Origin of the sequence: Bifidobacterium pullorum DSM 20433, assembly GCF_000771405.1 — a bacterium.
GTDB lineage: Bacteria > Actinomycetota > Actinomycetes > Actinomycetales > Bifidobacteriaceae > Bifidobacterium > Bifidobacterium pullorum.
In genome coordinates, this window is record NZ_JDUI01000007.1 from 173015 (window position 1) to 219212 (window position 46198).

At 64.2% G+C, this 46198-nt stretch carries 43 protein-coding genes and 1 tRNA gene (1 of these 44 only partly in view); 15 read left to right on the forward strand and 29 right to left on the reverse strand.

Features of this window, described 5'->3' with window-relative positions:
- From sucD to OU11_RS04305, 4 genes are all read left to right on the forward strand, one after another.
- On the forward strand, window positions 1-702 hold the 3' portion of the coding sequence (sucD, locus tag OU11_RS04290) for a succinate--CoA ligase subunit alpha (RefSeq protein WP_033514659.1). Its footprint begins 225 nt before the window's first position; the window shows 702 of its 927 coding nt (coding positions 226-927); the start codon falls outside the window, past its left edge; its stop codon occupies window positions 700-702.
- Window positions 699-2033, forward strand: a complete 1335-nt coding sequence (locus OU11_RS08635; RefSeq protein ID WP_052122619.1) for a cell division protein PerM — start codon at window positions 699-701, stop codon at window positions 2031-2033. The genes sucD and OU11_RS08635 overlap by 4 nt, the downstream gene beginning before the upstream one ends.
- 2 nt (window positions 2034-2035) lie before the next feature.
- Window positions 2036-3664, forward strand: coding sequence for a bifunctional phosphoribosylaminoimidazolecarboxamide formyltransferase/IMP cyclohydrolase (purH, locus tag OU11_RS04300; RefSeq protein ID WP_033514660.1), 1629 nt, complete (start codon window positions 2036-2038; stop codon window positions 3662-3664).
- Between the two features lie 132 nt (window positions 3665-3796).
- Window positions 3797-4084, forward strand: coding sequence for a DUF3017 domain-containing protein (locus OU11_RS04305; protein ID WP_081963441.1), 288 nt, complete (start codon window positions 3797-3799; stop codon window positions 4082-4084).
- On the opposite strand, the gene OU11_RS04310 is transcribed toward OU11_RS04305, so the two are convergent.
- Window positions 3998-4999, reverse strand: a complete 1002-nt coding sequence (locus OU11_RS04310) for an aquaporin (RefSeq protein WP_052122627.1) — start codon at window positions 4997-4999, stop codon at window positions 3998-4000. The two genes, OU11_RS04305 and OU11_RS04310, sit on opposite strands and share 87 nt — an antisense overlap.
- 190 nt (window positions 5000-5189) lie before the next feature.
- Here OU11_RS04310 and OU11_RS04315 point away from each other — a divergent pair, with 190 nt between their 5' ends.
- The 9 genes from OU11_RS04315 (at window position 5190) to OU11_RS04355 (ending at window position 16714) form a co-directional block, all read left to right on the forward strand.
- Window positions 5190-5960, forward strand: a complete 771-nt coding sequence (locus tag OU11_RS04315; protein ID WP_033514663.1) for a pseudouridine synthase — start codon at window positions 5190-5192, stop codon at window positions 5958-5960.
- Window positions 5957-8086, forward strand: coding sequence for a bifunctional cytidylate kinase/GTPase Der (gene der, locus OU11_RS04320; protein ID WP_033514664.1), 2130 nt, complete (start codon window positions 5957-5959; stop codon window positions 8084-8086). The genes OU11_RS04315 and der overlap by 4 nt, the downstream gene beginning before the upstream one ends.
- A gap of 80 nt (window positions 8087-8166) precedes the next feature.
- Window positions 8167-8240, forward strand: a tRNA-Pro gene (locus OU11_RS04325).
- A 783-nt stretch (window positions 8241-9023) separates the two neighbouring features.
- Window positions 9024-10421 carry a UTP--glucose-1-phosphate uridylyltransferase gene (locus OU11_RS04330; RefSeq protein WP_081963442.1) on the forward strand — a complete coding sequence of 466 codons (1398 nt, stop codon included), beginning with the start codon at window positions 9024-9026 and terminating at the stop codon, window positions 10419-10421.
- A gap of 133 nt (window positions 10422-10554) precedes the next feature.
- Complete coding sequence (locus tag OU11_RS04335) at window positions 10555-12483, forward strand: helix-turn-helix transcriptional regulator (RefSeq protein ID WP_033514666.1); 1929 nt, start codon at window positions 10555-10557, stop codon at window positions 12481-12483.
- A gap of 10 nt (window positions 12484-12493) precedes the next feature.
- Window positions 12494-12814, forward strand: a complete 321-nt coding sequence (locus tag OU11_RS04340; protein ID WP_033514667.1) for a hypothetical protein — start codon at window positions 12494-12496, stop codon at window positions 12812-12814.
- 34 nt (window positions 12815-12848) lie between these two features.
- Window positions 12849-15434 (forward strand): DEAD/DEAH box helicase, encoded by a 2586-nt coding sequence (locus OU11_RS04345; protein ID WP_052122621.1) that lies wholly within the window; start codon window positions 12849-12851, stop codon window positions 15432-15434.
- A 76-nt stretch (window positions 15435-15510) separates the two neighbouring features.
- The gene (locus OU11_RS04350; RefSeq protein WP_033514668.1) at window positions 15511-15858 is read left to right on the forward strand and encodes an RNA polymerase-binding protein RbpA; all 348 of its coding nucleotides are present in this window, start codon (window positions 15511-15513) and stop codon (window positions 15856-15858) included.
- A gap of 124 nt (window positions 15859-15982) precedes the next feature.
- Window positions 15983-16714 (forward strand): HAD hydrolase-like protein, encoded by a 732-nt coding sequence (locus tag OU11_RS04355; protein WP_033514669.1) that lies wholly within the window; start codon window positions 15983-15985, stop codon window positions 16712-16714.
- 938 nt (window positions 16715-17652) lie between these two features.
- Here the strand turns inward: OU11_RS04355 and OU11_RS04360 are convergent.
- The 26 genes from OU11_RS04360 to OU11_RS04485 all read right to left on the reverse strand — a co-directional run bounded on the left by OU11_RS04360 (window position 17653) and on the right by OU11_RS04485 (window position 40282).
- Window positions 17653-18018 (reverse strand): hypothetical protein, encoded by a 366-nt coding sequence (locus OU11_RS04360; protein WP_033514670.1) that lies wholly within the window; start codon window positions 18016-18018, stop codon window positions 17653-17655.
- A gap of 32 nt (window positions 18019-18050) precedes the next feature.
- Entirely contained in the window at window positions 18051-18698 is a 648-nt protein-coding gene (locus OU11_RS04365; RefSeq protein WP_033514671.1) for a MerR family transcriptional regulator, read from the reverse strand.
- A gap of 79 nt (window positions 18699-18777) precedes the next feature.
- A complete protein-coding gene (locus tag OU11_RS04370) occupies window positions 18778-19215 on the reverse strand; it encodes an FHA domain-containing protein (protein WP_033514672.1) in 438 nt (145 codons plus the stop codon).
- A 5-nt stretch (window positions 19216-19220) separates the two neighbouring features.
- Window positions 19221-20048, reverse strand: coding sequence for a DUF881 domain-containing protein (locus OU11_RS04375; RefSeq protein ID WP_033514673.1), 828 nt, complete (start codon window positions 20046-20048; stop codon window positions 19221-19223).
- 2 nt (window positions 20049-20050) lie between these two features.
- Window positions 20051-20383: a small basic family protein gene (locus OU11_RS04380; protein WP_033514674.1), complete on the reverse strand. Its 333-nt coding sequence runs from the start codon at window positions 20381-20383 to the stop codon at window positions 20051-20053.
- Window positions 20383-21342, reverse strand: coding sequence for a DUF881 domain-containing protein (locus OU11_RS04385; RefSeq protein ID WP_033514675.1), 960 nt, complete (start codon window positions 21340-21342; stop codon window positions 20383-20385). The genes OU11_RS04380 and OU11_RS04385 overlap by 1 nt, the downstream gene beginning before the upstream one ends.
- Window positions 21343-21345: 3 nt before the next feature.
- Window positions 21346-21945, reverse strand: coding sequence for a CDP-alcohol phosphatidyltransferase family protein (locus OU11_RS04390; protein ID WP_033514676.1), 600 nt, complete (start codon window positions 21943-21945; stop codon window positions 21346-21348).
- Window positions 21946-21960: 15 nt separating this feature from the next.
- Window positions 21961-22812 (reverse strand): ATP phosphoribosyltransferase, encoded by an 852-nt coding sequence (hisG, locus tag OU11_RS04395; RefSeq protein ID WP_033514677.1) that lies wholly within the window; start codon window positions 22810-22812, stop codon window positions 21961-21963.
- A 38-nt stretch (window positions 22813-22850) separates the two neighbouring features.
- On the reverse strand, window positions 22851-23114 hold the full coding sequence (locus tag OU11_RS04400) for a phosphoribosyl-ATP diphosphatase (protein ID WP_033514678.1): 264 nt from the start codon (window positions 23112-23114) through the stop codon (window positions 22851-22853).
- A 17-nt stretch (window positions 23115-23131) separates the two neighbouring features.
- Window positions 23132-23797 (reverse strand): ribulose-phosphate 3-epimerase, encoded by a 666-nt coding sequence (rpe, locus tag OU11_RS04405; protein WP_033505711.1) that lies wholly within the window; start codon window positions 23795-23797, stop codon window positions 23132-23134.
- A 52-nt stretch (window positions 23798-23849) separates the two neighbouring features.
- Window positions 23850-24812, reverse strand: coding sequence for a prolipoprotein diacylglyceryl transferase (lgt, locus tag OU11_RS04410; protein WP_081963436.1), 963 nt, complete (start codon window positions 24810-24812; stop codon window positions 23850-23852).
- Between the two features lie 26 nt (window positions 24813-24838).
- Window positions 24839-25714: a tryptophan synthase subunit alpha gene (trpA, locus tag OU11_RS04415; protein ID WP_033514724.1), complete on the reverse strand. Its 876-nt coding sequence runs from the start codon at window positions 25712-25714 to the stop codon at window positions 24839-24841.
- A 16-nt stretch (window positions 25715-25730) separates the two neighbouring features.
- A complete protein-coding gene (locus OU11_RS04420; RefSeq protein WP_033514679.1) occupies window positions 25731-27821 on the reverse strand; it encodes a bifunctional indole-3-glycerol phosphate synthase/tryptophan synthase subunit beta in 2091 nt (696 codons plus the stop codon).
- Between the two features lie 205 nt (window positions 27822-28026).
- Window positions 28027-28458, reverse strand: coding sequence for a phosphoribosyl-AMP cyclohydrolase (hisI, locus tag OU11_RS04425; RefSeq protein WP_033514680.1), 432 nt, complete (start codon window positions 28456-28458; stop codon window positions 28027-28029).
- A gap of 35 nt (window positions 28459-28493) precedes the next feature.
- Window positions 28494-29264, reverse strand: coding sequence for an imidazole glycerol phosphate synthase subunit HisF (gene hisF, locus OU11_RS04430; RefSeq protein ID WP_033514681.1), 771 nt, complete (start codon window positions 29262-29264; stop codon window positions 28494-28496).
- 157 nt (window positions 29265-29421) lie between these two features.
- Window positions 29422-30615: a dual-specificity RNA methyltransferase RlmN gene (gene rlmN, locus OU11_RS04435; protein WP_033514682.1), complete on the reverse strand. Its 1194-nt coding sequence runs from the start codon at window positions 30613-30615 to the stop codon at window positions 29422-29424.
- 122 nt (window positions 30616-30737) lie between these two features.
- A complete protein-coding gene (locus OU11_RS04440) occupies window positions 30738-31724 on the reverse strand; it encodes a phosphatidate cytidylyltransferase (protein WP_033514683.1) in 987 nt (328 codons plus the stop codon).
- Between the two features lie 31 nt (window positions 31725-31755).
- On the reverse strand, window positions 31756-32310 hold the full coding sequence (gene frr, locus OU11_RS04445) for a ribosome recycling factor (protein WP_033514684.1): 555 nt from the start codon (window positions 32308-32310) through the stop codon (window positions 31756-31758).
- A gap of 55 nt (window positions 32311-32365) precedes the next feature.
- A complete protein-coding gene (gene pyrH / locus OU11_RS04450) occupies window positions 32366-33112 on the reverse strand; it encodes a UMP kinase (protein WP_033514685.1) in 747 nt (248 codons plus the stop codon).
- 84 nt (window positions 33113-33196) lie between these two features.
- Window positions 33197-33670, reverse strand: a complete 474-nt coding sequence (locus tag OU11_RS04455; protein ID WP_033514686.1) for a PH domain-containing protein — start codon at window positions 33668-33670, stop codon at window positions 33197-33199.
- Window positions 33671-33850: 180 nt separating this feature from the next.
- The gene (gene tsf / locus OU11_RS04460; protein ID WP_033514687.1) at window positions 33851-34702 is read right to left on the reverse strand and encodes a translation elongation factor Ts; all 852 of its coding nucleotides are present in this window, start codon (window positions 34700-34702) and stop codon (window positions 33851-33853) included.
- 74 nt (window positions 34703-34776) lie between these two features.
- On the reverse strand, window positions 34777-35598 hold the full coding sequence (rpsB, locus tag OU11_RS04465) for a 30S ribosomal protein S2 (protein WP_033514688.1): 822 nt from the start codon (window positions 35596-35598) through the stop codon (window positions 34777-34779).
- Between the two features lie 262 nt (window positions 35599-35860).
- On the reverse strand, window positions 35861-36343 hold the full coding sequence (locus OU11_RS04470; RefSeq protein ID WP_033514689.1) for a peptide deformylase: 483 nt from the start codon (window positions 36341-36343) through the stop codon (window positions 35861-35863).
- Window positions 36344-36370: 27 nt separating this feature from the next.
- Window positions 36371-38473 (reverse strand): AMP-dependent synthetase/ligase, encoded by a 2103-nt coding sequence (locus tag OU11_RS04475; protein WP_052122623.1) that lies wholly within the window; start codon window positions 38471-38473, stop codon window positions 36371-36373.
- A 63-nt stretch (window positions 38474-38536) separates the two neighbouring features.
- Window positions 38537-39019 carry an Rv3235 family protein gene (locus OU11_RS04480; protein ID WP_052122624.1) on the reverse strand — a complete coding sequence of 161 codons (483 nt, stop codon included), beginning with the start codon at window positions 39017-39019 and terminating at the stop codon, window positions 38537-38539.
- 138 nt (window positions 39020-39157) lie between these two features.
- Window positions 39158-40282 carry a GuaB3 family IMP dehydrogenase-related protein gene (locus OU11_RS04485; RefSeq protein WP_033514690.1) on the reverse strand — a complete coding sequence of 375 codons (1125 nt, stop codon included), beginning with the start codon at window positions 40280-40282 and terminating at the stop codon, window positions 39158-39160.
- A gap of 137 nt (window positions 40283-40419) precedes the next feature.
- On the opposite strand from OU11_RS04485, the gene OU11_RS04490 reads away from it, so the two are divergent.
- Complete coding sequence (locus OU11_RS04490; protein ID WP_033514691.1) at window positions 40420-41637, forward strand: NADP-dependent isocitrate dehydrogenase; 1218 nt, start codon at window positions 40420-40422, stop codon at window positions 41635-41637.
- A 145-nt stretch (window positions 41638-41782) separates the two neighbouring features.
- On the forward strand, window positions 41783-43351 hold the full coding sequence (locus OU11_RS04495) for a substrate-binding domain-containing protein (RefSeq protein WP_033514692.1): 1569 nt from the start codon (window positions 41783-41785) through the stop codon (window positions 43349-43351).
- Window positions 43352-43478: 127 nt separating this feature from the next.
- On the opposite strand, the gene OU11_RS04500 is transcribed toward OU11_RS04495, so the two are convergent.
- Window positions 43479-45293, reverse strand: coding sequence for an AMP-dependent synthetase/ligase (locus OU11_RS04500; RefSeq protein ID WP_033514693.1), 1815 nt, complete (start codon window positions 45291-45293; stop codon window positions 43479-43481).
- A 59-nt stretch (window positions 45294-45352) separates the two neighbouring features.
- Window positions 45353-45883 carry a M23 family metallopeptidase gene (locus OU11_RS04505; RefSeq protein ID WP_223224094.1) on the reverse strand — a complete coding sequence of 177 codons (531 nt, stop codon included), beginning with the start codon at window positions 45881-45883 and terminating at the stop codon, window positions 45353-45355.
- Window positions 45884-46198 lie beyond the last annotated feature (315 nt).

Sequence of the window (46198 nt, forward strand, 5' to 3'; positions counted from 1 at the left end):
GCCCAGGCCAGCGTGGTGTTCGTGCCGCCCCGTTTCGCCAAGGACGCCATCGTCGAGGCCATCGAGGCGGGCATCGGGCTGATCGTCGTCATCACCGAAGGCATCCCGGTCGCCGATTCCGCCTACTGCGTCGAACTGGCGCAGCAGCGCGGCATCCGCATCGTCGGCCCGAACTGCCCCGGCCTGATCACCCTGTCCGCCACCGCCGGGGGACACGGGGTCAATCTCGGCATCATCCCCGACGGCATCGTCTCCCACGGTCCCCTGGGCCTGGTGTCCAAGTCCGGCACGCTGACCTATCAGCTGATGGGGGAGCTGTCCGACATCGGTTTCACCGCGTGTCTGGGCGCCGGCGGCGACCCGATCGTCGGCACCACGCTGCAGGAGGCATTGGAGGTCTTCGAGAACGATGACGCCACCAAGGCCGTCGTCATGATCGGCGAGATCGGCGGCACCGCCGAACAGGAGGCCGCGCAGTGGGCCTCCGAGCACATGACCAAGCCGATCGTCGCCTACATCGCGGGCTTCACCGCCCCCGAAGGCAAGCAGATGGGTCACGCCGGCGCCATCGTTTCCGGCGGCAAGGGCACCGCGCAGGACAAGAAGGACGCCCTTGAGGCCGTGGGTATCCGCGTGGGTCGCACCCCCGGTCAGACGGCCGAAATCATGCGCGCGGTCCTGGCGGAACGCAACATCGCATGAACGCAGCGCTCAAGGATGCCGGCAAGGGAGTGGGCGCGGCCGCGATCTCGGTGGTGATCGCCACGGCGGGCATCGGCCTGTATCTGGTGCTGACGCTGCTGGTGATCGCCATGGAGGAAGGCGGCGAGAACCTGTCCGTCTACGCCATGCCCTGCACCGAGACCGCGCTCCTGCTGGCGCAGGGCGTCGGATTCGACCTGGGTTCGTTCCGGCTCACCATCACGCCGTTGCTGCTGACACTGCTGCTGATCGGCATGATCCGGGCGTTCTGCCTGCGATGGAAGGTCCGGCTGCCAGGCTACGCCGGAGGTCTGGTGTGCTGGGTCGCGGTGGCGCTGACCATGGCCGGCGGCGTGAACGTGACGATTTTCGACCCCGCCTGGCTGATCGCGATCAAAAGCGCCCTGGTGTTCTCCCTGGGCTGGTTCACGGCCTACATCGGCCTGTCCGACGTCATGAACCGCGTACGCACCTGGATACGCGGAACGCTGGGCGCTTCGATACGCAACGCCGTGTTCTGCGCTCTGGCGATGACGCTGTGCATCACGGCCTGGTATCTGGTCCTCGGCCTGGTCTGCGCCATCGTGTGGATCTCGCTCAACCACAGCACGATAGGGGAGCTGTTCGCGTTGTCCGACATGCAGATCGGCTCACGGATCCTCACCACGGCGGCCTGCGTCGTCTGGTTGCCCAACCTGTGCCTGTGGGCCGTCTCATGGCTGTTCGGCCCCGGATTCTCCATCGGCGACATCGCCTCGTTCTCCCTGTGGCTCGGACAGTCGGACGGCCTGCCGGCGGTCCCGATCTTCGGCGCGTTCCCGGACGCCGTCGACAGCGATCCGGTACGCATCGCGCTCATGATGATTCCCGTCGTCACCGGATGCGTCGCCGGGATGCTGATTATGATCCTGCCCCAGGGGCTCCATATCCGTGCGCCGAAGACCGGCGACCGTCACGATCCGGTGCGCATGGTGCGCCTGTTCGCCAAGCCGGTGATCATCTCGCTGGCCACAATCGCGCTGGTCTCGACGATATTCGCGCTGCTGTTCGTCTGCTCGAACGGCGCATTGGGCCATGCCCGGCTATCGCACGTCGGCGTGGACGTCATGCAGTCCACGCGGACCATCGGTCAGGGCACGGCGTTGGGGCTTCTGGTGGCCTGGCTGCTGGTGCTGATTGGCGTCTATGCGATTTTCGGGATACGCTGGGCTCGTCGGGCGCTGCGCCGGTCTTCGGGAACGGCCGTTGACGCCGGCGATGCAGTCTCGGAAGTCCAACCGACCGCGGATTCCCGCACGGTGTTTTCCATGCCCACAACAAAGGAGGAATAAGGGTGGCAACAACAACTCGACCGATCCGCCGAGCCTTGGTTTCGGTGTTCCATAAGGAAGGCATCGAAGTGCTGGCACAGGCGTTCATCGCCGCCGGCACCGAGGTGGTCTCCACCGGTTCGACCGCCAAGCGTCTGGCCGAACTTGGCGTGTCCGTCACGGAGGTGTCCACCGTCACCGGCTTCCCCGAAAGCCTTGACGGCCGTGTCAAGACCCTCGATCCGCACATCCACGCGGGCATTCTGGCCGACATGACCAACCCGGATCATGTGGCGCAGCTGGAGCAGCTCGGCATCAAGCCCTTCGATCTGGTCGTCGTCAACCTCTACCCGTTCGCCGACACGGTGCGTTCCGGCGCCGACGAGGCCGCCACCATCGAGAAGATCGACATCGGCGGCCCGTCCATGGTGCGTGGCGCCGCCAAGAACAACGCGACCGTGGCCATCGTGACCGACCCGGCCGATTATGCGCTGGTCGCCCAGCGCGTGGCCGATGGCACCGGTTTCACGCTGGAGGAGCGCCGTTGGCTGGCCGCCAAGGCCTTCGCGCACACCGCCGCCTATGACGCCACGATCAGCGAGTGGACCGCCAAGCATTGGCCCAAGCCCTCCACCGTGGAGTCCTCCGGGGATACCGATGAGACCCCGGTCGACGAGGCGAAGTTCCCCGCCGCCTTCACCCGCACCTGGGACCGTTCCCACACGCTGCGGTACGGCGAGAACCCGCATCAGCAGGCCGCCCTGTATCTCGACCCGCTGAACCGGAACGGTTTCGCCCACGCCGAGCAGCTCGGCGGCAAGCCGATGAGCTACAACAACTATGTGGACGCCGACGCCGCCTGGCGTGCCGTCTGGGATTTCGCCCCGCAGATCGCCGTCGCCGTGGTCAAGCACAACAATCCATGCGGCCTGGCCGTCGGTGAGACCGTGGCCGAGGCCCACCGCAAGGCCCACGCCTGCGATCCGATGAGCGCCTACGGCGGCGTCATCGCGGCGAACTCCACCGTGACCCTGGAGATGGCCGAGGGAGTCCGCCCGATCTTCACCGAGGTCATCGTGGCCCCGGATTACGAGCCGGCCGCGCTGGAACTGCTGCAGACCAAGAAGAAGAACCTGCGCATCCTGAAGGTGACGGAGCCGCCGAAGGCCAAGACACAGTTCCGCGCCATCGACGGCGGCCTGCTCGTGCAGTCGACCGATCTGATCGACGCGACCGGCGATGATCCGAATGCGTGGAAGCTGGTGTCTGGAGAGCCGGCCGACGAAGCCACGCTGAAGGATCTCGAATTCGCGTGGCGCGCCGTGCGCTGCGTGAAGTCCAACGCCATCCTGCTGGCTCACGACCATGCCACGGTCGGCATCGGCATGGGACAGGTCAACCGCGTCGATTCGTGCAACCTGGCCGTCGAACGCGCCAACACGCTGGCGGACGGCGCCGACCGCGCCACCGGTTCCGTGGCGGCCTCCGACGCGTTCTTCCCGTTCGCCGACGGCGCCGAGATCCTCATCAAGGCCGGCGTGAAGGCCATCGTGCAGCCCGGCGGTTCGATCCGCGACGAGGAGGTGTTCGAAGCGGCGCGCAAGGCCGGTGTGACGATGTATGTCACCGGCACCCGCCACTTCTTCCACTGATCCTCGCGTTCCACGCATACGACAGGGCCGGTCGTGCGGGCTTCCGCACGGCCGGCCCTGTGACGTCCGGGCTGGATTCATCCGTGTATATTGGAGTTCAGCACGATTCACGCCATGCAGCGGGAGGTTGAGATGGCCGAGCATCCCTGGGTGTCCGAGGAGCATGAGGGCAAGCCCGTCTTCGAATGGGCCGTGGCGCTTGTAGTGGTCGTCTCCGCCATCGTGGCGGTGATCGGATACACGATGGCCGCCACGGTGATCATCGCCGTGGCGGCCATCGCAACCGGAATCCTCCGGCTGGTGCTACGGGAGCGCAGCCCCTGGAAAGTGCGGTCAGTCGCGTTCGACGCCGTCATTGGCATCGGTCTGGGCGTCGGCCTGCTGCTCACCTACTTCAGCATCGGCCTGCTCATCCACTGATGTATCCGCATCGGATTCCGGCACGTCGCCGTTGCCCGCAGTCTCGTCATCCGACACGTCGGACAACTCGGACTCGAACGAAGCGTCATCCTCATCGTCATCCGCAACGACCGCGGCACGTTCGGCGCGGGCGCTGACCATCATCTGCGCCACGATCATCGGCAGGGCCACCAGCGCGGCCGCCAGAATCGGGCAGATCCAGAACACCCACAGCTGATCGAGCGGATTCTGCGTCAGCCCCTCGCCCGCGGAGAACACGGCGAGACCGGTGGCGCGGACCGGGTTCAGGGCGGCGCCGGTCACCGGGGCGGCCACGGCGGCCGCGGCACCGTAGGCCACGCCCATACCCAGCGCATAGCCCGGTCGGGCCTGACCACGCTCGTCGGTCAGACGCATCGCGGTACCCACTATGACCAGCCCGGCCATCACCTCCACGACGATCGCCGCGGTGATGCCGAACGAGACCCCGACCTGATTCAACTGCCCGTACGAGAACGAGCCGTTGTCGAAGCCGTTGTTCGCGTACGACATCCACTGCGAGGCGGTCACGGCGTCGGAGGTCGGCAGCAGGGCCTTGACGGTCAACGCGCCGGCGGCGAGCGCACCCAGCACCTGGGCCACGATGGCCAGCACGCCATCCAGCAGACGGGTCTTGGAAACCAGCATCGCGGCCACGGTGACGGCGGGGTTGAACTGGCAGCAGCACACACGTCCGAGCATGAAGGTCACCGCGCCGTAGATCAGGCCGGTGGCGATCGCCACGAAGGACAGGTACGGGCCATACAGCGTCAGGCCGATGGTGCTGAACAGATAGATGCCCAGGCAGATCAGGAAGCTGCCCACCAGTTCGCCGCCCACACGCAGGAGGAGCGACGCCGTAGCGGTGGACGCCGGTTCGGGCCGTGTCGATTCCACAGCAGTCATAACAATCAGAGTTCCTTTTATGTTGTGTGATGTTGTCGTCGGTGCGGGCACCGGGCCCGCCGAACGAGTGTCATAGTACCAGCCCCACCATGGAATGCCGGGAAACGTTCCGGCATCGAGGCGGTCGATACCCGCGGCTATGATATTGCCGTCCATTTATTCCGGCCACGTTGGGAGAACGATGCCAAACGCATATTCCCGCGCCGCCAAGGCGCATGACAACACCGATGGAATCCGTCTGCAGAAGCTGCTGGCCCAGGCTGGATTCGGTTCACGACGCAAATGCGAGGAGATCATCCTCGACGGTCGTGTGGAGGTCGACGGCGAACTGGTGACCGAGCTGGGCACCCGCGTCGATCCCAAGAAGCAGCAGGTCCGCGTCGATGGATCGCGCGTCAGGATCAATCCGAACCACGTCACGCTCGCCCTGAACAAGCCCCGCAAGGTGCTCAGCACCATGGACGACCCAAAGGGCCGCTACACGTTGCGCGACATCGTCGGGGACAAGTACGAGCGCATCTTCCACATGGGCCGTCTCGACTATGATTCCGAGGGCCTGATCCTCATGACGAACGACGGCGAACTCAGCCAGCACGTCATGCACCCCAAGTACGAGGTCGCCAAGACCTACATCGCCACGCTCGAAGGCAAGATCGGCGGCAACGTGTGCCGCCGTCTGGTCTCCCAGGGCGTGCAGCTCGACGACGGTTGGATCAAGCTCGACCACTGCGCCATCCTGGATTCCAACCGCGACACCACGCTGGTCAAGGTGGTGCTGCACTCGGGCAAGAACCGTGTGGTCCGCCGCATCTTCGGCGCCGTCGGGTTCCCCGTCAAGCGTCTGGTGCGCACGCAGATCGGCCCGATCAAGCTGGGCGATCTGAAACCCGGATCCTACCGCGTGCTCTCGCAGACCGAGGTGCGCTCGCTCTCGAAGGAGGTCGGACTGTGATCCGTGTAGCCATCGACGGTCCCGCAGGCGTCGGCAAGTCGTCCACGTCCAAGGCGCTGGCCCGCCATTTCGGGTTCGCCTATCTGGATACCGGCGCGATGTACCGCGCCTGCGCCTGGTGGTGCATGCAGCGGGGCATCGATCTGGATGCCGAGCAGGTGGACGAGCAGCTGGTCACCGAAACGGTGGCTGAGTTCTTCACCGAAGGCCATTTCGATATCGGCGTCGACCCGTCCGATCCCAAGGTGTTGGCCGACGGCGAGGACATCAGCGCCGCCATCCGCGCCTCCGAAGTCTCCTCGCATGTGTCGAAGGTCTCGAACATCATCCCGGTCCGTCACGTGCTGATCGCCGCGCAGCGCGCCTACATCGCGCGTGAGAACGCCGAGGATTCGTTCTCCGGCGGCGCGGGCATCGTGGCCGAGGGCCGCGACATCACCACGGTGGTGGCCCCGGACGCTGAGGTGCGCGTGCTGCTGACCGCCCGCGAGGAGGTGCGGCAGGCCCGCCGTACCGGGCAGGCCGCCAAGGGCGTCGGCGGCGAGGACGTGGCCGCGCGCGACCGCGCCGATTCGAAGGTCACGAGCTTCCTGGAGGCCGCCGACGGCGTGATGACCGTCGACAACTCCGATATGGACTTCGACGAGACCCTGGCCGTGCTCGTGCATATCGTCGAGGACGCGATCGAGGAACAGGAGTACGAACGGTATGCCGCGAACCTGAGCGGCTACGAGCTCGACGAGGGCGACGAGGCGCTGATCGACGGCTCCGCGTTCGACGACCGGTCCGTGGCGTACACGCCGAAGGCCGTGGGCGTGCTGGCGATTGTGGGCCGGCCGAACGTGGGCAAGTCCACGCTGGTCAACCGTGTGCTGGGCCGCCGCGCCGCCGTGGTGGAGGATACGCCGGGCGTGACGCGCGACCGCGTCAGCTATGACGCCGAATGGGCGGGCACCGACTTCAAACTCGTCGACACCGGCGGTTGGGAGGCCGACGTCGAGGGCATCGACTCCGCCATCGCCTCGCAGGCGCAGATCGCCGTGCAGCTGTCCGACGCCGTGGTGCTCGTGGTCGACGGACAGGTGGGGCTGACGGCCACCGACGAGCGCATCGTGAAGATGCTGCGCGCCTCCGGCAAGCCGGTGACGCTGGCCGTGAACAAGGTCGACGACCGCGAAAGCGAATACATGGCAGCCGAATTCTGGAAGCTCGGCCTGGGCGAGCCGTATCCGGTCTCGGCCATGCACGGCAGGGGAGTGGGCGATCTGCTCGACGCCGCACTCGACAATCTGAAGAAGGCGGAGAAGACCTCCGGGTTCCTGACGCCATCGCATCTGCGCCGCGTGGCGCTGGTCGGCCGACCGAACGTCGGCAAGTCGTCGCTGCTCAACCAGCTGGCGCACGAGCAGCGCGCGGTGGTCAACGATCTGGCGGGCACCACGCGTGATCCGGTCGACGAAGTGGTGAACGTGGACGGCGAGGACTGGCTGTTCATCGATACGGCCGGCATCAAGCGCCGTCTGCACAAGGTGTCGGGCGCCGACTACTATTCGTCGCTGCGCACGCAGGCCGCCATCGAACGCGCCGAGCTGGCGCTGGTCCTGTTCGATGCCTCGCAGCCGATCTCCGACCAGGATCTGAAGGTGATGAGCCAGGCCGTGGACGCCGGCCGCGCGATCGTGCTGGTGTTCAACAAGTGGGACGCGATGGACGAGTTCGACAAGCAGCGTCTGGAACGCCTGTGGATCACCGAATTCGACCGCGTGACCTGGGCGCAGCGCGTGAACCTGTCGGCCAAGACTGGCTGGCATACGAACCGTCTGGCCTCGGCCATGCGCAAGGCGTTGGAGTCCTGGGACCAGCGTGTGCCCACCGGCAAGCTCAACGCGTTCCTGGGCCGCGTGCAAGCCGCGCATCCGCATCCGCTGCGTGGCGGCAAGCAGCCGCGCATCCTGTTCGCCACGCAGGCCTCGAACCGCCCGCCGCGCTTCGTGATCTTCGCCACCGGGTTCCTGGAGCACGGCTACCGCCGCTATCTGGAACGCTCGCTGCGTGAGGAGTTCGGCTTCGAGGGCACCCCGATCCAGATCTCGGTGAACATCCGAGAGAAGAAGCGCCGCAAGTAGGCTCAGGAGCTGCGCGACGCGCCACGATTTGGCTTATACGGGTTTCGTGGTAAGCTGTCCTCTTGTGCGAAAGCACAGTTCGGGCCGTAGCGCAGCTTGGTAGCGCACTTGACTGGGGGTCAAGGGGTCGCGGGTTCAAGTCCCGCCGGCCCGACAATTAGGGTGGAAACCATCAGGTTTCCACCCTTTTGCTTTTCGGACGCGTGGTCGGATGCGTTCCAGCTACACGGCCTCTACAGGAACCCCGGCCACATGGCCTACAGGAACCAAACCGTTGCGCTACGCGCAAAGCCCACCACCACTTAAACTTCAACACGCCCGACCTCTGCGGACTCTGACACATCGTGACCGTGATCTAATCATCAAAACGGCGTTATTCCGCCGATCCTGAAAAGTGTCACGGTCACAAAAGTGTCAGAGTCCAGAGAATCCGCGCATGTCGCGCCCATGGACACCGCTCTGCGGCATCAGTTTCAGACAACTTGTCCACTGACGGTAGAGATTGTCCACTGGCGGTAGCGATAGTCCACTGGCGGTAGATTCCGGTTTCGTATCCCCATTGCACGTCGACATGCAGAACCCATCCACATAAAGGTCAACGACGATAGGACCCGAACACAGGACAAAGGCATCACCAATACGGCGGGTTTTCGGGCCGACACAATATGCGTTGGCGCTGTCCACTTGCCGATGGGCAAGTATTTGGTGACGAAACAACACGTGACTTCGAACACGGCCGTACCGCGAAACACGTTCCGTCCGCCCCGCCATCGCAACACATCCGCAGGCTCTTCACCTATTGTTCACCCGGCACGGGGGCGAGAACGCCGCCATGCCCACGTCGTGCGGCTAGACTGTTGAGATATTGGTTACGCACAACAGCTCCGAGGAAAGGGTAGGGGACGTGAGCGACGTATTCGAGCATTCGGCCGAGAAGATGAAGGCCAACGGCATGAGCGACACGGCGGTCGCCCAGTTCAAGCGGCTGTACGACGTCTGGCGCCATGAGGAGGCCAGCAGCTGGATTCGCGAGGATGACGTGGAGCCGCTGACCGGCGTGCCCAGCTTCCACGATGTCTACAAGACCATCGACCACGACAAGGCGGTCGACGCCTTTGCCAAGACGGCGTTCCTCAAGCTCAACGGCGGTCTGGGCACCTCGATGGGCCTGGAATGCGCCAAGTCGCTGCTGCCGGTGCGCCGCCACAAGGCCAAGCAGATGCGCTTCATCGACATCATCATCGGCCAGGTGGTCACGGCCCGCACCCGGTTAGACGTCAAGCTGCCGCTGACGTTGATGAACTCGTTCCGCACCTCAGAGGACACGATGAAGGTGCTCAAGGCCAACCGTCGCTTCGTGCAGAACGATGTGCCGATGGAGATCATCCAGCATGTCGAGCCGAAGATCGTGGCCGAGACCGGCGACCCCGTATCGTTCCCCGAGAATCCCGATCTCGAATGGTGCCCGCCGGGCCACGGCGACCTGTACTCCACGATCTGGGAGTCCGGTCTGCTGGACATTCTGGAGGAGCAGGGCTTCCAGTACCTGTTCATCTCCAATTCCGACAATCTGGGCGCACGCCCCTCGCGTACGCTCGCCCAGCATTTCGAGAACACGGGCGCGCCGTTCATGGTGGAGGTGGCCACCCGCACCTACGCCGACCGCAAGGGCGGACACATCGTGCGCGACAAGGCGACCGGCCGGCTGCTGCTGCGTGAGATGAGCCAGGTGCACGACGACGACAAGGCGGCCGCGCAGGACATCGCGAAGCACCCGTATTTCAACACCAACAGCATCTGGGTGCGCATCGACGCGTTGAAGGCCAAGCTCGCCGAATACGACGGCGTGCTGCCGCTACCGGTGATTCGCAACTTCAAGACCGTGGACCCCACCGATCCCGACACCGAAAAGGTCGTGCAGCTGGAGACGGCGATGGGCGCGGCCATCAGCCTGTTCGACGGCGCCATCTGCGTGCAGGTGGACCGCATGCGCTTCCTGCCGGTCAAGACCACCAACGACCTGTTCATCATGCGGTCGGACCGTTTCCACCTGACCGACACCTATGAGATGGAGGACGGCAACTACATCTTCCCGAACGTGGACCTTGACCCGCGCTACTACAAGAACATCAACGACTTCAACGAGCGGTTCCCGTACTCGGTGCCGTCGCTGGCCGCCGCCAACTCGGTGACGGTCCGCGGCGACTGGACCTTCGGACAGAACGTCATCATGTTCGCCGACGCCACACTCGAGGATACGGGACGACCCAGCTACGTGCCCAACGGCGAATACGTGGGACCGCAAGGCATCGAGCCGGACGATTGGGCGTTCTGACCCCACCGCGGACAAGAAAACGCCACTATTTTCAGAAAATACGCCCGAACGGAGTAAAAACACTCTAATATGGAACAAGGTGTGCGGTAACGCGCATACCTACATACAGGACTCTAACGAACCGTGAGGACGAATGGCAGAGGGTAGCAACGGAAGACGTCGTTTCTCCGACAAATGGGGCAAGCACGAGCTTGACGTGCTGGCTGTGCTGTCGTCAGCCTTCCCGCAATGGCTGACCTCCCGTCAGATCGCGCAGCGAGTCAAGGCGTACGCCGACTCCTACGGGGAGTTGGCCGATCAGGCGGCCAAGGCCGCGTTCGCCAAGCAGTTCCAGCGCGACCGCGCCAAGCTCGCCGCCATGGGCATCGCCATCGAATCGCGCCAGCCGGAGTATTCGTCGAAGTCGGAAGGTCAGGATTTCGCGTCCTACCGTCTGCAGTTGGGCGACGACCCCCGCATCCGCCTGCGTTTCGCGCAGGAGGATCTGCCGATTCTGGCTGCCGCCAACTATCTGGCCCGCTCGATGTCGATCTCCTCGGCCCCCTCGCAGCAGCAGATGCAGCAGCATGCCTCCCGCACCGCGCCGCGCGTGCCGCAGACCCCCATCCCCGGACTGGGACTGGACTCGATCGCGCCGGGACTCGGGACGCAGGCGATTCCCGAAGCGCTGGTGAAGGTCATTGATTCGCGACGTTTCGCGGCGACCATCGACGTCGACGGGGAACTGCTCAACGTCGCCTACACCGATTCCGATGATCTGGCCATGTTCGTGCTGCAACACCCCGGTGCCACCATCGTCAGCCCGCAGGAGGCTGTGGACGCCTTCCACCGTCGCCTCAACGCGGCGGCGCAGTTCCAGCTTGCCGACGAATCGGTCAGCCCCGCCACGGCCACCGTGGTCTCCCCGTCCATCAGCCGCCAGTCGGACCAGGACGAGGACGATCCCGAGCAGATGGCCGCGAACCAGAAGAAGAGCGCCTCGTTCCAGACCGGCAGCGAGGTCGACCGCCGTCTGCGGCTGATGCTGTTCCTGTCGGCGCACCTGGGGGAGGAGTTCTCCCTGGCCGAGCTGGCCGAACGCTTCATCGGCACCCCGAAGAACGAGGATGAGCGGCGCAAGCATATCGCCACCATCCACAAGGACATCAACACCCTGACCACGGTTTCCGACGACGGCGAGATGGCCGGCAGCCAGTTCTTCGACATCGACTGGTCGCTGCTGGATTCCGAAGGCATCGTGTCCGCCACGAACTCCCTGGGCCTGGAACGGCTGGCTGGCATCTCCCCGCAGTATCTGAGCATGCTGACGGCCTCGGTCAACTATCTGGCGCATTCGCCGCTGCTGCCGGACGACCAGCGCGCCAAGGCGGATTCGCTGTTCCACAGGCTGCGCCGGTATGTGGAGCCGGGGGAGATCCCATGGCTGAGCCTGACCGGATACGAGGTGGAACCGCACAGCTTCTCGGTCGTCAAGCGCGCGATCTCCACCGATTCCCTGCTCGATATGGAGTATACGGACGGTTCGGGCCGCACCCGCCGCAAGCTGGTGGCCCCGGCCAAGATCTTCGTGGACGAGGGAGCGTACTACACGGCCGTGTGGACCGATGTGGCCGACGCCGCCCCCAAGGACAAACTCAAGTATGTCAAGAAGGACATGACGATCAACAAGGCCACCGGCCAGCCCCGAATCTGGCAGACGCTGCGTCTGGCCCGCATCGAGCGCGCCGAACTGGTCAAGCCCACGCAGAAGGTCGATATTCCCGATGTGCCGGTCAGCGAGCTGCGCAAGTGGAATTTCGACAACGGCACCCCCGCGGTGTTCATCACCGACCAGCCGCATCTGCCGTTCATCAAGACCCTGCCCGGCGCCACGGTGGAAAGCTGCGGCTCGGGCGAGAAGGTGCATCTGACGGTGTCCTCCGACTCCTGGTTCGTGGCCTTCTGCATCTCCCATGCCCGGCATATCCTGGCCGTCGCGCCGGAGACGCTGCGCACGATGATCATCGCCCGCGCGCAGCGTGAGCTCAGCGTCGGTCATCACGACGAGCCCTCGCAGCAGTAGGGGAATTGTCATGCCGTGGTGGATCTGGCTGCTGTTGGTGCTGTTCATGCTGGTGATGCTTCTCGCCGGTCTGGGGTACGCCGCATGGCACCTGTGGAAGGGGTTCCGCAAGGTCGCCGACACCGGAGCGGTCATCGGCGAGCATATGGCGGCCTTCGATGACGTTGCCGCGTCTTCGGAACCGGATATGGCGCCCGCGTTCACCCAACCGTTGCGTGCCACCATGGACCGATACAGCGACGCGCACGCCGACGTCATCCGCCGACGGGCGGGCAAACGCGAGCGTCATGTCGAGGCGTGGTCGCGCTGGCGTCGATTCAACAACGACTGAGAACGATTGAGACAGAACGGAGCACGGTTTCACCATGCCACGTCGCCATCACCGCCGCATCGCCGGCGATGCCACACCGACGCCCGGTTCCGGGCCCTCGCCTTCGCAGCGTTATGCGGCGTTCCGCAAAACCCAGCAACGCCGTTCCTCGGTGGCGGAACGGTTCGCGCAGACGCTGCCGTTCGAGATGGACGATTTCCAGCGCGAGGCCAATGACGCGCTGGAGGCCGACCACAACGTGCTGGTGGCGGCCCCGACCGGCGCGGGCAAGACCATCGTCGCCGATTTCGCCATCTATCTGGCGCAGCATCGCAACGTCAAGGCGTTCTACACCACGCCGATCAAGGCGTTGAGCAACCAGAAGTACCACGATCTGGTGGCCGTATACGGGACGGAACGCGTCGGTCTGCTCACCGGCGACACCTCAATCAACTCCGAGGCGGACATCGTGGTGATGACCACCGAGGTGCTGCGCAACATGCTGTACGAGCATTCGTCGACGCTGACCGCGCTGCGATACGTCATCCTCGACGAGGTGCACTATCTGGCGGACCGGTTCAGGGGACCGGTGTGGGAGGAGGTCATCATCCACCTGCCCGAGAGCGTGCGTATCGTCGCGCTGTCCGCCACGGTCTCCAACGTCGAGGATTTCTCGGGATGGCTGTCCTCGGTGCGCGGCGAGACCACGCTGATCGTCTCCGAACGCCGTCCCGTGCCGTTGGAACAGCATGTGATGGTTCAGGCCGACGACCGCACCGAACCCGAGCTCATCGACCTGTATCGGCATGATTCCGCGGGCCGGACCACCACCGCGCTGAACGCGCAACTCGTCCACCGTCTCGACCAACTGGACCGTCAGGCGGCCCGCCGAGCGGGGGAGGGACGTGCGGACAAACGCCGGCGCCGCGGCGATCAGGACCGTCCGCGCCGCAGACCGGAACGCCACGTTCCCCGACGCTGGGCGGTGGTGGACGAGCTCAACTTCCTGGGCCTGCTGCCCGGCATCTACTTCATCTTCTCGCGCAACGGCTGCGACCAGGCCGTCGAACAATGCCTGAACGCCGGACTGGAGCTGACCGATGACGATGAGGTCCGACGCATCCGCCGCATCGTGGACGAGATGGTCGAGGGGCAGCTGAGCGCGGAAGATCTCAAGGCGTTGCAGTTCTCGAAGTTCCGTTTCGCGCTCGAGGAGGGGTTCGCCTCCCATCACGCGGGTATGATCGCCCTGTTCCGGCAGATCGTCGAACGTCTGTTCGAAGAGGGGCTGATCAAGATGGTGTTCGCCACCGAGACCCTGGCGCTCGGCATCAACATGCCGGCACGCTGCGTGGTGGTCGAGAAACTGGAGAAATTCGACGGCACCGGGCATGTGGCGTTGACGCCGGGGGAGTTCACCCAGTTGACCGGCCGTGCCGGACGCCGCGGCATCGATACGATCGGCCACGCGGTGGTGGTGGACCATCACGGTTTCCTGCCGGCCACCGCGGCCGCGCTGTCCAGCAAGCGCGTCTATCCGATTCATTCGAGTTTCCGGCCGACCTTCAATATGGCGGTCAACCTGCTGCATTCCAGCGATGTGCGCACGGCACGCGTCACCCTCGACCATTCGTTCGCCCAATGGGAGGCGAACGAGTCCGCAGGACAGCTCGAAACGCAGATGACCACGCTGGAGCACGCCATCGAAGGCTATGAGCTGGCGTTCGCCTGCGAACATGGCGATTTCAGGGAATTCATGACGATCCGCATGCAGCTGACCGAACTGGAACGCAACACACGCCGACGCATCAAGCGTGAACCGTTCCGTTCCGAGCAGGAACGCAGCCGGGCGCTGCGCGAGGTCGACCGACGCATCGCACAGCTGCGCGGCGCGGAACAGGGCCATCCCTGCCGGCAATGCCCCGACCTGCAGCGACACCTGACCTGGGGTCACCGCTGGGCCAGGGAGATGCGCGAACTCGAACGGGTGCGGCATCGGTATGATTCACGCACCGGTTCGGTGGCACGGCAGTTCGACCGGATTTGCACGATCCTCACCGCATTGGGGTATCTGGACGAAACCGTGGATGCCGGGCGTTCCGACTTCCATCTGACCCAGGCCGGGCAGTTGCTCCGTCACCTGTACAGCGAACAGGATCTGACGCTGGCCCAGGCCCTGCGCGAAGGCGTGTTCGACGGATTGACGCCCCCGCAGATGGCGGCGGTGGCCTCGTCTCTGATCTACGAGGCCCGGCGGGGCGGCGGGGGAGAACCGCGCCACTATCCGGGCGGACATCGCGGCGCGGTGGCCATGGCCGCGGAACAGCTGCGCCATATCGCGACCCGCGTCGAGGACCTGTGCGAGGATGCGGGGTTGGAAAGGCCGCGTCAGCTGGATTTCGGCATGGCGGATATCATCCACGAATGGGCGCAGGGGGAGAGCCTTTCCCGTGTGCTGTACGGCACGGAGATGACCGGCGGCGACTTCGTGCGCAATGCGAAACGGCTTGCGGACGTCCTTCAGCAGATTGCGGTGGCCGAACCCTATCTGGGTGACCATGCGGAGGAGTTGGCGGACACCGCGCGACTGGCCGCCGACCAGGTCAACCGCGGCATCGTGGCGTATTCAGGGGTCGACTGATGGCGGAACCGGGAATACCCGGCACGTCCGAACTGTTTTGTAGCGTGGAAGCAACACATAAGGAGGCATAGGCACCATGGCAGAACGCAGCCTGCGAGGCATGAGCATTGGAGCGAAATCGCTGGAATCCGACGAGAACGTGGATTTCGCTGCCAGAAACGACGTGGCATACGTCTGTCCGAAGGGACATCGGACGATTCTGCCGTTCGCGGAAGAGGCCGAGGTGCCCAACGAGTGGGAATGCCGTTGCGGCGCCACGGCGCATCGCGAAGGCGACGAGGATGCGGAGGCCAACGAGATTACCAAGCCGACGCGCACCCACTGGGATATGCTGCTCGAACGCCGCAGCATCGAGGAATTGCAGACCCTGCTGGAAAAGCGGTTGCAGATGCACCGCGACGGCTGGATTCCCGATTACGAGTGACGGGATTTTCCCCGACAGTCGTTTGGAATTCGGTGCCCGGTCATCTTGGCCGGGCACACTGGTGAATCGGCATCTTGGCCCTTGGCCGCTTTGCCCGCATCAATCGCCTGAGAGGAGCATGACCATGGCGAACCATCCGAAGAACGTCGTCCTGCTGGATCTGGACGGCACGCTCACGCAATCCGACCCGGGCATCATCGCCTGCGTCATCAAGGCGTTCGAGGGGCTGGGGCTGCCCGTGCCGGATGACGAGGAGCTGCATCGCTTCATCGGCCCGGCCATCATCGAATCGCTCCGTCGCAACCATGTGCCCGAGGACATGCTGGACCGCGGCGTGGAGATCTATCGTGACTTCTACGCCAACCAGGCCATCTTCGACGATCCGAACAACCCGGGCCAGAAGGTTCCGGGCCGTCTGGTCAACACCGTGTACAAGGGGATTCCCGAGCAGCTCGCGCAGCTGCGCGCCAAGGGATACTATCTGGCCATCGCCACCTGCAAGCCCGAATACCAGGCCTTGCCGATCTGCGAGCATTTCCATGTCAATGAGATGGTGGACGGCATCTACGGAGCCAGCCGCGACAATTCCCGCATCGACAAGGACCAGGTGATCCGCTATTGCTTCGACCTGATCGGTTTTGACGCCGAAGCCGGCGACCGTGCCGTCATGGTGGGCGACCGCTGGACCGACATCGACGGCGCGCGAGCCTGCGGCATCGACACGATTGGCTGCCGTTGGGGCTATGCGGAGCCGGGGGAGATGGAGGAGCACGGCGCGGCCGTCATCATCGACAGCGTGGACCAGCTCACCGACGCTGTGGACCAGTATTTCGCATCCAGCACGGCGCTCAATTAGGAAATACCGTTTTCGGGATTTGTGTACCGCACCACGGTGGTACGGTACACAAATCCCAAACAGCCATTTTTGGCGGTTCCGTACCATGCCATCGTGGTACGCAATTCCCAAAGAGCACTTTCGATGGTTCCGTACCGTACCACGATGGTACGCAATCCTAAAAAGCCATTTCCTGTGGTTCCGTACCGTACCACTGTGGTACAAAATCCCGAAAAGCCCATTTCGATGATTCCGTACCGTACCACAAGCCTGTGCCGTATTGAAGAATGGCGGAATTCCGTCGTTTGTAATTCAAGCGGTGGTTCGTGGTACGGTACGGAACGAGTTGTACAGGGATTTTGACGTTCTGTACCACAACGGGACACACTAGAACTCCAGAGAACCACAAATCTCCAGAAGAATACAGGACCCAGAGAAACACAGAACTCCAGAGAACTCCAGAGAGACACTGATCTCCAGAAGAATACAGAGCCCAAAGAAACCATAGAATTCCAGAGAAACAGAGAACCCCAAAAGAATACAGAATCCCAAAACCCACAGAACTCCAAAAGAATACAGAGCCCAAAGAAACCACAAAACTGCAAAGGAGAATACAGAACTTCAGAAAATCACAGAACCACAGGAGAACTCAGGAGAATACAGAACCACAGCGATGACACGGTCCCACAAGCGACACATTGAATCGGAGCGCCATACGTTCGTTATTATCCGATAATGTACGTTATGTCAGATTTACAAGACAGATATGTCAGATTTACAAGACCAACAGGTAAACATACCATCACCTACCTCATTCTGTGACGCTACCTCACCCTGTGACTCTGGCACTTCCTGTGACTCTGACACAATGGGAAAACCCGGAAAATCAACGTTTTAGGGAATAGATCACGGTCACGATGTGTCAGAGTCCGGTTTGGCGCTCGGGTGTACGGCGGAATTCACCGGGCGTTCGGGTGGATGGCGGCGCCCAGCTCGGTATACATGGAGCGTCTGGCCTGCAGGAACATCAGCACCAGCTCCGCGGCGATCAGCAGAATCAGCACCATGCCGGCAGGCCATGCCGCCTTGAGATAGAATCCCCGAGCCGCTGAGCCGAAGGATCCGATACACACCTTGCCGATGACAAATGGCACGGCTGCAAGTACAACCGACGCGAACTGGGCGCCGATCACGCCCCAGCTCACCTGATCGACCGGCGGATGACCGGGTTGCAGCAGTTTGCCGCGAATCACACAGAGCACGCAGATGACAATCATCCAGACCACGGCGATGATCCACACCAGCGCCGGCAGCACATCAAGCATGCGTCCACTCCCCCTCGATCGATTGGCGTCGCTTAGGCCGCCTGCCTAGCGGCGCGCTGCGCCTCCAGTTTCTTGCGCATGCGCATAACGGTAAGGTCGTCGATCGGCCGGCCGCTGGACAGCGTCGCCGGACGGGCCTGCAGATCAACGTAATCCTCCTGCTGCAGGGCCTCATCGATCTGGTGCCACAGCGATCCCACGGAAACGCCGAACACCGCCTTGCCGCTTTGCAGCAGTTCCAGCATCTGCTCGCTGGTCACGCATTCGTACACATGCTGACCGTCGCACATGATGGTCACGTCCGCAAGCTGACGCGTGGTACGGCGGGACAGGAAACCGATGGCCGCGGTGACGTTCTGCAGGTTGACGCCGGCATCCAGCAATCGCTTGGACACCGCGAGAATCACGACATCCTTGAACGAATACAGGCGACGTGAACCCGAACCATGCGACGGAGTAATCGAGGGTTCGACGATCTGCTTACGCGCCCAGTAATCCAACTGGCGATAGGTGATGCCGGCGACCTTGGAGGCCACGGTGCCGCGATATCCTCGCTTGACATCCTCGGCGTCGTCGCTGGCGAACAACTCCCCCTGCACCGCGCCTTCGGCGGACAGATCGGTACGCTCCTTCAGCGGCACATGCAGATGCAGGCCAAGGTCGTCACGCTGTGCAGCCATATCCTCTCCTTCAACGCGCCTCGGCGCCATCCTTCGATGGCGTCACGCCACCAGTCTAGCCCGTCCGCCGAACGTAATGTCAGGAGATAACGGCGGATTTGGTGAAGAAGACCAGACGGAATTTGCCGATCATAATCTCGTCGCCGTTGCGCAGCACGGCGCGGTCGACCCGCTGACGGTTGACATACGTGCCGTTCAGGCTGCCGGAATCGATGACGGTGAATTCCCCGTTCGCACGGACGAACACCGCATGGGCGCGGGACACGGTGGAGTCGTCGAGCAGGATATCGGCGTGGGCGTCACGTCCGACCGTCACCTTGTCCTCGTCGAGCAGGTATCGGGAGCCGGACACCGCTCCCCTGGTCGAGATCAGCAGCGCCGTGCCGTCGGAAAGCCTGGCGATGGTGTCGAGATCCTCCTGGGTCAGCGGACGGTCTCCGGTGGATGTCACAGGGATGGTAATGGCGGGCAGGCCAATGATGGTCGTCTCGCCTGCGCTTGGAATCGGTTCAGTCATACAGGCTATTCTACAGTCTTCGCGTACTGATATTGCGGAACCTCGGCAACCTCATCGATTCGCACACGGTCCGAGGCGTTCACGGTCACCTCGGCGCCGAATTTCACCTTGAGGCGGGACCCGACGCCACCCGCGATGTTGACCGCGTTCTGCAGGTTCTGCGGATCGCCGATCGCCTTGATGACATAGGGGCTGCTCAGTTCGACGTCATCGCAGATCAGACCGTTCTCGCCGTCGGCGATATAGGTCTGCGTGATGACGCGCACGTTGTTGATGGCGATGACCTCGGCGCCGGCGTTGCGCAGCTCCTCGATCAGGCTGAACATCGTGGACGCTTCCACCGCCTCGATCGATCCGTGGGAGATGGAGATGGTCACGCCCTCACCCTCGGCGGGCAGACGGCCGGAGAGGATGCCGCTGGTCTCCTCGTTCTGCTGCGCGATGCGCTGGGCCTCCTGCTGCTTGTCCGCAGCGTCCTGCAGCGAGTTGAGCTGGGCCTGCAGTTCGTTACGACGCTGTTCCTGCAGCTGGACCTGATTGCTGGTCTCGGAGATGAGGCGCGTGAGCTCCTCCTCGCTCATCGTCTCATAGGTGGACCGCGTGTTGTTCAGCTGGATCACATAGCCGTATCCGAGCAACGCGCACAGCACGACGATGAAGATGTTGGTGATCACACGGGCCCTGCTGCGGTTGGCGTCCAGGGAGACACGCTTCGGCTTGCGCCCCACGACCGGGAACGACCCGGTCTCGACCCGGTCGTTCTCCTTGTCCTTGGCGTGCTGTTTGTGCAGACGACTGAGCGTGTCGTCGACTTCGGGCTTGTGGACGGCCATGGTCAGCTCCTGAAGATGAAGCGGCGGATGGCCGATACGTTCGAGAAGATGCGGATGCCCAACACCACGATGACCGCGGTCTGCAGCTGCGAGCCGACGCCCAGCTGGTTGCCGAGCACCACAAGCAGCGTGGCGGTGATCACATTGGTGAAGAACGAGATCACGAACACCTTATCCGAGAAGCTTCTCTGGAAGTAGGCCCTGGCGGCGCCCAGCAGCGCGTCGAGAGCAGCGACCACCATGATCGGCAGATACGGCTGGAGGAAAACCGGGATGTCCGGTCTGACGAAGATGCCGACCACCACGCCGATGATCAATCCCAACACCGCTGCCATCATTCACTCCTTCTTGCATGGGCCACATCACCGGATACGGCCGCTTCCAGTCTAATCGAATCGGATTTCGCCACCTGCGGATAGATGCCGGATTCCGCATAGGATTCATACAGCATCGGCTGTCGTTCGGCGCTCACCGCATCGGCCAACGTGTTCCTGTTGCCGATCGCCTTGATGACGTAGGGGCTTTCGATGGAGTTGATGCCGATCAGAATCGTCTGCCCGGCGGTGCGGATCGAGGTCTGCATGCCCAGCCGGTAGTCGTTGACGGCAATCGCCTCGGCCCCTGACTGCCACAGCAGGTTCACGAGCTGCTGCAGGTCCGCGTCGGTCACCACACGAATCTGGTTGCCTGACGTCTCCCGCGGCAACGCGCCATCGGCGGCGATCGGATCGGCCAGTGTCAGGGTGATCCCCTCCCCCTCGACAGGTATCATGCCGCTGGTCATCTCGTCCTGGATCTGCGTCTCGCTCTGCTGGAAATCGGCCATCTCACGGGAGACCTCGTCAATCCGGCTGCGCAGGTCGTTGATCTCGTCGGCCAGCGATTCCGCCTGCTCGGTCTGGTTCTCCAGCTCGGCAGCCCAGCTCTGCCGGACGGCGCGACGGGGATCGGTGTGCAGCCGCTGCACGAACAGCGATCCCGCGAATCCTACGGCCACGCAGGTCAGGAACACGACCACACGCGTCACCCAGGTCACCACGGGAGATGATGGCCGTCTGGTCAGGCGGGAGTCCATGAACAGCGGATCCATCGGACGATTGGTCAGGTCGTCGATCAGACGGAGCGCGTCATCGTTGAGATGACGCCGATGCCCCCTGGCGGCGACCTCTTCGGCGGCATCGGTGGCATGCTGCGATGTCAGCCCCGCGAACGAGGACGAGAACACCGCACGGCGGCGTACCGGCTGGTTCTCCTGCGACACCGGGAACGACCGGGGCTGATCAAAAACCGGCATCGATCACCGGTCCCGCCTGAGCAGTTCGAATCCCTGGCGGTAGTAGATGATGCCCGCCAGCCAATACAGCGCCACGCCCCAGATGCCGGCGGACAACGCGGCCAGGTGGAGCAACTCCATGGCCGGGGTCTGCCAGATATCCGCCACGATCAGCGCCACAATCGACATCATCAGCATCGCGGTGCCGGCCTTGCCGACGAAATGGACCGGCAACGGACCGTAATCGTGCTGGGCCAGCACCAGGATCAGCACCGCCATCAGCACATCGCGCAGACCGACGATGATGAGCATCCACCAGGGGATGATGCCGGCCACGCCCAGGGCGAGGATGCTGCAGAAGATCAGCAGCCGGTCGGCTATCGGATCGAGGATCTGGCCGATCTTGCTCACCTGGTTGAACGATCTGGCGATGATGCCGTCAAGGCTGTCCGATACCGATGAGATGGCCAGCACGATCAGTGCGGTGATCATCTCATGCCTCGAGACCAACATCGCGATGAAGGGAATCGAGATGATCCTCAGCACGCTGATCATGTTGGGGATGGTGAAGATCACATCCCTGGCCTCAGGACTGTACTGCGCGTCGGTGTTGTGATTGCTCATGGACTCCCGTACCGTTTACATCCTCGAAGCCTGCAACGCCGTCACGATGATCGCCCGCGCTCCCACGGCATACAGTTTATCCATCAGGCGGTTGACCTGAGCCTTGGGGACCATGACGCGCACGGCCGCCCACTGCTTGTCGTGCAGCGGGGAGATCGTCGGGCTTTCGAATCCGGGGGTGATGGACACGGCGGCGGACACCTTTTCCACCGGAATGTCGAAATCCATCAGCACGTACCTGCGCGCGGTCAGCACACCCTGCAGGCGCCGGCCCAGCACGGTCAGACGTTCGTCATCGGCCTCGAGCCTCGGGGAACGGATCAGGATGGCCTCCGAGTGCAGGATCGGATCGCCGAACACCCGCAGCCCCGCGTTGCGCAACGTGGTGCCGGTGGACACCACGTCGGCGATCAGGTCGGCCACGCCCAGCTGCACCGACGATTCGACGGCGCCGTCCAGATGGATGATGTCGGCGTGGACGCCGTGCTCCGTCAGATAGTCGGAGACCAGCTTGTCGTAGGAGCTGGCCACGCGCTTGCCGTCGATATCGGCCAGTGCCTCGATCGGCGACTCGTTGGGGGCCGCGAAACGGAACGTCGATTCGCCGAAGCCCAACGGCATGTGCTCGATGGCCTGGGTGCCCGAGTTGAGCAGCAGATCGCGGCCGGTGATGCCGACATCGATCGTGCCGCTGCCCACGTACACCGCGATATCCAGCGGGCGCAGGTAGAACAGTTCGATCTCGTTCTCCGGGTCCTCGACCACCAGCTGACGGGGATTGCTTCTGAGCCGGTATCCGGCCTCGGAAAGCATCGTCCACGCCGGTTCGGACAACATGCCCTTGTTGGGCACGGCAATTCTCAGCATGACTTCTCCTTGAAAAGACAAACGGGACTGGGCGGCGGTCACAGATGCCGGTAGACGTCCTCGAGCGTGATGCCGCGGTCGATCATCATGACCTGCAGATGGTACAGCAGCTGGCTCATCTCCTCGGCGGTGCGATCGGCACCCTCGTATTCCGCGGCGATCCAGGTCTCGCCGGCCTCCTCGACGATCTTCTTGCCGATGAAATGCGTGCCCTTGTCCAGCTCCTCGACGGTCAGGGACCCCTCCGGCCGCGTGGCGGCCTTCTCGCTCAGCTCGGCGAACAGCGATTCAAACGTCTTCATATGGAATACAGCACCTTTCAGGCCTTGAACGCGGCGGCGGCCTCGTCACGGATGGCATCGATGGCCGCGGCGGGATCCTCGGCGCCATACACCGCCGAGCCGGCCACCAGCACATCGGCGCCGGCTTCGGCCACAATATGCGCGGTCTTGGGGCTCACGCCGCCATCGACCTGGATCTTCACGTCCAGACCGCGGCGGGTGATCTCGTCGCGCAGACGACGCACCTTGCCCATCTGGTTGTCCAGGAACTTCTGGCCGCCGAATCCGGGCTCGACGGTCATGATCAGAATCATGTCGAATTCGTCGAGGATGTCGAAGATCGGCTCCACCGGTTCGGCCGGGCGCACGGCGAAGCAGGCCTTGCAGCCCATCTCGCGCAGCTGGCGGGCCAGACGCACCGGGGCATGGGTGGCCCCCATATGGAAACTGACCGAAGCGGCGCCGAGCTTGGCGTATTCAGGTGCCCAACGGTCCGGGTCCTCGATCATCAGATGCACGTCGACCGGCAGGTCGGTGACCTCGCAGATGCGCTTGACGATCGGTTCGCCGAGCGTCAGGTTGGGCACGAAATGATGATCCATCACATCGACGTGAACGAGATCGGCGTTCGCGATCGCCTTGAGGTCACGCTCGAGATTGCAGAAATCGGCGGACAGGATGCTGGGTGCGATTTGAATGCTCATGATACCTACTCTATCTTTCTTTTGCGACGTTATGACCGAGTTTAGCCGAGTGTCACGCAACATTGTCCGGGTGTTCCGTTTCCGCCGTCGGTTCGGCGGATTCGGGCGACCCGACCGTTTCGACCGGTTCGGCGGACTCGGCCGAATCGATCGGCTCGACAGGTTCCGGATGCGGGGCCTGCCCGGCCTGTTCGGATGCGGTGACCGCGGCCAGGCGTTCCCGCAGCGGTTCCGGGGCGGAACCGACGCGCTGCACGGCGACGAATGCGATGACACCGCAGATGAATACCGCGATGGACACCCACACGTTGATCCGCACGCCCAGGAACGTATGGGCGTAATCGATGCGCAGGGCCTCGATCCATGTGCGGCCGGCCGTGTACCACATCACGTAGATCGTCAGCAATGAGCCGGCCTTGAGCACGCCGGCCGCCTTGCGTCCAATCCAGATGATGAGGGCCGCGCCGATCAGGTTCCAGATCAGCTCATAGAGGAACGTGGGATGGTACAACACGTCGGATCCGTCGATTTGGAGCCCCCACGGCAGCGTGGTCTCGCCGCCGTACAGCTCCTGGTTGAACCAGTTGCCCAAGCGTCCGATGGCCTGCGCCACCAGCAGCGCCGGGGCCACGGCATCGGCCAGCAACGCCATCGGGTAATGCTTGTGCCGGCACCAGCCCCAAGCGGCCAGCGCGCCGAACAGGATGCCTCCCCAGATGCCCAGGCCGCCGTTCCAGATGCGTATCATCTCCATCGGGTCGCCATCCGGGCCGAAGAACCGTTCCGGCGTGGTGATGATGTGGTACAGGCGTGCGCCGACGATGCCCGCCAGTACCGAGACGATGGCGATGTCAAGAATCTGGTCGGAGTCGCCGCCGACCCGTTTCCAGCGCACCGTGGTCATGGCCACGGCGGCGATGATGCCCGCCAGGATGCACAACGCATAGATGTGGATGGTTAGCGGGCCGATCTCGAAGGTGGAGATCGACGGCGAAGGAATCGAAGCTAGTGTCATAGTCCCTGATGGTAGTACGGAATCGCTCACTTTCGGGCGTTATGCACGCCTTCGGCCAACGATTCTGTTTTGGCGGCCAGCGCGTCCAGCCCTTCCCGTACATCGCGTGCGGCGCGACGGGTGTCGTCCAACAGGGTGTGCACCAACGCCGAGCCGATGATCACGCCATCGGCGTAGCGTCCCACGGTGCGCGCCTGTTCGGGCGTGGAAACCCCGATGCCGACGCACACGTTCCTGGCTCCGGCGCGGCGCGTACGCTCCACCAGCACCTCGGGGGACGAGGAGAGCGTATCCCGCTCCCCCGTGACACCCATACGCGAGGCCGCATAGATGAAGCCGCGCGCGTTGAGTGCGGCGTTCGCCAGACGCTCGTCGCTGGAATCCGGGGATACCAGGAAGATGCGGTCCAGTCCATGCCGTTCCGAGGCCTCGATCCATTCGCCGGCCTCGTCGGGAATCAGATCCGGCGTGATGATGCCGGCGCCGCCGGCGTTCTCCAGATCGCGGGCGAAGCGCTCCACGCCGTAATGGAAGACCACGTTCCAGTAGCTCATGATCAGCGGCACGCCGCCGGCGTTCGCCACGGTCTCGACCGCACGGAACACGCCGGCCATGCGCTCGCCGTTGTCCAACGCCACCTGCGAGGCGGCCTGGATGACCGGGCCGTCCATCACCGGATCGGTGTAGGGCAGGCCGATCTCCACCGCGTCGACGCCGTGCGTGACCATCGTGCGCAGCGCGTCATGGGTGGTTTCGGGATCCGGGAACCCGTACGGCATGTAGCCGATGAAGGCGGGGCGGTTCTGCGCGCGGAACGCGTCGAACATGGCCTCGCTGGGGCTGGGACGGCGGCTGAGGCCCAACGGCTGCGGAGCGGTGGCCTGCGCTGTTGTCTGAGTCATCTTGTTCACCTCTGTCTCATTCGCTGACGGCATTGCCGTGCGCGCCGTTGGCGTCCAACGCCTTGCTCTGTTCATCGGTCAGATAGCCGAACCAGCGTCCGGCCGTGGCCACGTCCTTGTCTCCGCGTCCGGAGAGGTTCACGATCATCACCGGCTCGTCGATTCCCCGGGCCTTGAGGTCGGCAGCGGCCTTGTAGGCGCCGGCCACGGCGTGGGAGCTTTCGATGGCGGGGATGATGCCTTCGGTTTCGCACAGGTCCTTGAAGGCGTTCATGGCCTCGTCGTCGGTGGCGTAGTCGTAGGTCACGCGGCCGATCTCCTTGAGCCATGCGTGTTCGGGGCCCACCGAGGCGTAGTCCAGACCGGCGGAGATGGAGTAGGTGTCCAGGGTCTGGCCTTCCTCGTTCTCCAACAGATAGGATTTGGCCCCCTGGAACAGGCCGATCTGGCCCGTGCCCGGAGCGAAGCGGATGGCGTGTTCGCCGGATTCGGGGCCGTGGCCGCCGGCCTCGTACCCGTACAGACGCACGCGTTCGTCGTCGAGGAACGCGTTCATGATGCCGATGGCGTTGGAGCCGCCGCCCACGCAGGCGCAGATGGCGTCGGGGTGGTCGATGCCGTACTCGCCGCGCAGCTGTTCCTTGGCCTCCTCGCCGATGATCTTCTGGAAATCGCGGACGATGGTCGGGAACGGGTGCGGTCCGGCCACGGTGCCCAGCAGGTAGTGGGTGGTCTCCACGTTGGTGACCCAGTCGCGCAGCGCCTCGTTGATGGCGTCCTTGAGGATGCGGGAGCCGAGCTTGACCTCCACCACCTCGGCGCCAAGCAGCCTCATGCGGGCCACGTTCAGCGCCTGGCGGCGGGCGTCCACCTCGCCCATGTAGACGCGGCACTTGAGCCCCAGCAGCGCGCAGACCGTGGCGGTGGCCACGCCGTGCTGGCCGGCGCCGGTCTCCGCGATCACGCGGGTCTTGCCCATGCGCTTGACCAGCAGGGCCTGTCCGAGCGCGTTGTTGATCTTGTGGGCGCCGGTGTGGTTGAGGTCCTCGCGCTTGAGGAACACGCGCGCGTTGATGCCGACGCGTTCATTGAGCCGCTGCGCGAACCGGGGCACCTCGGTCAGCGGCGAGGGCCGTCCGACATACAGCCGGTTGAGCCGGTCGAATTCCTCACGGAACGCGGGATCGGCCTTGGCCTCGTCGTAGACCTGTTCAAGCTCGGTCAGTGCGTGGATCAGGGCCTCGGGCACGAAACGGCCGCCGAACCGGCCGAAGTACGGCCCATCGTGGTCCGCCAACGGACGGCGTTCCGACACCTTCACACGCTTGCCGGCATCCACCAGCCGCTTGACGGCCAGATCATGACGCTCCGCGGTGGCCACGCCCTCGCCCACCAGCACGGCGTCGGCCCCGGCACGAGCGTAATCCTCGAGCTCCACCGGGCCGAACACGCCGGATTCCGCCACCTTGATGACATCCTGCGGCAGCGCCGCGGCCAGTTCCCGATAATTGCCCACGTTGACGGACAGGTCCTTGAGATTGCGGGCGTTGATGCCGATGACTCCTGCACCGGCGGTGACCGCGCGCTCGATTTCCTCGGCGGTATGGGTTTCCACCAGCGCCGTCATGCCGAGTTCGTGGGTCAGTTCCAGCAGCGCGCGCAGCGTGGCGTCATCCAGGGCCGCTACGATCAGCAGCACCATATCCGCACCGTGCGCCCGCGCCTCCCAGATCTGATACGGGGTGGTGATGAAATCCTTGCGCAGCACGGGGATATGCACGGCGGCGCGCACGCGGTCGAGGTCGTCCAACGAGCCGAGGAACCGTCGTCCTTCGGTCAGCACCGAGATGGCCGCGGCGCCGCCGCGCTCGTATTCGGCGGCCAACGCCGCCGGATCGGGGATATCGGCCAGATGGCCCTTGGACGGCGAGGCGCGTTTGATCTCGGCGATGACGGGAACCTCATCGGCATGACGAAGCCATCGGCGGGCGTCCAGCGGAGCCGGGGCCGCGGCCGCGGCCTGCTTCACGACGTCCAATGGCATGGCCTGTTCGCGGGTACGCTGATCCTCCAGTGCGCCCGCCACCAATTCGTCAAGTACCGACATGGGTTCTCCTTGGTTGAGTGGTTGGGTACCGCACACTGTAGCGAACTCATGCGGGAAAACTCCTCGACCGTCTTGCTATGCGGCTAAAGGAGCCCCGGAACAGATTGACTATCTCATAAGGTGAGACTGATCGGACCGGTAAGACCAGCGAAAACAGCAAAACCGGCAGGACTTGCGAAAACGAAGCGAACAGCGGGATGAGCTGTCAGCGCTCGTCGTCCGCCGGCTCGTCCGCGCAATCCAGTTCCTCCGGGCGCACGCCCACCACCACAGGGAGCCTGCCGCCTTCGTCGAAGCAGGAACGCTTGCCGGTATGGCAGGCCGCGCCCACCTGGTCCACCTGCACCAGCAGCGCGTCGCCGTCGCAGTCCAACGCCACCGACTTCACATACTGGACGTGCCCGGAGGTATCGCCCTTGCGCCAGTATTCCCGGCGCGAACGCGACCAGAAGGTCACACGCCCCGACGTCAGCGTGCGGCGCAGCGCCTCGTCGTCCATATAGCCGACCATCAGCACCTCATGGGTGTCGTACTGCTGGATGACGGCCGCGACCAGCCCCTTATCGTCATGTTTGAGCCGCTGCGCGATGCGCGAATCCAATGTGACGTCGTTATCGTACCGTTCGGTCGGATGCATCTGAAATCTCCTCGGTTCCCTGTCGTACGTATCGTTCAGCGGACGGTGTATCCGGCGGCCCGCAGCGCCTCTTTCACGTCACCGATCTTCATCTTCCCGTAATGGAACACGGAAGCGGCCAGCACGGCGTCGGCCCCGGCCTCGATGGCCGGCGGAAAATCCTCCACCTTGCCCGCACCGCCGGAGGCGATGATCGGGATCGAGACCTCATGCCGGACGGCGCGGATCATCTCCAGGTCGAATCCGTGCTCGGTGCCGTCGGCATCCATCGAATTGAGCAGAATCTCCCCGGCGCCCAACTCCTCGGCGCGTTTGACCCACCAAATCGCATCGATGCCGGTGGACTTGCGGCCTCCCATCGTGGTGACCTCGAACCCGGATTGCGTATGCCGCTCCCCCTGTTCGCGGCGCGCGTCCACAGACAGCACCAGCACCTGGCTGCCGAAACGGTCGGCGATGCGGCTGATCAGACTCGGATCGTTGATGGCGGCGGTGTTGATGCCCACCTTGTCGGCGCCGCAGCGCAACAGCCGGTCCACGTCCTCGACGGACCGCACGCCGCCGCCCACCGTCAGCGGGATGAACAGCTGCTCGGCCGTACGGGTGACGATGTCATAGGTGGTCTGGCGGTTGGAGCTGGATGCGGTGACGTCCAGGAACGTCAGCTCGTCAGCGCCCTGGCGATAGTATTCGGCGGCCAGTTCGACCGGATCGCCCGCATCGCGCAGGTTCTCGAAATGCACGCCTTTGACCACGCGCCCGGCATCGACGTCCAGGCAGGGAATGACTCGTACGGCCAATGACATCTGCTCTCCTCGCTCTCTGTGTGGGCCACGCCTGCAACCATGCGGCGGCTGTCCCGCCGGCACACCCAAGGGTAGCCGTTCGCCGGCGCGGCGCCGTCGTATGTTCCGTCAGGCGGAATGCGTTCCGGGCGTCTCGCGGGCCTCGCCGCCGATCGTTTCAGCCCTGGGATCCGCCCTCGCCGCCCGGCTGTCCTTTGGCAGCCAGCTGTCCACATGCGCCGTCGATGTCCTGACCGCGCGTGTCACGCAAGGTGGCGGTGATGCCGGCGGCGTGCAGGATGTCCAGGAACCGCTGCTCGTCCTCGGGCTTGGACGCGGTCCAGCGCGACCCTTCGATCGGGTTGAGCGGAATCGGATTGACATGGGCCCAGTCGTCGCCGTAATGGTTCAGGCGCTTGGCCAGCAGACGGGCGTGCTCCGCCTGGTCGTTGATGCCGCGCATCAGCGCGTATTCGATGCTGACGCGACGCTTGGACGCCAGGAAGTAATCGTGTGCGGCGTCGAGCACCTGCGTGGTGTTGAACCGCTTGTTCATCGGCACCAGTTCGTCGCGCAGCTCGTCGCTCGGGGCGTGCAGGGAGACGGCCAGACGCACGGGGATGCACTCCTCGGCGAGTTTGCGGATACCCGGCACCACGCCCACCGTGGATACCGTGATGTTGCGCGCGGAGATGCCGAATCCCTCGGGCGGCATGGCGCTGATCTGCCGGACCGCACTCAGTACGGAACGGTAGTTGCCCATGGGCTCGCCCATGCCCATGAACACGATGTTGCTGAGCCTGCCGGGGCCTCCAGCCACCTCGCCGTCGCGCATGGCCTTGGCCGCCACGCGTACCTGTTCGACGATCTCACCGGCCGACATGTTGCGGGTCAGGCCGAGTTTGCCGGTGGCGCAGAACGGGCAGCCCATGCCGCAGCCCACCTGGCTGGAGATGCACAACGTGGTGCGGGAGGGGTACCGCATGAGCACGGATTCGATCAGCGAGCCGTCGAACAGCCGCCACAGGGTTTTGACGGTCATGCCTTCGTCCGCCACCTGACGTGTGACCTCGGTGATCAGCTGCGGGAAGAACGCCTCGGCGGCCTCGGCCCGCTTGGCTGCCGGGAAATCGGTGAATTCGGCGGCATTGACATCGAAATGACCATAGTAGTGGTTGGCCAGCTGCTTGACGCGGAACTTCGGCAGCCCCAGCTCCCCCGCCTTGGCGATCCGTTCCTCGGGCGTCATGTCGGCGAAATGGACCGGTGGCTTGCCGCGGCGCGCGTGGTCCTTGGCCAGCACGTCGCGGAACGGACCGGTGGTGCCGCCGGGGGTGATGCCGGTTTCGGGCATGTCATTCGAGTTCGTCATTTCCGTCACATCTCCGCACTCTCGCTCGAGCATTCCTACCCTATCAATAGCAAAAGCCCCGGAATGATCCGGGGCGGTCGCCATGGAAACGGCATATGCCGTCCGTGTGGGCCTGTTGCGGATTACAGTCCGGCGACCCACAGCATGATGGCGATGAATGGCGCGCTGATCAGGATCGAGTCGACGCGGTCCATCACGCCGCCATGGCCTTTGAGCAGATGGCCCATGTCCTTGATGCCGATATCGCGCTTGAGCATGGAGGCGCAGAGGTCGCCGAAGGTGCCGACCACGCCGACCATGACGCCCATGACGATCGGCACCCACCAGCGCGAGGCCCATACGGCGCCGTCATAGGTGCAGGCGAAGATCGCGAAGGCGCCGATCATGGCGAACAGCATCGAGCCGACCAGCCCCTCGACCGATTTCTTCGGGGAGATGCGCGGCGAAAGCTTGTGTTTGCCCAGCCAGGCGCCGGCGAACAGTCCGCCGGTATCGCTCAGAGCCGGCAGGAACACCAGCATGATGGCGTGGGCCACGGGGTGGCCGCCGAAGGTCAGCGGGATGATCAGGCACCCGGCCAGCAGCGGGATGTACAGCACAGTGAACAGCGACACCGCCACATGGCTGAGCCTGCTGTGGTTGCGCTCCCCCCGCTCATGGTTGAAGGAGGATTCCAGACGGGCGCTGGCGTCGGTGTGCGAGAGCTTGTCCGCCACGGCCAGCGACAGGCGGTTGCCGAGGCTGAGCTTCATCGTGGCGGACAACGCCACCAGCAGCAGCGTGCCCATGATGCACAACGCAAGCGTCATGATGTGATGCGTCGCATAGTAGGTGGCGAACAGCGTGGCCGCGGAACACACCCACAACGTCACCACCGGGATATGCAGGCCGGCCGTCGCGAAATCGACGCGCAGCTCCCACAACGCCAGCATCATGAACACCACGATCAGCACGACGAACAGGTCGATCCGGATCAGCAGACACGCCAGTATGACCGCCACCAGCGCCGCTGCGGTGGCGATGGCCTGGGGCATATTGCGTCCGGTCCGTTTGTTGATCGAAGCGATGGCCTCCTCGGCCTCCTTCTCGCGCTGATCGAGTTGTTCCATACCGTTCCTTCTCACGAGGCCTTCGGGAGGATCAGACCTCCATGATCTCCTTCTGCTTGCCTTCCAGCAGCGCGTCGATCTCGTCGGAGACCTGCTTGGTGACCTTGTCGAGCTCCTTGAGCAGGCGATCGCCCTCATCCTCGCCCATCTCGCCGTCCTTGACGGCCTTGTCGATGCCTTCCTTGGTCTTGCGGCGGATGTTGCGCACGGCCACCTTGCCGTCCTCGGCCTTGGTCTTGGCGAGCTTGACGTATTCCTTACGGCGGTCCTCGGTCAGCTCCGGCAGCGTGACGCGGATCACGTTGCCGTCACGGTTCGGGCTGACGCCCAGATCCGAATCGCGGATGGCCTTCTCCACGGCGGCGGCCTGCGACTTGTCGAACGGGGTGACGGCCAGCGTGCGCGGCTCCGGCACACCGATCGAGGCGACGGCCTTCAGCGGGGTCGGGCTGCCGTAGTAGTCGACGGTGATGCCATTGAGCAGCGCCGGGTTCGCGCGACCGGTGCGGATGCCGGCGAAGTTCTCCTTGGTGGCCTCGACGGACTTGGCCATCTGGTCCTTGGCCTGATCGATAACGGTTGCCATAGTGTTCTCCTTGTATCGGTATTGGGTTCTTGGTACGGCTGTGCGGATGGCGTCGTCAGTCGACGACCGTGGATTCCGCGGTGGACACCAGGGTGCCGATCTCCTCGCCCAGCAGGGCGCTGGTGACGTTGCCCTCGCCTTCGAGACCGAAGACACGGATGCGCTTCTTGTTGTCACGCGCCATCGACAGCGCGGAGGCGTCCATGACGGCGAGGTTGTCGACCAGGGCACGGTTGTAGCTCAACGTGGCGAAACGCTTGGCGTTCGGGTCCTTGCGCGGGTCGGCGGTGTAGACGCCGTCGACGCCGTTCTTGCCCATCAGCACCTCGTCGCAGTGGATCTCCAGCGAACGCTGGATCGACACGGTGTCGGTGGAGAAGTACGGCATGCCGGCACCGGCGCCGAAGATCACCACACGACCCTTCTCCAGATGGCGGATGGCCTTGAGCGGGATGTACGGCTCGGCGACCTGGCCCATCGTGATGGCGGTTTGCACGCGGGTGGCCTGCCCCTCCTGCTCGAGGAAATCCTGCAGGGCCAGGCAGTTCATCACCGTGCCGAGCATGCCCATGTAGTCGCCGCGGGAACGGTCGATGCCGGCCTGCTGGAGTTCGGCGCCGCGGAAGAAGTTGCCGCCGCCGACCACGATCGCCACCTGCACGCCCTGCTGCACGGCGGGAACGATCTCCTCGGCGATGCGGCGCACCACAGATGTGTCAATGCCGACCGCTCCACCGCCGAAAGCCTCGCCTGAAAGTTTGAGAAGCACCCTACGCGGGTTATCGCTGACGTCTCCTGTCATCGGGTATCCTTTCTTGGATTCCGTCGGAAGTTACCGTCTTCCCAGACTATCCGCAAAACGCGACACGTGGCGTACCGACACCCGTCAGGCCACATCGCCTTCGAAATCGCCGTCCGCGCCGCCAAAATCGCCGTCCATGCCGCCGAAACCGCCGTCGAAGCCGGGTCCGGGCATACCGCCGGGGGCGTCGCCGCCGATGAACTCGCGTGTGGTCATGCCGTTCATCCGGCGCGAATCATCCACGGCGCCCTGCATGAGCTCACGCACGCCGAACCCGTCAATGATGTTGATCAGCTTGACCACGCCGTCTCCGGAGGAGCTGTCGTGCGTGTTCAACACCAGCGTGGACATGCCGAAGATGCGCTGCAGGAAGGTGCGTTCCACGGAGATGTCGACGATGCGGAACAGTTTGATGAGATTGAATTTCTCGTTCAGGATGCCCGTCTTGATCGACAGCTCCTGATCGGTCAGCGTATAGACCGTGAACGTGAACGGGGTGCGGCACCAGTTGCGCTTGCGCTGGGTCCACAGTACGTTGCCGCTCGCCACCTTGACCATAATCGATTCCTTTCGTCAAGTCATACAGCGATGACTCCAGCTTAGGGCATACGCGGGCGTTCCCCCGTCATCGCACCGCCGCAGGTCCCGACGCCGCGAACGGGATGCGCCCGAAAACGCGAAGGGTCCATACCCCGAAGGGTATGGACCCCGAACGGATCAGGTCATCCGGCTATAGGCTCACGCCTCTTCGCCCTTGCCGACCTCGACGCGGGCGAACGCCAGCGCCTGGCCGCCGACTTCCTTGAACAGGTCGCCGACGGACTTGGACGGATCCTTGACGAACGCCTGCTCGAGCAGGACGTTCTCCTTGTAGAAGGCGTTGAGACGGCCCTCGACGATCTTCGGCACGATCTTCTCCGGCTTGCCCTCGGCCAGGGACTTCTCGGTGGCCACGCGACGCTCGGACTCCACGACCTCGGCCGGGACATCCTCACGGGTCAGCCACTGGGCGCCCATGGCGGAAATCTGCAGGGCGGCCTCGTGGGCCACGGCGGCACCGGCCTCGTCGGTGGCGATCATGGCCACGATGCTCGGCGGCATCTCGACGGACTTCTTGTGGGCGTAGATCTCCACATGCGGGCCGGCGATCTTGGCGAACTGGCCGACCTTGACATGCTCGCCGAACAGGGCGGCGGCCTCCTCGACGGCCTCCTTGACGGTGCCGTTCTCGGCGGCGCCGGCCAGCAGGGCCTCGGCGGAATCGGCGTCGGCCTTGACGGCGTAGCCGAGCACGGTGTCGGCGAACTCCACGAACTTCGGGGTCTTAGCCACGAAGTCGGTCTCGGAGTTCAGCTCGACCGCGTAACCGGTCTGGCCGTTCGCGGACTCGACGACGGTGGAGGCGATGGTGCCTTCCTGGGCCTTGCGGCCCTCGCGCTTGCCGGCGGCCTGGATGCCCTTGGCGCGGATGATCTCCTTGGCGCGAGCGACGTCGCCCTCGGCCTCGGTCAGGGCCTTCTTGACGTCCATCATGCCGGCGCCGGTCTCTTCACGCACCTGCTTGATCAGAGCTGCAGTGATTGCTGCCATTGGTTTTGTCTCCTCTGAAAACTGTTTGATTCGCCCCACGATGGGAGGCGTGCACCTCCCATCGTAAAGGAAACTCACTCGGCCTTGGTCTCTTCGCCCTGAGCGTCAGCGGCGGGGGCCTCGGCGGTGTTCTCCTGGGTCAGGAGCTCCTTCTCCCACTCGGCCATCGGCTGCTCGGACTCGCCCTCGGCCTTGGTGGCCTTGCCAGAACGCTCGAGCAGGCCATCGGCCACGGCGTCGGCCATCAGGCTGGTCAGCAGCTCGATGCCGCGGATCGCGTCATCGTTGGCCGGGATCGGGTACTCGACCTTCTCCGGATCGGTGTTGGTGTCGACGATCGCGATGACCGGGATGCCCAGCTTGTGGGCCTCCTCGACGGCCAGCGCTTCCTTGTTGATGTCGACGACGAACATCGCGGAAGGAGTGCGGTTCATGTTGCGGATACCGCCCAGCTGCTTGGCGAGCTTGTCCTTCTCGCGCTCGAGCAGGAGCAGCTCCTTCTTGGTCAGGCCGGAGCCGCGCACATCGCTGAAGTCCATCTCCTCAAGCTCCTTGAGGCGGGCGACGCGCTTGGACACGGTCTGGAAGTTGGTCAGCATACCGCCGAGCCAGCGCTCGGAGACATACGGCATGTTCACGCGGGTCGCCTGCTTGGCCACGGCCTCCTGAGCCTGCTTCTTGGTGCCGACGAACAGCACGGTGCCGTTGTGAGCGACGGTCTGCTTGATGAAATCGTACGCAGTGTCGATCATGTCGAGCGACTTGAACAGGTTGATGATGTGGATGCCGTTGCGCTGGGTGAGGATGTACTGCTTCATCTTCGGGTTCCAGCGGCGGGTCTGATGGCCGAAGTGCAGGCCGGCCTTGAGCATTTCGCTCATCGTGATCTGAGCCATGATATGACTACCTTTCATTGTCGGTTCTTGCCTGGCCATGCGCACCTGCGTGCAATCCCGAAGGACCGACCGACACAGGCCGTCGCGGACATGGCGCGAATTGGTGTGTGCCGGTAGACGATATTGGGTGGTTCGCCCCGCCTGCGACCGCGGGACTCACCGGGTGGCACACGAGGTCAGATGATAGCACAACGCCCCGCCATCCGATGGATGACGGGGCGACGCCCGAAGGCAGCCCACGAAGAGCACGCCGGCTCTTCGTTTAACGGCTGCCGCGCATCATGCGCATGGCCTTGCGGCGTTCGTCCTTTTCCAGACGATCGATGTAGACATGGCCGTCCAGATGATCGCATTCATGCTGCAGCATGCGCCCCATGATGCCGGTGCCCTCCAGCACGATGGTCTTGCCGTCCAGGTCGATGCCCCGCACTCGGGCGTAGTCGGCGCGCTTGGTGCCGTACCACAGCCCCGGCAGCGACAGGCAGCCCTCGTCGCCGTATTGCTCCCCGCGGGTCTCCTCGAGAACGGGGTTGAGCACATAGCCGATCTTGCCGTCGATGTTGTAGGAGAAGGCGCGCAGGCTCACACCGATCTGGTTGGCCGACAGGCCCGCCCTGCCCGGATCGTCGACCGTGTCCAGCAGATCCTGCACCAGTCGGCGCACGGCCGGCGTGATGTCCGTAATCGGATCGCACGGCGTACGCAACACGGGATCGGGCACTACACGAATCTCACGAATCGCCACAACGTTCTCCTTCGTTCTCGTCGAACTTCACTCGTCTCGGTCGGTTTCCACGTCGGCGGGCTCGCCGCCGTCGGGTTCATCCTCGACGGATGCGACGTCGGACTCCGCCTGCTGCCGACGAATCTTCTCGGACACGCTAGCAAGCGAATCCGACATGTTGGTCCTGGCCTGATCGATGGCCTGGCGCATCTTCGGCGTCATCGTCTCCGAGGCCTGCTTGACGCTCTCCGAGGCCTGCTTGACCGTTTCGGACGCCTGACGTACCGTCTCCGTGGTCCGGTCCAGGATGCGCACGGTGGCGGGAATCGGACGGGCCGGGTTCTTCGGCGCATACAGCACGTCCTCGATCAGATCGGAGTACCGCTGCAGCACCTTGGGACGCACCACCTTCATGCTCGGCGTCAGCGTGCCCTCCTCCTGGTTGAAGTCATGATCCAGGATCTCGAACTTGCGCACCGATTCGGCACGGGAGACATTGGCGTTGGCCTGGTCCACGTACTGCTGGACGCAGGCGCGCACCGCGTCGTTCCGCGCGGCCTGCGCGCCATCCATCGTGGCGTCGAGTCCCTGTCCCTCCAGCCACGAGCGCAGCATCTCGTCGTCCAGCGCGATCAGGGCGGAGACGAACGGCTTGTTGTCGCCGACGATGACGCTGTGGGAGACGATCGGGCAGGTGTTGATGATGTCCTCCATCGGCGCGGGGCTGATGTTCTTGCCGCCCGCGGTGATGATGATGTCCTTCTTGCGCCCGGTGATGTACAGGAACCCGTCGTCGTCGATGCTGCCCAGATCGCCGCTGTGCAGCCAGCCGTCCTCCTCCAGCACCTCCGCGGTGAGGTCGGGCTGTCCATAGTAGCCGAGGAACACGTTCGGCCCCTTGATCATCACCTCATCGTCGTCGGCGAGCTTCAGCGCGATGCCCGGGCCGGGGCGTCCGGCGGAGCCGACACGATTCGCATCCTCGAAGTTGACCACGCAAGGCGCCGCGGTTTCGGTCATGCCGTATCCCTGGATGAAGGTGATGCCGTCCATGCCGTTGAAGAAATGCGCTAGATCGGCGTTCATCGGCGCACCGCCGCAGGCCAGGTACTTCAGATAGGGGCCCAGCGCGGAACGGACCGACGAGCCGACGGCCTTCATGAAGAAGGCATGGCGGAGCCGTTCGGTCACCGGGTGCGGGACGTGCGCCATCTCGTCCTTGGACCACTGGGTGAAATGCGCGACCGCCTTGGCGAAGATACGGCCTCGGATGCCCGCGCCCGCCTTCTGCGAAGCGGCGTTGTAGACCTTCTCGAACACGCGGGGGACGCCCAGCAGATACGTGGGCTTGAACCCCCGCAGGTCGGCCAGCAGATGATCGGCGTTCGGGATGTAGCCGACGACGCCGTTGGCCCCGATCGCCACGTACTGGATGTAGCGGGCGAAGCAGTGCGCCAGCGGCAGGAACAGCAGCAGGCGGCTGGGCTGGTAGAGCATCTCGTCCAGCACGTCGTATCCGGCGTACACGATATGGACGAAGTTGCGGTGCGACAGCATCGCCCCCTTGGGACGCCCGGTGGAACCGGAGGTGTAGACGATCGTGGTCAGGTCGTCGGCCTTGACACGGGCGATGGCGCGATCGAGCTCCCCGTCGTCGATCGATGTGCCGAAGTCGGCGACCGCATCCAATCCGTTCGCCTCGAAATTGAACACGTATTTGAACCCGTCATGCTCGTCGCGCAGCCGTTCGAGCGTCTGGGTGCGACGGTCGCCGCCGGCGAACGCGATGACCGGCTCGACATCGTTGACGATGTTCTCCGCCTGCGCGGCGGAATCGGTCTCATAGATCGGCACGCTGACGGCGCCGATGGCCGCGCAGGCGAAATCGACCACCCCCCAGTCGTAGCAGGTGGGCGCGTATACGACGATCATGCAGCCGGGACGCACTCCCAGCGCCATCATGCCCTTGGCCACGGCACGCACCCGTTCCAGCATCTGCGCCGCCGTGACGTCATGCCACTGGCGCGACTCGTCCTGCCACTGGGCCACAACGCCCTCGGCATCCCGTTCCGCGCGCCTGGCCAGCAGCGCGTAGATGGTGTCCTCTTCGGTGGTTTCGTGGATGAGCTCCACTGCAAATTCACGCAACATGCCATATATCTTAGTGCCGCTCGCCACCTTCGCGGGTATCGGAGCGTCCCGGCGCGGGAGCAGTCACCCGATGTCGGCGACGGTGCACATCCAGCGGCCGCCGATGCGCCTGAGCACCAGATTCGCCCATCGCTGCGTGCGGCCGATCGTCAGGTACGCGCTCAGTTCCAACGTGGTGGCGCTGACGAACATGCCGATGAGCTTGTGCGGCACGACAGGCAGGAAACGCAGCCGGTCCTCCGGACCACGATGGCTGCGGACATGGTCCTGCATCAGTTGCGCCAATGTCTCCAGCCGCTGCAGGCACTCGCCCGTGACCCGCCGCTGCAGCATGGCCGTCGTCTGGCGCCCGCGGATGACATCCGTGCACATGCACACCAGCCAGCACGACGATATCGCCAGGGAGCGGCTCTGCTCCGAGGTGATGCCGTCCGCAAGGCATCGGACGATATGGTACGACACCGGCTCCTTCGACAACTCGATGTGGATGATGCCGTCGTCGCTGACCACCCCTCGTGTGATCTCATGCCCGCCGTCACTGTTCATGATGCCCCCTTGCCGTCCGCGGATACGGCCGCATCGCCGCCCCGCCCCAATGCTTACAGCTTCACCACAGCACAAAAACAATCACCCCGCAAGGATGCGGGGTGAAAATGTGGATAAGTGGAGAACCGGGGTGCCCGATCAGTCCTTCCGATGGGCGTTCACGGCCACGCCGCAGCGTTGGAAGCTCTTGAGGTCGACGTATCCGGTGGAGGCCATGGCACGGCGCAACGCGCCGATGAAGTTCGTGGTGCCGTCGGCCTGATGGCTGGGTCCGAACAGGATCTCCTCCAACGTGCCCACGGTGCCGACATCGGTGCGGAACCCACGGGGCAGGGTCTGGTGCCGGGCTTCGGCGCCCCAGTGCATGCCCCGCCCCGGCGCCTCCGTGGCGCGGGCCAGCGGCGCGCCGAGCATCACGGCATCCGCGCCGAGCGCAAACGCCTTGATGAAGTTGCCGGAGGTGCCCATGCCGCCATCCGCGATCACCTGCACGTACCGGCCGCCCGACTCGTCCATGTAGTCGCGACGGGCCTCGGCCACATCGGCGATGGCCGTGGCCATCGGGGCTTCGACGCCGATCGTGGTGCGCGTCGCGGAGACGGCGCCGCCGCCGAAACCCACCAGCACACCGGCCGCGCCGGTGCGCATCAGATGAAGGGCGGCGGTGTAGTTCGCGGCTCCCCCGACGATGACCGGCACGTCCAGGTCGTAGATGAAACGCTTGAGGTTCAGCGGCTCATGCGTGTTCGACACATGCTCCGCGGAGACCACGGTGCCGCGGATGACGAACAGGTCCACGCCTGCGTCGACGACGGTGGAGTAGAACTGCTGGGTGCGCTGGGGCGAGAGGGCACCGGCGACCGTGACGCCCGCGTCACGGATCTCATGCAGGCGCCGGGTGATCAGTTCGGGCTTGATCGGCTCGGCGTACACCCGCTGGATCGCGCGGGTGGCCTCGTCCGCGGGCAGCGACGCGATCTCGTCGAAGATCGGTTCGGGATCCTCGTAACGGGTCCACAATCCCTCCAGGTCCAACACGCCCAAGGCGCCCAGACGCCCCATGGCGATCGCCGTGGCGGGGCTGGTCACCGAATCCATCGGCGCCGCCATGACCGGCACGTCGAACTCGTAGGCATCGACCTGCCAGGACGTCGACACGTCGCCGGAGTCACGGGTGCGGCGGGACGGGACGATCGAGATGTCGTCGAGCGCGTAGGCAAGACGCCCCTTCTTGCCCAGACCGATTTCAATTTCCTGAGACATGCTTCCAAGGCTAATGCTCAGGCGGGACTCGATCGCGTAGGCGGGACACGGTGTCAACATCGTGGACAAACCCGACGCGCATCATGAGCTTGCGATATGACTGGAACCGTTGTCAAGCATCGCAAGAGGAGGAGCCCATGTCCAAGATCAAGGTCGAAGGCACGATCGTCGAACTCGACGGCGACGAGATGACCCGTGTGATTTGGAAGCAGATCAAGGATCGTCTGATTCTGCCGTATCTCGACGTCAACCTGGACTACTACGACCTGGGCATCGAGAACCGCGACGCCACCGACGACCAGGTGACCATCGACGCGGCCGAGGCCATCAAGCGGGAGCATGTCGGCGTCAAATGCGCGACCATCACGCCGGACGAGGCACGAGTCGAGGAATTCGGCCTCAAGCGCATGTGGAAGTCCCCCAACGGCACGATCCGCAACATCCTGGGCGGCACGATCTTCCGCGAGCCGATCGTCATCTCCAACATCCCCCGCCTGGTTCCGGGATGGACCAAACCGATCGTCGTGGCCCGCCACGCCTTCGCGGACCAGTACAAGGCCACCGATTTCAAGGTCCCGGGTCCCGGCCGGCTCACCGTCACGTTCACGCCACAGGACGGTTCCGAACCCATCGAGCATGTGGTGTTCGACTACCCCGGTTCCGGCGTGGCGCAGGTGCAGTACAACCTCGACGATTCGATCCGCGGCTTCGCGCGCGCCTGCTTCAACTATGGCCTGATGCGCGGCTATCCGGTGTACCTGTCGACCAAGAACACGATCCTCAAGGCCTATGACGGCCGGTTCAAGGACATCTTCGCAGAGGTGTTCGAAACCGAATACCGGCAGCGGTTCGAGCAGGAGGGGCTCACCTACGAGCACCGCCTCATCGACGACATGGTCGCGAGCTCGCTGAAGTGGCACGGCGGCTACGTGTGGGCGTGCAAGAACTACGACGGCGACGTGCAGTCCGACACCGTCGCGCAGGGATTCGGCTCGCTGGGGCTGATGACCTCCGTGCTGATGACCCCGGACGGCCAGACGGTGGAGGCCGAGGCCGCGCACGGCACCGTGACCCGCCACTACCGCCGTTGGCAGCAGGGCGAGAAGACGTCCACCAACCCGATCGCCTCGATCTATGCGTGGACCGGCGGCCTCAAGCACCGCGCCAAGCTCGACGGCACGCCCGAGGTCGAGCACTTCGCCAAGACGCTGGAACAGGTCATCATCGCCACGGTGGAATCCGGCCGTATGACCAAGGATCTGGCGATGCTGATCGGGCCCGACCAGCCGTGGTTGGACACCGACGGGTTCATGGATGCGTTGGACGAGGAGCTGGCGAAGGCGCTGCACGGCTGACCGCCTGCCCGTCCGGAACGAACATGGCGGAACAGACCGCCGCTGACGTTGACGCCCGGAACACGGATTTCGACCGTGTCCGGGCGTCGCTATGAAACGCCCACTACAATCGGGGTACAGAAGGTGTACCACGGCAAATGAGGTGATGATGCTACGCAGACAGGTCCTCGTCCGTCTGACGGCGACGGCGGCGATCCTCTCGCTGATGCTCCCGCTGTCGGGTTGTTTCGCACGCCAGGAGGCGCAGCCCCCGCAGCAGGAGGAACCCGAGACGGGGGTCGTCGCCATATTCACCCCCGCCGATGGACTGACCATCTCGCAGCACACCCCGCTGAACAAATGGCAGGAGCTGACGCCGGAGATCTCCGAGGCGCTGCAGGATCGGGGATTTGGTCAGGAGGACATCCATATCCACACCTCCGACGACCTGAACCGCCAAAGCCGCGATCTGCAGGACTATGTGGTCGATGCGCTGACGCCGGGCGAGGACGATCCGAAGGCGGCGGACATCACCCTGGTGGTGGCGCCCGCCGCGGAGACGGGCGATGCCACGCGCCAGTATGGCGACTATGTCTCCGGACGCATCGTGTGGCATGACGATGCAGGAGACGAGGATGCCGACCCCTCGGACGGGGAACGTTCCGAGGACGAGACCAGGTACGTCCAGGCCGCCCAGCGCATGGTCACCACGCTCGACCTGGCCCGCGAGGCCGGCATGACCATCGTCCTGCTGTCGAATGCCATCGAAGGATTCGCGCCGGACGCGTTCGTCCAGATGTCCGACGCGGAACGCATCGGCACCATCCAGGCGCAGAACATGGTCGACAAGCTCAACCTCGACGCCACAAGCGTGGACAACCCCAAATCCATCGAGGTGCTGCTGCCCTTCGACGCGACCACGGATGGACAATCCGACGATGGCGATTCCTCCGACGAAGCCACGCAGACCGATCAGCCCTCCGACGAGTTCGCGGCGGCCGCGTTCCGCGGCGTATGGACCGTGCTGGCCCCGTACTTCAAGGACGGCAGGGCGGTATGCCCCTCGGGGAAGCTGACCGCCGAAACCACCGCCGACGACTGGCGAAGCGTGGCGTTCGACGCCTCCGACGAGAACGGGATCAGAGCGGAGCTGACCGCCCGGCTGAACATGGATGATGACAAAGACGGCCACACCCGCATCGACGGCGTCATCGCCATGAACGACTATGTGGCCTCGGTGGTCACCGACCAGTTGTCCGAACTGGGGTACGTGGGCACCTCCGCGGACATCAACCCCTCGATCACCATCTCGGGGATCGTGGGCAACATCACCGGCAGGAAGGACATCACCAAACAGCTGGTGCCCGACCCCATCAAGGCCCCCGAAGAGACCGAATCCCCCGACGACGAGAAGGACATCGAACAGATCAACTCCCGCTGGCCGATCGTGACCGGGTACGGGGCGTATCGCGACATCATCCCCGGAATCGTCGACGGTCAGCAGTGGATGACCGCGTTGGAGGACCGACTGGCCATCAGCAAGGATATCGCCGAGGTTTGCGCACGGCTCGACGCCGGCGAGCCGCTGGACGCGATCGATGGCATCGGCACTACGGATATGGAAGGCGAGAAGGTCCCCACGCTGACCGAGCCGCTGGTGGCGGTGAGCGCCGGCAACCTCAAGGAGGCGCTGATCGACCCCGGCTACATCACCCTGGCGGACGCCGGCCTGTAACGAAGCCGCACCCGGCCATCCGCAACCCATCCGGGGTGGCGAGCCATAGGAACCACCGCGAACGATGATTGGGAGGGACCCGCACAGGTCCCTCCCAATCATCGTCGTCGCTCCGCGTTGCGCGGATTCAGCGCTTCACCGGAGCGTAGATCACGGTATCGATCAGGTCGCGGTAGTGTTCGGTGACCGCCTGGCGACGGGCCTTCATGCTCGGGGTCATCAGACCGTTCGCCTCGGTGAATTCGTCGGGCACGATCTCGAACTTGCGGATCGACTCGGCACGCGAGACCAGCTCGTTGGCCACGTTGACGGCGCGCTCCACCTCCGCGCGGACGATCGGATTGGCGGCGGCGGCCTCAAGGTCCGCCACGGGTTCGGCCCCTTGGGAGCTCAGCCACAGGTTGGTCTCACCCAGATCCAATGTGATGATGGCCGCGACGAACGGCTTCCTGTCCCCCACCACCACGCACTGGCTGACCACGGGCGATGTCATGACCGAAGCCTCCATGGCGCCGGGTGAGACGTTCTTGCCGCCCGCGGTGATGATCAGATCCTTCTTGCGTCCGGTCAAGGTGACGAATCCGTCGTCGTCGATCGAACCAAGGTCGCCGGTGTGCAGCCACCCATCGACGATCTGCTGCTCGGTGAGTTCGGGGTTGTTATGGTACCCCTTGCAGACCGCCGGGCTCTTGATGCACAGTTCGCCGTTCTCGTCGATGCCCATCGTCACGCCCTCCAACGGCAGGCCGATGGTGCCGATCTTGTAGCCGACCGTCGGGTTCACGCTCGACGGCGCGCAGGTTTCCGTCATGCCGTAGCCTTCGAGCAGCGGCAGGCCCACGCCGTTGAAGAAATGCGCGATGGAGATGTCCAATGGCGCGCCGCCGGACACGGCGTATTCCACGTTGCCGCCGAACACGTCCATGATCGTGGAGTAGACGAGCTTGTCGTACACGGCATGTTTGATGTTCAACGCCACGGGGATGCCGTTGCCCGACTGCTGCGCCTTGGACCATTCGCGGGCCACCACCGTGGCGTCCGCGAAGATGCGGCCCTTGAGCCCGCGGCCCGCCTTCTGCGAGGCCGCGTTGTAGATCTTCTCGAAGATGCGCGGCACGGCCAGGATGAAGGTCGGCTTGAACGCGCTGAAGTCGGCCAGGATCGTCTTCAGGTTGCTGGACAGGCCGAGCGTGACGTTGCCCGCGAAGCAGAAGAACTGCATGTATCGGGCGAAGACGTGGGCCAGGGGCAGGAACAGCAGCAGACGACGGTTCGGCTTCATCGCGATGTCCGGCATGGACTGCACGCCCGAATAGGTGATGAACACGAAGCTGCCGTGGGTCAGTTCGATGCCCTTGGGCACTCCGGTGGATCCGGAGGTGTAGACGATGGTGGCCAGATCGTCGCCGCCGATGGCGCGCTCGCGCTCGTAGAATTCAGCGTCGCTGACGCTGCGGCCGTATTCCTGCAGCGTTTCGATGGCCCCGCGGTCGATGACGTACACGTCGTTCAGATTCGGGCATGCGCCGCGCACCGACTCGATCTTGTCGCGCTGCTCGTCGTTCTCGGCGAAGGCCATGCGGACCTGCGCGTCGTTGAAGATCATCTCCACCTGCGCCGGCGAGTTCGTCTCATACACCGGAACCGTCAACGCGCCGATGGACATGATCGCCATATCCAGGGCGGTCCACTGCCAGCAGGTGTGCGAGATCACGGAAACCGAATCGCCGGGCATCACGCCGCGGGCGATCAGCCCCTTGGCGAGGGAGACCACCAGATCCTTGAACTCGGTGGCGGTGAACGACTGCCACCGCCCCTGGGCATCCTTGTACTCCACCAAGGAATCCTGCGGGGTACGCCTTGCCCGTTCCTCCAGAATGGAGAACAGGTTGACATTGCTATCGATCGGCTCCTGCAACGGCCGGGTGTATTCCTTGTCCATGTCACTCCCTGACGATGAAACGCTGACATATGGATTGTACTATGGGACAACCCCATAAGTTACGATTCCGTAACCATCTTCAGCACGATTTTGCGCAATCCCGTCCGTGCCTGCGGATCCAGGTATGCGTCGCTCCCGTTCCGCAACCCCCAGTGGACGCATGTCCCGTCGCAGTGATCGGATGCGCCCGCCACATATGCGAACCGATCGCCTTGCTCCACGCCGCTGCCGACCGGCAGATCGGTTTCAGCAGGCTCGAAGGTGGAGGTCAACGCCCCGTGCCGTATCGTGACCACGGACTTACCCGCCACCTTGCCGGCGAAGGCGATGACGCCGTCGGCGGGCGCGAGCAGCGTCTCGCCGTCCGACGCCGCCAGATCCACCCCGCGATGCCCCGGGTTCCACGGCTGCGGGGGTGGGTCGAACGCCTCCGTGACCTTCGGCGCGGACACAGGCCAGACCATCGTCGCCCGGCATCCCCTGTCCGATGCCGTATCGCCCCGCGCGCGGGTCACGGTGCGGTACGGCATCAGCGTCAACGCCGCCACGCACAGCACCGCCACACCGCCGACCAGGCATATGCGCGCCATCCCCCGCGCGCGTTCCCTCAGCCGCCGGATGAGATATCGCCGCCGCCGCATCCGTCCGTCATGACCGTCATCCATGGTGTCCCCCATTCGCTTGCCCTCCCCGTATCCAGTGTGCCGTCCCACGGCGGGAACGTCCAGAATCCACGGGGAATGTGGTCGAACGATACCGGGTTATCCACCGGATGCGGCACCGTCCCTCACACAGGCGACACGCCGAAGTTGCACTCGTGTCATTTACGGCTATTCTTAATTTCTTGTGCGCGGCAGTTCGCCGGGCATGCAGTATTCCTGCGTAGCTCAGTTGGCAGAGCATCC

What these genes read in the sequence shown, in the direction of transcription:
- OU11_RS04480 (WP_052122624.1), bottom strand. Translation starts at nt 39,019, where the DNA reads ATGAACAGTGACGGCGGGCATGAGATCACACGAGGGGTGGTCAGCGAC.
- lgt (WP_081963436.1), bottom strand. Translation starts at nt 24,812, where the DNA reads ATGACACTAGCTTCGATTCCTTCGCCGTCGATCTCCACCTTCGAGATC.
- OU11_RS04475 (WP_052122623.1), bottom strand. Translation starts at nt 38,473, where the DNA reads ATGTTGCGTGAATTTGCAGTGGAGCTCATCCACGAAACCACCGAAGAG.
- OU11_RS04385 (WP_033514675.1), bottom strand. Translation starts at nt 21,342, where the DNA reads ATGCCGGTTTTTGATCAGCCCCGGTCGTTCCCGGTGTCGCAGGAGAAC.
- OU11_RS04420 (WP_033514679.1), bottom strand. Translation starts at nt 27,821, where the DNA reads ATGTCGGTACTTGACGAATTGGTGGCGGGCGCACTGGAGGATCAGCGT.
- OU11_RS04490 (WP_033514691.1), top strand. Translation starts at nt 40,420, where the DNA reads ATGTCCAAGATCAAGGTCGAAGGCACGATCGTCGAACTCGACGGCGAC.
- OU11_RS04305 (WP_081963441.1), top strand. Translation starts at nt 3,797, where the DNA reads ATGGCCGAGCATCCCTGGGTGTCCGAGGAGCATGAGGGCAAGCCCGTC.
- pyrH (WP_033514685.1), bottom strand. Translation starts at nt 33,112, where the DNA reads ATGACAGGAGACGTCAGCGATAACCCGCGTAGGGTGCTTCTCAAACTT.
- OU11_RS04350 (WP_033514668.1), top strand. Translation starts at nt 15,511, where the DNA reads ATGGCAGAACGCAGCCTGCGAGGCATGAGCATTGGAGCGAAATCGCTG.
- OU11_RS04390 (WP_033514676.1), bottom strand. Translation starts at nt 21,945, where the DNA reads ATGAGCAATCACAACACCGACGCGCAGTACAGTCCTGAGGCCAGGGAT.
- frr (WP_033514684.1), bottom strand. Translation starts at nt 32,310, where the DNA reads ATGGCAACCGTTATCGATCAGGCCAAGGACCAGATGGCCAAGTCCGTC.
- OU11_RS04455 (WP_033514686.1), bottom strand. Translation starts at nt 33,670, where the DNA reads ATGGTCAAGGTGGCGAGCGGCAACGTACTGTGGACCCAGCGCAAGCGC.
- OU11_RS08635 (WP_052122619.1), top strand. Translation starts at nt 699, where the DNA reads ATGAACGCAGCGCTCAAGGATGCCGGCAAGGGAGTGGGCGCGGCCGCG.
- OU11_RS04365 (WP_033514671.1), bottom strand. Translation starts at nt 18,698, where the DNA reads ATGGCTGCACAGCGTGACGACCTTGGCCTGCATCTGCATGTGCCGCTG.
- OU11_RS04370 (WP_033514672.1), bottom strand. Translation starts at nt 19,215, where the DNA reads ATGACTGAACCGATTCCAAGCGCAGGCGAGACGACCATCATTGGCCTG.
- rpsB (WP_033514688.1), bottom strand. Translation starts at nt 35,598, where the DNA reads ATGGCTCAGATCACGATGAGCGAAATGCTCAAGGCCGGCCTGCACTTC.
- rpe (WP_033505711.1), bottom strand. Translation starts at nt 23,797, where the DNA reads ATGAGCATTCAAATCGCACCCAGCATCCTGTCCGCCGATTTCTGCAAT.
- OU11_RS04360 (WP_033514670.1), bottom strand. Translation starts at nt 18,018, where the DNA reads ATGCTTGATGTGCTGCCGGCGCTGGTGTGGATCATCGCCGTGGTCTGG.
- OU11_RS04495 (WP_033514692.1), top strand. Translation starts at nt 41,783, where the DNA reads ATGATGCTACGCAGACAGGTCCTCGTCCGTCTGACGGCGACGGCGGCG.
- OU11_RS04500 (WP_033514693.1), bottom strand. Translation starts at nt 45,293, where the DNA reads ATGGACAAGGAATACACCCGGCCGTTGCAGGAGCCGATCGATAGCAAT.
- OU11_RS04355 (WP_033514669.1), top strand. Translation starts at nt 15,983, where the DNA reads ATGGCGAACCATCCGAAGAACGTCGTCCTGCTGGATCTGGACGGCACG.
- OU11_RS04440 (WP_033514683.1), bottom strand. Translation starts at nt 31,724, where the DNA reads ATGGAACAACTCGATCAGCGCGAGAAGGAGGCCGAGGAGGCCATCGCT.
- hisI (WP_033514680.1), bottom strand. Translation starts at nt 28,458, where the DNA reads ATGCATCCGACCGAACGGTACGATAACGACGTCACATTGGATTCGCGC.
- OU11_RS04375 (WP_033514673.1), bottom strand. Translation starts at nt 20,048, where the DNA reads ATGGCCGTCCACAAGCCCGAAGTCGACGACACGCTCAGTCGTCTGCAC.
- rlmN (WP_033514682.1), bottom strand. Translation starts at nt 30,615, where the DNA reads ATGACGAACTCGAATGACATGCCCGAAACCGGCATCACCCCCGGCGGC.
- OU11_RS04380 (WP_033514674.1), bottom strand. Translation starts at nt 20,383, where the DNA reads ATGGCAGCGGTGTTGGGATTGATCATCGGCGTGGTGGTCGGCATCTTC.
- tsf (WP_033514687.1), bottom strand. Translation starts at nt 34,702, where the DNA reads ATGGCAGCAATCACTGCAGCTCTGATCAAGCAGGTGCGTGAAGAGACC.
- OU11_RS04345 (WP_052122621.1), top strand. Translation starts at nt 12,849, where the DNA reads ATGCCACGTCGCCATCACCGCCGCATCGCCGGCGATGCCACACCGACG.
- OU11_RS04400 (WP_033514678.1), bottom strand. Translation starts at nt 23,114, where the DNA reads ATGAAGACGTTTGAATCGCTGTTCGCCGAGCTGAGCGAGAAGGCCGCC.
- hisG (WP_033514677.1), bottom strand. Translation starts at nt 22,812, where the DNA reads ATGCTGAGAATTGCCGTGCCCAACAAGGGCATGTTGTCCGAACCGGCG.
- hisF (WP_033514681.1), bottom strand. Translation starts at nt 29,264, where the DNA reads ATGTCATTGGCCGTACGAGTCATTCCCTGCCTGGACGTCGATGCCGGG.
- OU11_RS04505 (WP_223224094.1), bottom strand. Translation starts at nt 45,883, where the DNA reads ATGGCGCGCATATGCCTGGTCGGCGGTGTGGCGGTGCTGTGCGTGGCG.
- OU11_RS04315 (WP_033514663.1), top strand. Translation starts at nt 5,190, where the DNA reads ATGCCAAACGCATATTCCCGCGCCGCCAAGGCGCATGACAACACCGAT.
- OU11_RS04335 (WP_033514666.1), top strand. Translation starts at nt 10,555, where the DNA reads ATGGCAGAGGGTAGCAACGGAAGACGTCGTTTCTCCGACAAATGGGGC.
- OU11_RS04340 (WP_033514667.1), top strand. Translation starts at nt 12,494, where the DNA reads ATGCCGTGGTGGATCTGGCTGCTGTTGGTGCTGTTCATGCTGGTGATG.
- trpA (WP_033514724.1), bottom strand. Translation starts at nt 25,714, where the DNA reads ATGACTCAGACAACAGCGCAGGCCACCGCTCCGCAGCCGTTGGGCCTC.
- OU11_RS04485 (WP_033514690.1), bottom strand. Translation starts at nt 40,282, where the DNA reads ATGTCTCAGGAAATTGAAATCGGTCTGGGCAAGAAGGGGCGTCTTGCC.
- OU11_RS04330 (WP_081963442.1), top strand. Translation starts at nt 9,024, where the DNA reads ATGAAGGCCAACGGCATGAGCGACACGGCGGTCGCCCAGTTCAAGCGG.